Origin of the sequence: Caballeronia sp. INML2 (assembly GCF_023631365.1) — a bacterium.
Taxonomy (GTDB): domain Bacteria; phylum Pseudomonadota; class Gammaproteobacteria; order Burkholderiales; family Burkholderiaceae; genus Caballeronia; species Caballeronia turbans.
Genome location: NZ_JALQDH010000010.1, coordinates 1 through 55924 on the forward strand (window position 1 = coordinate 1; position 55924 = coordinate 55924).

A 55924-nucleotide genomic window follows, 5' to 3' on the forward strand; every position below is an offset into this window, starting at 1 on the left:
GCCCGCGCTTTCTCCTTGAGCAGCGCATCGAGCTTTTTTAGGTACGCCACCTCCGCGCGCAGGTATTCGTTCTCCTTGAGCAGTTCTTCGCGCGTGCGCGCCTCTGGCGTTTTGCCTTCGGCAGGCTTGTCGGGCTGGGTAGCTTTCATCTTTGGGCAACGCCCCCGCGGACGGGGCGCCAAGGCATCTATACCGCCCTCATGATACAGGCGCTCCCACGTCGCGACGCCACGCGGGTTACGCAGATCGAACAGCGCCGTCACCTGGGTGTACGACAACTCGTCCTGCCACATCCGTTCCAGCACCGACAACTTGAACTGCGCATCGTAATGGCTGTATTTCTTGCGCAGCCCCGCAACCCCATGCACACGATAGCTTGCCACCCAGCGGCGAACCATCGAGAAGCCCACTCCGTAACGCGCCCCCAATGCCCTGTAGCCGCTTTCGCCGGCAAGATATTCCTCGACAACCCGTCTTCTGAATCGCTCGCTGTACTTCGCCATGAAAAACACCCCCAAAGGTTGGATCGGTATCCAACTTTTGGGGTGCAGTTCAGTTCGACCGCGCCGTTTTTTTTGAGCTGGGAAAGCTCAATGCTTGCCCGTGCTCCCGAAACCGCCCGCGCCGCGCTCGCTCTCCTCGAAGTCCTCGACGATATTGAACGCCGCCTGCACGACGGGCACGATCACCATCTGCGCAAGACGCTCCATCGGGTTGAGCGTGAACGCGGTGTCGCCGCGATTCCATGTCGAGACCATCAGTTGGCCTTGATAATCGGAATCGATCAGCCCGACGAGATTGCCGAGCACGATGCCATGCTTGTGGCCGAGGCCCGAGCGCGGCAGGATCATCGCGGCGTAGCCGGGATCGGCGAGATGAATGGCGAGGCCGGTCGGCACGAGCACGGTCTGGTGCGGCTCGATGACGAGCGGCGCATCGAGACACGCACGCAGATCGAGCCCCGCGCTGCCGGGCGTGGCGTAGGCGGGCATGAAGTCGCGCATGCGCGCGTCGAGAATCTTGACGTCGAGTTTCATGGATCGAGGCTTCAGCGGCCGAGCTCGAAGGCGTCGGCCAAAAGTTGATAGGACCGCGTGCGTGCGGCGTAGCTGCCGGAGACCGTCAGAACGATCAATTCGTCGGCGTTGAATTGTTCCTGCAGCGCTTGCAGTTTTTCCGTCACACGTTCCGGCGTGCCGATGATGCTGCGCGCTTTCTCATGCGCGATCACCGCGAGCTCGCGCTCTCCGTAGACCTGCGAGATGCCTTGTGCGATCGATGGAATCGGCTGATTGAGCCCGTACGCCATCTGCACGCGGCGCAGGTCGACCGCGCGCTCGAGCGCTTCGGCTTCGCGATCCGTATCGGCGCAAATCACGAACACGGCGGCGGCGAGATAAGGCTTCTCCTCGTGACCCGGCGTGAAGCGCTCGCGATACGCCTGCGCCACGCGATCGCCATATTGCGCGTTGATGAAATGCGCGAACGCGAACCGAACGCCGAGCTGCGCGGCAAGCAAGCCGCCGAAATCGCTCGAGCCGAGCATCCACAGTTCGGGACGCGTGTCGATCTGCGGTTGCAGCAGGACGCCTTTGGCGAGCGAATCGTCGGGAATGTTGCCGCTGAAGAGGGCGATCAGCTCGGCGACTTGCTGCGGAAAGATATCGCCACGATTGTACGAACCTGCCGCGACCGCCTGCGCCGTTCGCATGTCGCCGCCGGGTGCGCGACCGACGCCGAGATCCACGCGATTCGGGAACAGCGCTTCGAGCATCAGGAATTGCTCGGCGATCTTGAACGACGAGTAATACGGCAGCATCACGCCGCCCGAACCAATGCGGATGCGCTTCGTGAGACTACCGATGCGCGCGAGCATCACTTCGGGACACGGATTCGACACGCCGTGCAGGCCGTGATGCTCCGCGCACCAGTAGCGCGTGTAGCCGAGATCGTCGGCGAGCTGCGCGAGATCGAGCGTCGCCGCGATGGCGTCGGCGGCGCTGTGGCCGTGGATGACCGGCGTCTGATCGAGAACGGAGAGCTTTGTCATCGTGTCAGGACAGCAGCTGGCCGCCGGCTTTCGGCGCGCGCTTTGCGATTTCCGCGATCAGCGTGCGCGCGAGTGCCTGCTTGCCGGCGCGCGGCAGCGGCGTCGTGCCGCGCTCTTCGAAAAGAACGACTTCGTTGTCGTCCTGACCGAACGTCAGCTGTCCGATATTTCCAATGAGCAGCGGCACGCCCTTGCGCTCGCGCTTCTGGGCGCCGTGGACCTCGAGATCGCCGCTTTCGGCCGCGAAGCCGACGCAGTAGGGCGGATTCGGCTGCTTTGCCACCGTCGCGAGAATGTCCGGATTCTCGACGAAGTTGAACGTGGGCATCGCGTCCGCAGTTTTCTTGATCTTTTGCTCGCTGACATGATCCACGCGCCAGTCCGCGACTGCCGCCACCGCGATGAAGATGTCCGCGTCAGGCGTCGCGGCCATGACGGCGTCGTGCATCTGTTGCGCGGTCTGCACGTCCTCGCGATACACGCCCCACGGCGTCGGCAACGACACCGGACCGGCGACGAGATGCACGTCCGCGCCTGCCTGCGCTGCCGCGCGCGCGAGCGCGAAGCCCATCTTGCCCGACGAACGATTGGTGATGCCGCGCACCGGATCGAGCGGCTCGAAAGTCGGGCCCGCCGTGATGAGCACGCGCTGGCCGCGCAGAATTTTCGGCTGGAAGAACGCGCAGATCGCTTCGAACGCGGCTTCCGGCTCGATCATGCGGCCGTCGCCGACTTCGCCGCACGCCTGCGAACCCGAATCCGGTCCGAGAACTTCGACGCCGTCAGCGCGAAGCTGCGCGACGTTGCGTTGGGTCGCCGGGTTCTGCCACATTTGCCGGTTCATCGCCGGAACCACGAGCAGTGGACAGTCGCGCGCGATGCATAGCGTCGAGAGCAGGTCGTCGCACATGCCGTGCGCGAGTTTTGCGAGAAAGTCGGTGGAGGCGGGCGCGATGACGATGGCATCCGCCTCGCGCGAGAGATCGATATGCGGCATGTTGTTCGGCATGCGCGCATCCCACTGCGACGTGTAGACGGGACGGCCCGAAAGCGCCTGCATCGTCACGGGTGTGATGAACTGCGTGGCCGCTTCCGTCATCACGATCTGCACGGTCGCGCCGGCCCTGATGAGCAAGCGCGTAAGTTCGGCGATCTTGTAACAGGCGATGCCGCCGGTCAGACCTAGAACGAGATGTTTGCCCGCGAGTTCCAATTTGCCTCCATCGCAAAAGAACACGGCTCCGAGGAAGGAGCCGCACGTGAACATCAACGCGAACCGCGCACGCGCCGCAGTTCGTCGAACACCAGCAACACCGCGCCGATGGTAATGGCGCTATCGGCGAGATTGAACGCCGGCCAGTGCCACGCTTTCACGTGAAAATCCAGAAAGTCGATGACGTGCCCGTACGCGATCCGGTCGATCACGTTGCCGATCGCGCCGCCCATGATGAGCGCGAGCGCCGTGCAGAAGAGCCGCTGCCCCGAATGCCTCTTGAGCAGATAGCAAATCACGATTGCCGCGACGACGCCCAGCGCCGTGAACGCCCAGCGCTGCCAGCCGCCCGCCATCGCGAGGAAGCTGAACGCCGCGCCGCGGTTGTAGACGAGCAGCAGGTTGAAGAAAGGCGTGAGCGCGTGAGGTTCGCCGTAGGCGAACACGCGCTGCACGGCGATCTTCGTCAACTGGTCGAACAGGATCACGATGAGCGCAACGCCGAGCCACGGCGCAAGCGATCCACTGCTGGAAGTTTGTTTCGCCATCGTTCGAGCCATTATGCTGCGCCTCGCGTTTCACCGGCGCCGAAGAGATTGGAGAAGCAGCGGCCGCACAGACCCGGATGGTCCGCGTGCGAGCCGACGTCCGCGCAGTAGTGCCAGCACCGCTCGCACTTCATGTAGCTCGATGCCGTGACATCGACGCCTTCTTCCGCTTCGCCCGCGACCTTTTCCAGTCGAGCCGATGACGTGATGAGCACGAAGCGCAGCGCATCGCCGAGGCTTGCAAGTGCGTCGTAACGCGCGCCGCTCGCGCGGACCGTCACTTCGGCTTGCAGCGACGAGCCGATCTGGTTCGCCGTGCGCGCTTCTTCCAGCGCCTTCGTCACGTCGCCGCGCGCATGGCGGATGAGCGTCCACTTGTCGAGCAGTTCGCCGCCGTTCGCGATGTCCGGATACGTCGCGAAGACTTCATTGAAGATCGTGTCCTGACCGGGCTTGAGCACCTTGTACGCTTCTTCCGCCGTGAACGAAAGATACGGCGCGACCAGGCGCAGCAGGCCATGCGCGACGTAATACAACGCCGTCTGCGCACTGCGGCGCTCGCGCGAATCGGCCTTCGTCGTGTAGAGACGGTCCTTCAACACGTCGAGATAGAAGCCGCCGAGGTCTTCCGAGCAGAACGTAGCGATCTTCGCGACGACTGGATGAAACTCGTACTTCTCGTAATGCGAGAGCGCGTCGTCCTGAAGGTTGTGCGTGAGTGCGACCGCATAGCGATCGATTTCGAGCCAGTTTTCCACCGGCACCGCGTCTTTCGCGAAGTCGAAGTCCGACAGGTTTGCGAGCAGGAAGCGCAACGTGTTGCGGATACGGCGATACGTTTCCGTTACGCGCTTCAGGATCTCTTCGGAGATCGCGAGTTCGCCGGAATAGTCCGTCGACGCGATCCACAAGCGGATGATTTCCGCGCCGAGGCGATTGGACACCTCATGCGGATCGATGCCGTTGCCGAGCGACTTCGACATCTTGCGGCCTTCGCCATCGACGGTGAAGCCGTGCGTGAGCAGCGCGTCGTAGGGCGGACGGCCGTCGAGCATCGAAGCCGTGAGCAGCGACGAATGGAACCAGCCGCGATGCTGATCCGAGCCTTCGAGATAGAGGTCGGCCGGGAATTGCAGCGAATCCTTGTGCGAACCGCGCAGCACGTGCCAGTGCGTCGTGCCGGAGTCGAACCACACGTCGAGCGTGTCGCGGTTCTTCTCGTACATGTTGGCGTCGTCGCCGATCAGTTCTCGGGGATCGAGCGATTGCCACGTCTCGATGCCGCCTTCCTCGACGCGCTTCGCCACTTCCTCGAGTAGCTCCAGCGTGCGCGGATGCAGCTCGCCTGTCTCCTTGTGCACGAAGAACGCCATCGGCACGCCCCATTGGCGCTGGCGCGAGAGCGTCCAGTCCGGACGGTTCGCGATCATGCTGTACAGACGCTGCTTACCCCACGACGGGTAGAACGCGGTGTTCTCGACGCCTTCGAGCGCGGTCTCGCGCAGCGTCTTGCCGCCGTCCTTGGGCGTGACATCCATGCCCGCGAACCATTGCGATGTAGCGCGATAGATGATCGGCGTCTTGTGGCGCCAGCAGTGCATGTAGCTGTGCGTGTACTTCTCGCTCTTGAGCAGCGAGCCCGCGCCTTGGAGCGCTTCGACGATCTGCGGATTCGCTTTCCAGATCGACAGCCCGCCGAAAAGCGGCAGCGATTCGATATAGCGGCCATCGCCCATCACCGGGTTGATGATGTCGGCATCCGCCATGCCGTGCGCCTTGCACGACACGAAGTCTTCGACGCCATACGCCGGCGACGAGTGCACGATGCCCGTACCGCTTTCGGTCGTCACGTAGTCGCCGAGATAGACGGGCGCGGTGCGCTTGTAACCCGGGTGCGCGGCCGCGAGCGGATGATGGAAGCGCAGGTTGGCGAGCTGTTCGCCGGTCGCCGTCGCGATGATTTCGCCCGTCAGGCCGTAGTTCTCCAGGCACGCTTCGACGCGTTCTTGCGCGAGGATCAGCAAGCCGCGCGACGTATCGACGAGCGCGTAGACAATCTCCGGATGCACGTTCAACGCCTGGTTGGCGGGAATGGTCCAGGGCGTCGTCGTCCAGATGACGATGCCGCCTTCCGCTTTCGGCAGCGCGTTCAGGCCGAACGCCTGCGCGGTCTTCTCCGGCTCGGCGAAGGCGAACATGACGTCGATGGTCGGATCGGTCTTGTCCTTGTATTCGACTTCCGCCTCGGCGAGCGCGGAGCCGCAATCGAAGCACCAGTTCACCGGCTTCAGGCCGCGGAACACGAAGCCTTTCTCCATGATCTTGCCGAGCGCGCGGATTTCGCCCGCCTCGTTGGCGAAGTTCATCGTCTTGTACGGATTGTCCCAGTCGCCCAGAACGCCGAGACGCCGGAAGCCGGCCTTCTGCTTCTCGATCTGCTCGCCCGCATAGGCGCGCGCCTTTTGCATCACTTCAGCGGCGGGCAGCGACTTGCCGAACTGCTTTTCGATCTGGATTTCAATCGGCATGCCATGGCAATCCCAGCCCGGCACGTAGACCGCGTCGAAGCCGGCGAGATTGCGCGCCTTGACGATCATGTCCTTCAGGATCTTGTTGACCGCGTGCCCCAGGTGGATGTCGCCGTTCGCGTATGGCGGGCCGTCGTGCAGGATGAACTTCTTGCGGCCCTTGGAGGCGGCGCGGATCTTCTCGTAGATCTTGTTGTCCTGCCATTCCTTGACCCACGCGGGTTCGCGCTTGGGCAGGTCGCCGCGCATCGGGAAGGGCGTGTCGAGCAGGTTGACGGGATACTTCGAAGAGGCTTTCTCTTTCTTGTCGCTCATGAATGACTCGGTGAATTCGGTGAGACGGCGCTTGTCTTGGCGCGCGATGATTCGGAGGCGGGGCAGCGGGCGGCGCATGATGCGCCGCGCGCTCACCTAATTCGGTCGGTCGCCGAAATGGCAAAGCCCGTGGCACGGCTGCCGGCGTTGCTTGCGGGCGGAAGGCCGAAGTACGCGCGCGCGTTGTCGACATCCTTCGCGATCGCGGCGGACAGCTTCTCTAGGTCGACGTATTTCTCTTCGTCGCGCAGCTTCTTCAGGAATTCGACCCGCACGAGCTTGCCGTACGCGTCGCCGTGCCAGTCGAGCACGAAGACTTCGAGCAGCACGCGGCCGGAGTCGTCGACGGTCGGACGCAGGCCGAGGCTCGCGACCGCGGCCAGCGGTTCATCGGCGAGGCCGTGCACGCGCACCACGAAAATGCCCGCGAGCGCCGGCCGTTTGTGCGCGATCGGCAGATTCAGCGTCGGAAAGCCGAGATCGCGGCCGAGCTTCGCGCCGTGCACGACGTGCCCGCTGATGATGTACGGCCGCCCGAGGGCGACCTGCGCGGCGTCGAGATCGCCCGCGACGAGCGACGTGCGCACCGACGACGATGAAATGCGCGCGCCGTTCGGATGCGCGACCGTGGCCATCTGCTCGACTTCGAAGCCGTACTTGTCGCCGGCGGCTTTGAGTGAATCGAAATTGCCCGCGCGTTTGGCGCCGTAGCAGAAGTCGTCGCCGACCATGACCCAGCGCGCATGCAGGCCATCGACGATGACATTCTTCACGAACGTATCAGGCGATTGTCCGGCGAACGTCTTGTTGAAATGCTCGACCACCACGCGGTCGACGCCGTTGGTGCGCAATGCTTCGAGCTTGTCGCGCAGCATCGCGATGCGCGGCGGCGCGCCCGCCGGATTGAAGAACTCGCGCGGATGCGGCTCGAAGGTCATCACGCAGACCGGCAGGCCGCGCGCATCGGCGGCCGCCCGCACGTGCGCGAGCAGCGCCTGGTGACCGCGATGGACACCGTCGAAATTGCCGATGGTCAGTGCGCAGGGCGCCCGGCTTTCGGCATTGGGGAGGCCGCGAAAGACTCTCACGATAGGCGATGGTCGATGGGAGGGGCTGATGCTGCAAAGCGTTAGATTATAAACGCTCGCACGGGACGACGGGCGCGAGCGGCCCGGCTCGACGCCTGACCGACCCAGTTTGGCACGATTCTCGCACCGTCCGAATGATAAAATCCGCGGATGAAAAAAATCGTCATTCTGATCTCCGGACGCGGGAGCAACATGGAGGCCGTCGTGCGTGCGTGCGCGCGCGAAGGCTGGCCGGCCCGCATCTGCGCGGTCATTTCCAACCGGCCCGATGCCGCCGGATTAGGCTTTGCGGCCGCGAACGGCATCGAAACAAAGGTGGTGGATCATCGTCGGTTCGACGCTCGCGAATCGTTCGATGCCGCGCTTGCGCATGAGATCGATCGCTTCGAGCCCGATCTCGTCGTGCTGGCGGGCTTCATGCGCGTGCTGACCGACGCCTTCGTCGCGAAATACGCGGGGCGCATGCTCAACATCCATCCATCGCTCCTGCCGAGTTTTCCGGGCTTGCGCACGCATCAGCAGGCGCTCGACGCCGGCGTGCGCGTGCACGGCGCGAGCGTGCATTTCGTGACGCCGACGCTCGATCACGGGCCGATCGTCGCGCAAGCAGCGGTGCCCGTCGTCGCCGGCGACGATGCCGCGGCGCTCGCCGCGCGCGTGCTGAAGGTCGAGCACGACATCTATCCGCGCGCGGTGCGCTGGTTTATCGAAGGGCGTCTTTCTATCGAAGGGGAGCGCCAGGATGGGCGTGTGGTGCTCACGCCGTCTGAGCCGCAATGGCTCTTTGCCGACATTGCCGGGGAGGGCGTATGAGGCTGCATGGATTTCTGATTGGTCAAACCGAAACGCTGCTCGCGGATGTGCTGCGCTTTTCCGGCCCCGCCGATGCCGCGACGAGCCGCTTCTTTCGCGCCCATCCGAAGCTCGGACATGGCGAGCGCGGCGTGATCGCCGAAGCTGTCTTCGCCGTGCTGCGCCGGAAGATGGAGTTTTCTCACCTGGCGGAAAGCGGCAGCGGCAACCAGGCGCGCCGCCTCGCGCTGCTCGGGCTGATGCAAACCGCCGGCCTGAATGCGCTGAAGCCGTTCGTATCGGCGGACGAGTATCAATGGCTCGCGCAAGTCTCGAAGATCGATCCGGCGAGCCTGCCGGTGCGCGTGCGCACGAACCTGCCGCAGTGGATCTTCGACGCGATGGCCAAGCGCTTCGCGCCCGAGGAACTCGCGCAGCTTGCCGCCGCGCTGAACTATCCCGCCCCGCTCGATCTGCGCGTGAATCCGATCAAGGCGAGCCGCGAAATCGCGCTGAAGGCGCTGACCGAGGCGGGCATCGACGCGGGCGAAATGCCATTCGCGCCGTTCGGCATCCGCGTGGACGGCAAGCCCGCGCTCACGCGTCTCGCGCCGTTCCAGGAAGGCTGGATCGAGGTGCAGGACGAAGGCAGCCAGTTGCTCTGCTCGCTGATGGCCCCGCGCCGTGGCGAGATGATCGTCGACTTTTGCGCGGGCGCGGGCGGCAAGACGCTCGCGCTCGGGGCGATGATGCGTTCGACCGGCCGTCTCTACGCCTTTGACGTGTCCGATCGCCGGCTCGCCAAGCTTAAGCCGCGTCTCGCGCGCAGCGGTCTGTCGAACGTCAATCCGGTGTTGATCGACAGCGAGCATGACGCGAAGATCAAGCGTCTCGCGGGCAAGATCGATCGCGTGCTCGTCGATGCGCCGTGCTCCGGCCTCGGCACCTTGCGTCGCAATCCCGACCTGAAGTGGCGCCAGTCGCCCGCGACCGTCGCCGAGCTCATGCCCAAACAGCTCTCGATCCTGACGAGCGCGGCGCGCCTCGTGAAGACCGGCGGCCGTCTCGTCTACGCGACGTGCTCGATGCTCGAAGCTGAAAACGAAAGCGTCGTGAAGCAGTTCCTCGAAGCGCATCCGAACTTCCGCGTCGTGCCGGCGCGCGACGTGCTGGCGGAACAGCGCATCGATCTGGATACCGGCGAGTATTTGTCGCTCTGGCCGCACAAGCATGGCACGGACGGCTTCTTCGCGGCCGTGCTGGAGCGCGTGCCCGACGCCGCGAAGGCGCCGAAGGCGGCTGAAGAAACTGCCTAAGCAATGCAGAACCACTTCCTGAGCGAACTCTCCGCGCGGCTCTTCCGCGATTTCGGCGAGCCGGAAGTGATCTGGCAGGTGGCGGTTCTGCTCGGTCTGCTCGTAGTCGCCTGGTGGTGCGCGCGTCTGCTTCGCAAGAAGCTGGATGCGCGCCGCCAGGCGCGATTCGAAGCCGTTCGTTTCGGCGCGGAAAGTCTCAACAAGGCGCTGTTCCCGTTGCTTGGCACGGTTTTCGTGTCGATCGCCCAGGTCGTGCTGGCGCCGTTCATCCATACGTCGTTCCTGCGTCTCTCGCTCGTGCCGCTATGCGGCATCACCGTCATCTATACGATGTTCTATGTCGCGCGGCGCGTGTTCAGCCGCGGCCAGACGGAGCACGAGGCGAACGCGCTGCTCTATCTGTTCGAGAAGCTCGTGACGGTGATCGTCTGGATAGCGATGGTGCTCACCGTGATGGGCATCCAGGACGATGTCGTGCACTGGATGGCGAGCGTGCGCTTCAATTTCGCGAACGCGCACATGACGCTGCTCTCGCTCGCCTCCGGCGTGCTGTGGGTGTGCGTGACGCTGATCGTCGCGATGTGGGCGGGCGCGCTGCTCGACGATCGCCTGATGCGCGCGCGCTCGCTCGACGCGAATCTCAAAGTGGTGCTCGCGCGCGTCGGCCGGGCGCTGATGATTCTCGCTGCGATTCTGGTGAGCCTGTCCATCGTCGGAATCGACATCACGGTGCTCGGCGTGTTCGGCGGGGCGCTCGGCGTTGGGCTCGGTTTCGGCTTGCAGAAAATCGCGAGCAATTATGTGTCGGGCTTCATCATTCTGCTGGACCGTTCCTTGCGGCTAGGTGACATGATCAATGTGAGCGGAAATCAGGGCACGGTCACGCAGATTCGCACGCGCTACACGGTCGTGCGTGGGCTGGACGGCATCGAAACATTGATTCCGAACGAAAAGCTCATCACCGACGTGGTTCAGAACCATTCGTCGTTCCTTACACGCGGCAACGCGAAGATTGCGGTGCAGGTGAGCTACCGGTGCGATGTCGAGCGCGCGATGCAACTGCTCGTCGAGGCGACGCAGGGCGTGGAGCGCGTGCTGCAAGACCCGGCGCCCGCTGCGCTGCTGTCGAGTTTTGGCGCGGACGGGATTAATCTCGAACTGAGTTTCTGGATCGAGGAGGCCGCGAAGGGCACGGGCGGCGTCAAGTCGCAGGTCAATCGCGCTGTTTGGCGGTTATTCTGCGAGCATGGCATTGAAATCCCTTACGCGCAGCGCGACATAAGAATTCTCGGCGATGCCGGTACGGTGAGCAGCAAATCGGTACTAAATGCCGAACGAGGCGACCAAGGCGCTGCACCTGTCGCCTGAATGCCGATCGGCAGAGTTGCGATCCCTCGATTTGCCCGATGAATCAACACCAATTCGGGGCGTGAGTTTTCCCTTGTTTCGGTACGATTCAAAAAATTTCACCTTTAGGACAAAGACTTGGAACGCATGCAGTAAAATGCGATCGAACCTGCGCACGTTCCTTTCACGTGCACAACAAGTTGCTCGAAGTCAGTTTTGACTGGCCATTTTTCCCGAATTTCACAGCTATACAGGTAAACCGCCTTGCTGAATTCTTCTCTCGAATTTCTCGCCAACGGATTGCTGGACTTTTCCTGGTGGCAGATTCTGCTGTTCACGCTTGCGATGACGCACGTCACGATCGCCGGCGTCACGATCTATCTGCACCGTTGCCAGGCGCACCGCGCGCTGGATCTGCATCCCGTTGCGAGCCACTTCTTCCGCTTCTGGCTGTGGATGACCACGGGCATGCTGACCGGCCAGTGGGCGGCGATCCACCGCAAGCATCACGCGAAATGCGAGACCGAGGAAGATCCGCACAGCCCGCAGACGCGCGGCATCTGGAAGGTGCTGCTCGAGGGCGCGGAGCTCTATCGCACCGAAGCGAAGAATGAAGAAACCATGCGCAAGTTCAGTCACGGCACGCCGAACGACTGGATCGAACGCAACGTCTACACGCGTTATCCGATTCTCGGCATCAGCATCATGATGGTCATCGACGTCGCGCTGTTCGGCATCGTCGGTCTGTCGGTGTGGGCCGTGCAGATGATCTGGATTCCGTTCTGGGCGGCCGGCGTCGTCAACGGTCTCGCTCACTTCTGGGGCTATCGCAACTTCAACTCGGCGGATGCGTCGACGAACATCTTCCCGCTCGGCATTTTGATTGGCGGCGAAGAGCTGCATAACAATCACCACACGTTCGCGACCTCCGCGAAGCTGTCGAGCAAGTGGTACGAGTTCGACATCGGCTGGATGTATATCCGCCTGATGTCCATGGTCGGCCTCGCGAAGGTGAAGAAGGTCGCGCCCACCCCGAAGCTCGCGGCGAGCAAGGCAGTCGTTGATCAGGACACGTTGCAGGCCGTGCTGTCGAACCGTTACGAAGTGATGGCGCGTTACGGCAAGGCGCTCAAGCGCGCCTACGCGCAAGAACTGACGAAGCTGAAGGAAGCCGGCGCGCGCGAGAAGTATCAGTTGATGCGCGGCGCGCGCAAGTGGTTCCACAAGGAAGAGGACGGCTTGGACGAGCCGCAGCTCAAGCAACTTCCGGAACTGACGTCGGATAACCAGAAACTGCGCACGTTCATCGAACTGCGCAAGGACTTGTCGGCCATGTGGGATCGCTCCAATGCGTCGCGCGAGCAACTGGTGACGCAGTTGCAGGACTGGTGCCATCGCGCGGAAGAGAGCGGCATCAAGGCGCTGCAGGACTTCGCTTTGCGTCTGCGCCGCTACGCCTGAGGCGCGATATCCGTTAAAATTTATGAACGTCACAAGACCCCGCTCTGGCGGGGTCTTTGTTTTTGGGCGGCCGATTTTCGCATTTCGTTTTGCTTGAGTTGCAAGTGGGGACAGGAGACATGGAAGCGATCAGAAGCGTCGAGTACGACCGGCCGCAAGGCCTGACTTGTGGGGTGGGCGAGGCGTGGGCGCGAGTGCCGGACGCACCATCGGCCGAAAAGCGGCGCGAGCTGAAGGAACGCATTCGCGCGCTGCTGCGGCGGGAAGAGGCGGTTCTGGTCGCGCATTATTATGTCGATGCCGAACTGCAGGAACTCGCCGACGAAACCGGCGGCTGCGTCGCCGATTCGCTCGAAATGGCGCGCTTCGGGCGTGACCATGCAGCGAAGACGCTGGTCGTCGCGGGAGTGCGCTTCATGGGCGAGACCGCCAAGATCCTCAGCCCGGGCAAACGCGTGTTGATGCCCGATCTCGACGCGACTTGCTCGCTCGATCTCGGCTGCCCCGCCGACGAGTTTTCCGCCCTCTGCGACGCGCATCCCGATCGAACCGTCGTTGTGTATGCGAACACGAGTGCGGCCGTGAAGGCGCGTGCGGACTGGATGGTGACGTCGTCGATCGGGCTCGAAATCGTCGCCGATCTTCACGCGCGCGGCCAAAAAATCCTGTGGGCGCCAGACCGTCACCTCGGCAGTTACATCCAGAAGAAGACCGGCGCGGACATGCTGTTGTGGCAAGGCTCGTGTCTCGTCCATGACGAGTTCAAGGGTATCGAGCTCGACCTGCTGCGTAATGAATACCCCGACGCGAAGATCCTCGTGCATCCGGAATCGCCGGAAGGCGTCGTGGTGCTTGCGGATGTCGTCGGCTCGACCACGCAATTGATCGACGCCGCCGTGAAGCTCGACGCGAAGCGCTTCATCGTCGCGACGGATCTCGGCATCCTGCACAAGATGCGGCTGGCCGCGCCGGGCAAGACGTTCATCGAAGCGCCGACCGCCGGCAACAGCGCGACCTGCAAGAGCTGCGCGCACTGCCCGTGGATGGCGATGAACGGCCTGGCAAACCTCGCCGATGTCCTGGAACGCGGTCACAACGAGATCCACGTCGATCCGGCTATCGGATTGCGCGCGCGCGTGCCGATCGACCGCATGCTCGACTTCGCCGCGCGTCATAAGCAGCGCGTGCAAGCGAGCGGCGATCTGGCGAAAGATACGTCCCTGTTCACGAATGTGGGAGCGGCGTGATGGCTTTTTCGCCCGTTTTTGACGAAGTCCGCGCCCAATACGGCGAAGCGTTCGACACGGCGCTCGCGCGCAATGTCGTCGATGCGCTCGACGAAGACGTCGGCGCCGGCGATCACACCGGCCGTCTCGTGCCCGCGGACGCGCGACGCACCGCGCGCATCATCGTGCGCGAGGAAGCGGTGTTGTGCGGCGTGCCGTGGTTCGATGAAGTGATGCGTCGCGTCGATCCGTCGATCGAAGTCGAATGGCAGTATCGCGAAGGCGATCGCATGACGGCGAATTCGCCCGTCGTGCTGCTGAACGGTCCCGCGCGCTCGCTGCTGACGGCGGAGCGCAACGGTCTCAATTTTCTGCAATTGCTGTCGGGCGTCGCGACCGCGACGCGCCGGTACGTCGAGGCGATCGAAGGCACGCACGCGCGCATCCTCGATACGCGCAAGACGTTGCCGGGCCTGCGGCTCGCGCAGAAGTATGCGGTGCGCGTGGGAGGCGGCGCGAACCAGCGCCTCGCGCTCTACGACGGCATTTTGATCAAGGAAAACCACATCGCGGCCGCTGGCGGCGTGGGCGCGGCGATGGACGCGGCGCTCGCGCTGAACGCGGGCGTGCCGATTCAAATCGAAGTGGAAACACTCGAGCAACTCGAAACGGCGCTGGCGCACCGGGCCGAATCGATTCTGCTCGACAACTTCACGCTGGACATGATGCGCGATGCCGTGCGCATCACCGCGGGCCGCGCGTTGCTCGAAGTGTCCGGCGGCGTGAACTTCGACACGGTTCGCGCGATCGCGGAAGCCGGCGTCGATCGCATCTCGATCGGCGCGCTCACGAAGGACGTGCGCGCGACCGATTTTTCGATGCGCCTGCTCTAAATACTCGTGCGGCGGGCGACCGGCGGCATCAGCACGGTCGGCAGCGCCTTCGGTAAAGTCTCGGGCCAGTCGCGGCTGTAGTGCAAGCCGCGGCTCTCGCGCCGGGAGCACGCGCTTTCGACGATCAGCGACGCCACATCAACGAGATTGCGTAATTCCAGCAGATCGCGGCTCACCTTGAAGTTCGCGTAATACTCGTGGATCTCGTCGCGCAGCATGGCAAGCCGATGTTGCGCGCGCGCGAGGCGCTTGTCCGTGCGCACGATGCCGACGTAGTTCCACATCAGGCGTCGCAGTTCATCCCAGTTATGCGCGACGACGACTTCCTCGTCCGGATCGGACACGCGGCTTTCGTCCCAGTCGGGTAATTCCGCGTGACAGCCGTTGGAGAATCCGTCAGCTTCGATCGCCTGCGCGGCCGCGCGACCGATCACGAGGCACTCGAGCAGGGAATTACTCGCGAGCCGGTTCGCGCCGTGCAGACCCGTGCACGACGTCTCGCCGACCGCATACAGCCCGAGACGATCCGTGCGCCCCGCGAGATCGGTGACGACGCCGCCGCACGTGTAATGCGCGGCGGGCACGACCGGAATCGGCTCCTTCGCGATATCGATGCCGAATTCGCGGCAGCGCGCGAGGATCGTCGGAAAGTGCTCTTCGAGAAACGCGCGCGGCTGGTGGCTGATATCGAGATACACGCAGTCGATGCCGCGCTTCTTGATTTCGAAATCGATCGCACGCGCGACGATATCCCGCGGCGCGAGTTCGGCGCGCTCGTCGTGCGCGGGCATGAAGCGCGTGCCATCGGGCAGGCGGAGGAGGCCGCCTTCGCCGCGCACCGCCTCGGAGATGAGGAACGACTTCGCGTAGGGGTGAAAAAGGCACGTCGGATGGAACTGGATGAATTCCATGTTCGCGACGCGGCAGCCCGCGCGCCACGCCATTGCGATACCGTCGCCGGTCGCGGTGTCGGGGTTCGTCGTGTAGAGATAGACTTTGCCCGCGCCGCCCGTCGCGAGGACGGTGTGCGGCGCCTGAATGGTGACAGTGCGGCCGGTATTCAGATCGAGCGCGTAAAGTCCGTGGCAGCGATGGCCGGGCAGCCCGAGACGATCCGACGTGATCAGATCGATCGCGTAATGATCTTCGAGAACGGTAATGTTGGGATGGTTGCGCACACGTTCGCCGAGCGTCGTGACGACCGCGTGGCCGGTCGCGTCCGCCGCGTGGATGATCCGGCGGTGACTATGACCGCCTTCCCGCGTCAGATGAAAGCCGAGTTCGGCTGAGACGTCGCGCGTGAAGGGCACGCCTTCCTCGATGAGCCATTCGATCGCCGCGCGCCCGTTTTCGACGATGAAGCGCGTCGCGGCTTCGTCGCACAGGCCGCCGCCGGCTACGAGCGTATCCTCGACGTGGTTGTCGACGCTGTCGGCGGAATCCAGTACGGCCGCGATGCCGCCCTGTGCCCAGTCGCTCGCGCCGACGCTCGCGCCGCGCTTTGCGAGGATCGCGACGCGACGCGTCTCAGCCAGATTCAGCGCGACGCTCAAACCTGCGAGTCCGCTCCCTACGATCGCTACATCGAAATTCATGCTGCCGGTTCTCCGTCCGTGTTCTCGTCGATAGCCGGAAAGCATAACCCGCATGAACATTCAGTGACAGCGAAAACCCCCGCACGGTCGTGTGTAAAGCGCGTGAGAAAGCGCGCGCCATAAAACAGAAAGCCCCGCATTTGCGGGGCTTTTTGCTGTCTTCGTTCAGGAATCTCGAATCAAGGGGTTACTTGATCTTGGTTTCCTTGTACTCAACGTGCTTGCGGACGACGGGATCGAACTTCTTGATCGCCATCTTTTCCGGCATGTTGCGCTTGTTCTTGGTCGTCGTGTAGAAGTGACCCGTGCCTGCGGTCGATTCCAGCTTGATCTTGTCGCGTGCGCCCTTGGCCATTTGCGTGCTCCTTAGATTTCACCGCGTGCGCGCAGGTCTGCGAGCACGGCGTCAATACCGTTCTTGTCGATCAGGCGCAGGCCGGCGTTCGAAACGCGCAGACGGACCCAGCGATTTTCACTTTCAACGAAGAAACGGCGGTTCTGCAGGTTCGGCAGGAAACGACGCTTGGTCTTGTTGTTTGCGTGGGAAACGTTGTTGCCCGACATCGGGCCTTTCCCAGTTACTTGGCATACGCGTGCCATGAGGACACTCCTAAATACACGTTAAGTCTGAGTCGAACGCTCGAAACGAAAGCACTCGCTTCCGTTCGATGCCTCTTATCGCCCAATTTGCCGATCGGGGACTTGGCAGCACGGTTATGCCAATGAGGGCTGCGCCCAGTGCACCTTGCGGTTCACACCGCAGTTTACACTTTACTCAGAACAGGCGGGTTGAGAAAAGCAAACGCGGATTGTAACAGGAAAAACGCTGAAATATCAAACCATTTATGGCCCTTTCGTTCACAGCCAACCGTGCCGCGCGAAGGAGAACACCTCGTTCGCGGCCACGACGATGTGATCGAGCAGCCGCACATCGATGAGCGTCAAGGCGTCCTGCAGCGTCTTGGTCAGCCGCCGGTCGTTCGCGCTCGGCTCGACGCCGCCCGACGGGTGATTATGCGCGACGATGAGCCCCGCCGCGTTCAAAGTGAGCGCGCGCCGAACGATCTCGCGCGGATAGACCGCGACGCGCGTGAGCGAGCCGCGCGCGGACTCCTCGGCGAGCAGCAACTGATGACGCGCGTCGAGATACAGGCAGATGAACACTTCGTAAGGCCGCGTGCCGATCAACAGCCGCAGATAGTCCTCGACCGCGCCCGGCGCGTTCAGGAGTTCGCGGTCGCGTGCTTTTTCCGCGAGCGCGCGCCGGCACAGTTCGGACACGGCGAGTAGCGTCGCCGCGCGAGCCGGCCCGATGCCATGCTGCTCGCGCAATTCCGCGGCCGACGCGTCCAGCACGCCGCGCAGCGATCCGAAGCGCCGCAGAAGCTGGCGCGCCACATCGACCGCCGTCACGCCGGACACCCCGGTGCGCAGGAACAATGCGAACAGTTCCGCGTCCGACAGCGCCGCCGGGCCGCTATCGAGCAGGCGTTCGCGCGGACGGTCGGCGCGCGCCCACTTGCGGATCGACATGAAGGGCGCAATCGTCGCGATGTTTTCGTCGGGTGCCGCGGGCGGCTTCACGAGCCGCAGATCGGCGCTCATCGCGGCCCTCCGGGACGTCTTGTCGCGCGGCCGAGCGCACGCAGGACACCGCCGCGTGACGCGTCACGACACAACTCTGTCTTACAATAGCGGTTTTGGCGTCCGGTTCGCACCGGCGCCGCGCGGTTCGCTGCCTCGCGCGGAAGATCCGCCCCATGCCGGGCCCGCGCCCTGCCTTCAAACGAACGGCCACATCCAATACTCATGAGCATCATCGATATCTCCGAGGTGAAACCCGGTTCGCACGTCACGCTTCACTACCGGCTCGCGCTCGCCGACGGTGCTGACATCGTCAACACGTTCACGGACAAGCCCGCGACGCTCCTGCTCGGCGCAGGTCAGCTCGCGGAGCCGTTGGAAGAGATTTTGCTGGGCCTGAAGGTCGGCCACCACTCGACCTTTCAGCTAACGCCCGATCAGGCGTTCGGGCCGGGCAATCCGGAACTGGTCCAGTGGGTGTCGCTCGCGACGCTGCGCGAAAACAGCATGATCGGCGAGGATTTTTCCCCCGGCGATCTCGTCGAATTCAACGCGCCGGCTGGCGGGCGCTACGCGGGCGTGCTGAAGGAAGTCGGCGAGACCGCGGCGCTGTTCGACTTCAACCACCCGCTCGCGGGCCAGGCGCTCGTCTTCGAAGTGAAAATCATCGGAATTCTGTAACCATGATTGAAAGCCTCAACGAAGTTCAGACCGACGTCGAAATCCTGCTCGCGCAGCCGCGCGGGTTTTGTGCAGGCGTCGATCGCGCGATTGAAATCGTCGAGCGCGCGATCAAGCTCTTCGGCGCGCCCATCTACGTGCGTCATGAGATCGTCCATAACGCCTATGTCGTCGCGGATTTGCGCAAGAAGGGCGCGATCTTCATCGAAGAACTGTCCGATGTACCGGAAGGTGCCACGCTGATCTTCAGCGCGCACGGCGTCTCGAAGGCGGTGCGCGGCGAGGCGGAGGCGCGCGGCCTGCGCGTGTTCGACGCAACTTGCCCGCTCGTGACCAAGGTGCACATGGAAGTCGCGAAGATGCGTCAGGAGGGCTTCGACATCGTGATGATCGGTCACAAGGGTCATCCGGAAGTCGAGGGCACGATGGGGCAGTCGGGCGAGGGCATGCATCTCGTCGAGGATATCGAGGATGTGCAGAAGCTCGATCTGCCCGACCCGCTGCGCATTGCGTATGTCACGCAGACGACGCTTTCGGTCGACGACGCCTCTGCGATCATCGACGCGCTCAAGACGAAATACCCGGACGTCAGGGAACCGAAGAAGCAGGACATCTGCTATGCGACGCAGAACCGCCAGGATGCGGTCAAGTTCCTGGCGCCCCAGTGCGATGTCGTGATCGTCGTCGGCAGCCCGAACAGCTCGAATTCGAGCCGCTTGCGCGAAGTCGCCGAGAAGCGCGGCATTCCCGCCTATATGGTGGATTCGCCGACGCAGATCGATCCGCGCTGGATCGAGGGCAGAAAGCGTATCGGCGTGACGGCGGGCGCATCGGCGCCGGAGGTGCTGGCTCAGGCCGTGATCGCACGCTTGCGCGAACTCGGTGTGCGCAACGTGCGCTCGCTCGAAGGCATTGAGGAGACGATCTCGTTTCCGTTGCCACGCGGACTGTCGCTGCCGCAGTAAATCGGGAAGAGTTATGAAGAAGCGCCTCCGGGCGCTTTTTTTTCGCCCGGAGAAGCAGGCGCGCAGGGCTAAAACTGAGCACCGCAACGGGGCGCGCGCTGTGGCGACATTTTCTCCTGAATAACTCAAGGGTTTTCCCGTAAATCCGATAACGAGACGTAGCCCTCGATATCCGGCCGATTAAGCCTGTTTTCGTTATGGTGCAACTACTGCACAAAAATGGATCGCAACCCGGTTGCGCTTCTGCCGGAAAATCGGCTGAAAATGAGGGTTGCAATGCTGGAAAACCCCGCCACGCAAGAATATTGCTCGTCTCATATTTAGCGTTACAATGCGCGCGTCTTGAGGCCAGAAGGGTTCACGACGACAGTTTTTAGAGGCGCAGGAGACCTATTTGATGCGATTCAAGTTTGCTCACGCCGTGTCCATCGCGGCTGCGGTTGCAATGGCAAGCGCATGCGGCAAGAAGGACGAAGGCGGGGCGAGCACGGCAGCGCCGGCGGCAAGTTCCGCCGCAGTGTCCGCTGCGTCCTCGCCCGCGCCTGCGCCGGCGAGTGAGGCAACCGTCGTCAGGATCGGTCATGTCGCGCCCTTGACGGGCCTGCAGGCCCACCTCGGTAAAGACAATGAAAACGGCGCGCGTCTCGCACTGGAAGAGATCAGCGCCCAAGGTTTGACGATCGACGGACATTCCATCCGTCTCGTGCTCGACGGCCAGGATGATGCGGCCGATCCGCGCGTCGGCACGGAAGCCGCCCAGAAGCTCGTCGACGACCACGTGATCGCGGTGATCGGTCACATGAACTCGGGTGTATCGATCCCGGCGTCGAAAATCTACAGCGATGCGGGCATCGCCCAGATCTCTCCGTCGACGACGAACCCGGAGTACACGAAGCAAGGTTACAAGACGACGTTTCGCGTCGTGGCGACCGACGCGCTGCAGGGCCCCGTGCTGGCCGGCTACGCGATGAAGACGCTGCATGCGAAGAAGGTCGTCGTGGTGGACGATGCGAGCGCCTATGGCCGGGGATTGGCCGACGAGTTCGCGAAATCGGCGCAGGCCGGCGGCGTGAAGATCGCCGCGCGCGAGGCGACGACCGAGAAAGCCCGCGATTTCAAGGCGATTCTGACGAAGATCAGGCGCATTCAGCCGGACGTCGTGATGTACGGCGGCATGGACGTGACGGGCGGCCCGTTCGCCAAGGAAGCGGCGGCGCTCGGCATCAAGGCGAAGATCCTCGCGGGCGACGGCGTCTGCACCGACAAGGTAGCCGAGCTCGCGGGCGACGCCGTGCAAAACATCATCTGCTCGGAGGCGGGACCCGCGCTTTCGAAGATGGACAAGGGAGCGGACTTCGAGAAGAAGTACGAAGCGCGCTTCCACACGCCGGTGCAGATTTACGCGCCGTTCACGTATGACGCGATGTACGTGATCGTCGATGCAATGAAGCGTGCGAACTCCACCGAAGCGCCCAAAGTGCTCGCTGCGATTGCCACGACCGACTACAACGGTCTGACGGGGCATATCGCTTTCGACGACAAGGGCGATCTGAAGGCGGGGACCATCACGCTGTACGACTTCAAGGATAAGAAGAAGGACGTACTCGACGTCGTCAAGCAGTAGGCAGTCTGGCGGTGCCAGCTATCCGGCGGCGCCGTTTTCGTATCCGTCCGTGAAACGTTCGCAGCCTCATCCGGCGGCGGGCGGACGATCGGCGCTCAACCCTTACCGGTTTTTTAAAAGTACGCGCAGTGCCGCTTCAGATTTCGCTTCACACCGGTTTATCGGCCGGTCATAAAGGCGTTATCGAATCGCACGGGGCTAAGGAGCTTTAAATGGATATTTTCATCCAGCAGATCCTCAACGGTCTGGTGCTTGGCAGCGTCTACGCCATCATCGCGTTGGGTTACACGATGGTGTACGGCATTCTCGGCATCATCAACTTCGCGCACGGCGACGTGCTGATGGTGGGCGCGATGGTTGCGCTCTCGGCCATCGGCGTCATGCAGAATCACGCTCCAGGTTTGCCCGGGCCGATCATGCTCACGATCGCGCTCGTGATCGCCGCGGTCGTCTGCGCGCTCGTCGGCTACACGATCGAAAAAGTCGCGTACCGGCCGCTGCGCAAGGCGCCGCGTCTCGCGCCGCTGATCACCGCGATCGGCGTGTCGATCCTCTTGCAGACCATCGCGATGATGATCTGGGGCCGTAATCCGCTGGCGTTCCCGCAGCTCCTGCCGACCGACCCGATCAACGTGATCGCCGCCGACGAAACCCGTCCGGGCGCCGTGATCTCGATGACCGAAATCGTGATCATCGTCGTCGCGTTCCTCGTGATGGGCGGACTGCTCCTTCTCGTACACAAGACCAAGCTCGGCCGCGCAATGCGCGCCATTGCCGAGAACCCGGGCGTCGCGTCCCTCATGGGCGTCAACCCGAACTTCGTGATTTCCGCGACCTTCATGATCGGCTCGGCGTTAGCTGCCTTGGCCGGCGTGATGATCGCGTCGGAATACGGCAACGCGCACTTCTACATGGGCTTCATTCCCGGCCTGAAGGCGTTCACGGCGGCGGTGCTGGGCGGTATCGGCAACCTCGGCGGCGCGATGGTCGGCGGCGTGCTCCTCGGCCTCATCGAACAGCTGGGCGCCGGCTACATCGGCAATCTGACGGGCGGCGTCTTCGGTTCCAACTACCAGGACGTGTTCGCCTTCGTCGTGCTGATCATCGTGCTCGTGTTCCGTCCGTCGGGTCTGCTCGGCGAACGCGTCGCGGACCGCGCTTAAAGACCGTGTGAGGAGCTCATAAAAATGACTTCGATTCAACCTATCGAGCCGTCCACGACGCTCATCCCCGAGAAGAACACGACAAAGACGCTCGTCGTCGGCGTCATCACCGCCATCTTGGTCATCGCCGCGCCTATGGTGATCGGCGCAGCAGGCGGCAACTACTGGGTCCGCGTGCTCGACTTCGCGATGCTCTACGTGATGCTCGCGCTCGGCCTGAACGTGGTGGTCGGCTTCGCCGGCCTGCTCGACCTGGGCTACATCGCGTTCTACGCGGTGGGCGCGTACGTTGCCGCGCTGCTGTCGTCGCCGCAACTGACCACGCAATTCGAATGGATCGCGCATCTCGCGCCCGGCGGATTGCACGTGCCGTTTCTCATCATCGTGCCGGTCGCGATGGCGCTCGCGGCCACCTTCGGCGTGCTGCTCGGCGCACCGACCCTGCGCCTGCGCGGCGACTACCTCGCGATCGTGACCTTGGGCTTCGGGGAAATCGTCCGGATCTTCATGAACAACCTCGATCGTCCGGTGAACATCACGAACGGGCCGAAGGGCATTACGGGCATCGATCCGGTGACGGTGGCGGGCTTCAACCTGTCGCAGACGCACGAGTTGTTCGGCATGAAGTTCCCGTCGGTGTACATGTACTACTACCTGTTCGTGCTGTGCGCGCTCTTCGTGATCTGGGTGTGTACGCGTCTGCAGCATTCGCGCATCGGCCGCGCATGGGCCGCGATCCGCGAAGACGAAATCGCCGCGAAGGCGATGGGCATCAACACCCGTAACGTCAAGCTGCTCGCATTCGCGATGGGCGCGTCGTTCGGCGGTCTGTCCGGCGCGATGTTCGGCGCGTTCCAGGGCTTCGTATCGCCGGAATCGTTCACGTTCTGGGAGTCGATCGTCGTGCTGGCGTGCGTGGTGCTGGGGGGCATGGGCCATATTCCCGGCGTGATTCTCGGCGCGGTGCTGCTCGCCGTGTTCCCCGAATTCCTGCGCTCCACGATGGGCCCGCTGCAAAACGCCATCTTCGGTCATCAGATCGTCGATACCGAAGTCATCCGTCAGCTCCTGTACGGTCTGGCGATGGTGCTGATCATGCTGTATCGCTCGGAAGGCCTGTGGCCCGCCGCGAAACACGAAGACAAGATCGCGAAGATCGCGAAGCGCGGCGGCAAGAAGCCGGCGCGTGCATAAGGCGGAGATTCAGAACATGAGCGAAAAGCAAACACGACTTTCCGTCAAAGGCGTCAACAAGCGCTTCGGCGGCTTGCAGGCTTTGTCGGACGTGGGCCTTCAGATCGAAGAAGGCACGATCTACGGCCTGATCGGCCCGAACGGCGCTGGCAAGACGACGTTCTTCAACGTGATCACCGGCCTCTATACGCCGGACTCGGGCGAATTCAAGCTCGACGGCCAGGCTTATACGCCGACGGCCGTGTATCAGGTGGCGAAGGCGGGCATCGCGCGCACGTTCCAGAACATTCGCCTGTTCGGCGGCATGACCGCGCTGGAAAACGTGATGGTCGGCCGTCACGTGCGCACGAAGCACGGTCTGATCGGCGCGGTGTTCCAGACGCCCGCCGAGCGCCGTGAAGAGCGCGAGATCAAGGAGCGCGCGCTCGAACTGCTCGAATACGTCGGCGTGCTCCAGTACGCGGATTACACGTCGCGCAATCTGTCGTACGGTCACCAGCGGCGTCTCGAGATCGCACGCGCGCTCGCGACCGATCCGAAGCTGCTCGCGCTCGACGAACCCGCCGCCGGCATGAACGCGACGGAAAAGGTCGAACTCACGCGTCTGCTCGACAAGATCCGCTCGGACGGCAAGACGATTCTGTTGATCGAACACGACGTGAAACTCGTGATGGGATTGTGCAACCGCATGACGGTGCTCGATTACGGCAAGGTGATCGCCGAAGGTCTGCCGCAGGACGTGCAGAAGGACCCGAAGGTGATCGAGGCATATCTGGGTGCGGGGGTGCACTAAATGGCGACCACAAGCGCAATGTTGAAGGTCAAGGGTCTGCAGGTGAACTACGGCGGCATCCAGGCGGTGAAGGGTGTCGATCTGGAAGTCGGGCAGGGCGAACTGGTCACGCTGATCGGCGCGAACGGCGCGGGCAAGACCACGACGATGAAGGCGATCACGGGTCTCAAGCCGTACTCGAGCGGCGATATCGAGTACATGGGCCAGTCGATCAAGGGCGTGCCGACGCACGAACTGCTCAAGCGCGGCCTCGCGATGGTGCCGGAAGGCCGCGGCATCTTCGCGCGCATGTCGATTCTCGAAAACATGCAGATGGGCGCGTATCTGCGCAACGATTCGGACGGCATCCAGAAGGACACCGAGCGCATGTTCGGCTTCTTTCCGCGGCTGAAGGAACGCGCGTCGCAGTATGCGGGCACGTTGTCGGGCGGTGAGCAGCAGATGCTCGCCATGGCGCGTGCGCTGCTCTCGCGGCCGAAGCTGCTGCTGCTCGACGAACCGTCGATGGGCCTCTCGCCGATCATGGTCGAGAAGATCTTCGAAGTGGTGCGCGAGATCTCGGCGGAAGGTCTGACGGTGTTGCTCGTGGAGCAGAACGCGCGTCTCGCGTTGCAGGCGGCGAATCGCGGCTACGTGATGGATTCGGGCACGGTGACGATGTCCGGCGACGCCAAGGTCATGCTCGACGATCCGAAGGTTCGCGCGGCTTATCTGGGCGAGTAAGCGTCTTGCTGTCGATGAAAGGCCGGCTCTTGCAGCCGGCCTTTTTCATAGTCGCTTGCCGAGACTCACGACTTCATCGATACGATATCCGAGCTTCTCATAGAACCCGCGCAACTCCGTCTTGACCGACAGAATCTGCAGATTCACCTTCGGACAGCCGAGCTTCGTCAACACGGCTTCCGCGTGCCTCATCAACGCGCTGCCATACCCGCGTCCACGAAGCGACGGCGTGACGGCCAGCGAATACACCCAGCCGCGATGACCGTCATAGCCGGCCATCACCGTGCCGATCACCTCGCCATCGAGCGCGCCGACGAAGAACAGCTCCGGCTGCGTCTTCATCTTGTTGGCGATCGACAAAGCGGGATCGCGCTGCGGCCGCGATGTATCCGCGTACTCCGGAAACACGTCACGCCACAGGGCGATTACGGCTGCGCGATCGCCTGCATCGAACGCACGGATGATCACAGCGAATCGAGCACCGAACGCAGCATCGTCATCATCTGATCGATCTCGTCCTTCGTTACGTTGAGCGCCGGCATGAAGCGCAGCAGGTTCGGACGCGCGGCATTGAGCAGCAAGCCGTCGGGCTGCATCAGACGCGCCTTCTCGACGATCTGCGGACCCTTGTCGCTGTCGAGCAGCAGCGCGCGCAAGAGGCCTTCGCCGCGCTCGCCCTTGAAGCCGCGTTCGTCGGAGAGTTTCAGCAGCTCCTGCCTCAGATATGCGCCTTTCTCGCGCACGCCTTCGAGGAAGCCAGGAGCTACGAGTTGCGAGATCACCGAGTAACCGGCGGCCGTCATCAGCGGATTGCCGTTGTAGGTGCCGCCCTGATCGCCTGCATCGAAGCACGCGACATCGGCCTTCGACAGCAGCGCCGCGAGCGGCACGCCGCCGCCGATGCCCTTGCCGAGCGTCATGATGTCAGGCTCGATGCCCGACAGCTCGTACGCGAACAACGTCCCCGCGCGGCCGCAGCCGCTCTGTACTTCATCGACGATCAGGAGGATGTTGTGCTTCTTCGTCAGCTCGCGCAGCTGCTGCATGAACTCGCGCGTCGCGGGAATCACGCCGCCTTCGCCCTGGATGGGCTCGAGCATCACGCCGACGGTGTTCTCGTTGATGAGCTTCTCGACCGAAGCGATGTCGTTCAGATCGGCCTTCGGGAAGCCCGGCACCTGCGGCGCGTAAATCGTGTCCCAACCGGCCTTGCCGCTCGCGGACATCGTCGCGATCGTGCGGCCGTGGAAGCTGTGATCGAACGTGATGATCTCGAACGCGTCGTTCTTGAACTTCCTGCCCCACTTGCGTGCGAGCTTGATTGCGCCTTCGTTCGCTTCGGCGCCGCTGTTGGCGAAGAACACCTTGTCGAAGCAGCTGTTCGCGGTGAGCAGACCTGCGAGTTGCGCCATCGGCGCGTTGTAGAACGCCGGCGAGGGATTGATCAGCGTGCGGGCCTGCTTTTCCATCGCCTCGATCATGCCTTCGTTGCAGTGACCGAGCGAGTTGACGGCCCAGCCCTGGATGAAGTCGAGATAGCGCTTGCCCGTGTTGTCGTAGAGCCATGAACCTTTGCCGCGCGTGAACACGATCTCGGGGCGGTTCGTGATGTACATCAGCGAATCAACGGGGTACTCATTGAAATTCATGACAGCGGGCTCCACGAAGGCGAGTGCGAGAAAAGGAGGAAAACGATGCCGAAAAAACAAAAGCCACGGAGTTCCGTGGCTTCATTTCGTACGCTTCGAACAAACCGAACCGTGAGCGCAAATGCTTGACGAGCCAGCGGCATCCCTATGGAAGCGGCGAGCGGCGACGTCGAAGTGCGTTCAGGATTTTGATCATTCGCGAAGGATACGTTAAGCGGTTGCTGCCTGTAAACCGTGCACGCGGATTTTTTGTCCGCGTGCGGGCTTCATGCGGCTTCAGACCGGATGCGCGAGATCCGCCGCGCTCGTGAACGAATCCGCGTAGAACTCGTCCTCCGGCAGGCGATGATGCTGCGTGAAATCGCGCTGCGCGGATTCCACCATCACCGGCGCGCCGCATGCATACACCTGATAGCTGCTCAAGTCTGGCAGGTCTTCGATGACAGCGCGATGAACGAAGCCCGTGCGGCCCGTCCAGTTGTCGTTTGCGTCGGGCTCGGAGAGCACGGGCACGAACTTGAAGTTCGGGATCTCCTTCGCCCATTGCGCGGCGAGATCCATCATGTAGAGGTCCTTCTTGCGGCGGCCGCCCCAGTAGAGTGTCATCGGGCGATTCAGGTTCTTGAATACCGCATGCTCGATGATCGCCTTGATCGGCGCGAAACCTGTGCCCGACGCGAGCAGCACGATCGGCTTCTCGGATTCGTCGCGCAAAAAGAACGTGCCGAGCGGGCCTTCGAAGCGCAGGATGTCGCGCTCCTTCATCGCGCCGAATACGTGATCCGTGAACGTGCCGCCCGGCATGTGGCGGATGTGCAGCTCGAGCGGGCCTTCGTGATGCGGCGGGCTCGCCATCGAGTAGCTGCGGCGCTTGCCGTCCTTCAGGATGAATTCGATGTACTGGCCCGCGTAATACTGCAGGCGCTCGTTGGCGGGCAATTGCAGCTTCAGTTCGATGACGTCGTCGGCCTTGCGTTCGAGTGCATTTACACGGCACGGCAGCTTCTTCACCTGAACGTCGCCGACGCCCGCGACTTCGCGCACGTCGATTTCGAGGTCGGTCTGCGCGGTCGCGCAGCAGAAGAGGGCCATGCCGCGCGTCTTTTCGTCGTTCGACAAGGCCGATGACGAATGCGGCGCCTGCTCGACTTCACCGCTCACGACGGCGCCCTTGCAGGAGCCGCACGCGCCGTTCTTGCAGCCGTAAGGCAGGCCGATGCCCTGGCGCAGCGCGGCGGTCAGCACCGGCTCGTCGGGTTCTACTTGAAACTGCCGGCCGCTTTGCCGGAGCGTTACGTTGAAAGCCATATATCGATTTCTGCGATGTGTGGAGTTGTCTCGTTCGTCTTTTCGACGCCGCACGCCGGTTTCGGGCGACGGATAGAATGCCCGGATGATCGCCACTCGAAACCTTCGCCGCGCGCGTGTCCTGATCGTCGGGTGCGGCGATGTCGGCATGCGCGCGTTGCCGCTTCTGCAGGCGCGCGCCGGCGCGCCCCGCGTCATCGCGCTCACGCATCATCCCGAGCGCGCCGGCGAACTGCGCGCGGCCGGCGCGACGCCGATTTCCGGTGATCTCGATGTGCGCCGCAGCCTCGGGAGGCTCGCGGGGCTCGCGCGCAACGTGCTGCATCTCGCGCCGCCGCAGCGTGACGGCGATTCGGACCGCCGCACGCGCGCGCTGATTGCCGCGTTGCGCAGCCCGCGCCGGTCTGTGGCGCGCGGCGCTAAGACTCACTGGCTGCATCCGGATCGCGCCGGAAAAACGTCTTTCATTGTACCCGACGGCCTTCGCGCAGCTACCCGGCGACGGACCGGAGCGCGCACGCGCTTCGCATACGCGAGCACGACCGGCGTCTATGGCGACTGCGCCGGCGCGTGGATCGACGAAACGCGGCCCGCGCGGCCGGGGAACGAGCGCGCGCGGCGGCGCGTGTCGGCGGAGCGGCAGTTGCGCGCGGCGGGCGTGGAAAGCGGGTGGCGTGTGTCGATCGTGCGGATCCCGGGCATTTACGCGGCCAATCGCTTGCCGGTTGCGCGCATCGAAAAGGGCATGCCCGCGCTCGTCGAATCCGATGACGTCTACACGAATCACATCCATGCCGACGATCTCGCGGTGATCCTCTTGCGCGCGCTCGCGCGCGGCCGGCCGCAGCGCGTCATCAACGCCTCGGATGACACCGATCTTCGAATGGCGGATTACTTCGACCGCGTGGCCGACGCGTACGGCCTGTCCCGCGTGCCGCGTATTTCGCGCGAGGAAGCGGAAACGCGCCTGGAACCGATGACGCTCTCGTTCATGCGCGAGTCGCGACGGCTCTCCAACGCGCGACTGAAGCGCGAGCTGGGTTATGTGCTACGCCATCCGACCGTCGATGATTTCCTGAATGCAGCCGTGCGGCGCTAGATCAATGCGGGAATCGTTTCGAGCAGGACAAAGCACATCAGCGCGCCGATCAATGCGCCGATGAGATTCGGCGAATACTTGTGGCGCACATGCATGACGATGCCCAGCACCCCGATGAGGACAGCGCTCAGCGCGACGAACGCAATCAGCGCGGCGGTCGAGTGGGAGACCATGATGCCCTCCTGCTTTTCTGATAGTCGTTTTGGTATCCGTTAGACCAGTATATGAGTGCGGAGAGCGGAAGGCATGCTGCGCTGCAGCGCCCGCCACTGAGGGCTTTTACCGATTTGCATGCTCAATTCGACCATCTGGCCGTGGCCGTGGCCCGCGCAGGTTTTGAGCTCGGCTGAGTCGTCGTGCGCGCGCAACGCGCCGGCGAATCGAACGATGAAGCGAAGCTATGGCGTCATATCCGGCTGGCAACGCAGCGCGCCGAGATCGGCGTCATCGAGCCAGCGCCATTCGCCTTCGGCAAGCGTGTCAGGCAAAACATAACCGCCGACTTGCTCGCGATGCAGCTTCTCCACGCGGTTTCCGGCTGCCGCAACCATGCGCTTCACCTGATGATATTTGCCCTCGAGCACGGTGAGTTCGAGCAGCCTCTCGTCGCGTTGTCGGGCCGCGAGCGCGGCGCTCGGTTTCGGCTCGCCGTGCAGCAGCACGCCTTCGCAGAGCCTCGCGAGCTGTGAATCGTCGAGCGGATGACGCACGGTCGCGAGATAGACCTTCGGCACCTTTCGTTTGGGCGAGGTGAACGCGTGAACGAACGCGCCGTCATCGGAGAGAAGGAGCAGGCCCGTGGTGTCCTGATCTAGCCGGCCGACCGGCTGCACGCCGCGTGCGACGAACTGCGGCGGCAGCAGATGAAACACGCTCAGATGATGCTGCGGATCGCGCGAGCATTCGTAGCCCGCCGGCTTGTTCAGCGCGATGTATGCCTTCTCGCGATATGGCCAGAGATGATCGTCGACTTCGAATTCGAGACCGGCCGTGACGGGAAGATCGGCGTGCGGATCGTCGCGCACGATACCCGCGATGCGCACGCGGCCTTCGGCGACGATGCCGCGGCACTGGCGGCGCGACCCGAAGCCTTGGGAGAAAAGGAGGGTTTCGAGGTCCATCGGATGAGCGGAGTTGAAGCGCGCATTCTAGCAAGCCGCGCGTTCGGTCCCGCGCTTGCCCGGGCGCGTTTCGCATCGGCGACAAAAAAGAGCGCCGCCCGAACCACGGGCGGCGCCGAGCGTGGCGATGCGCACTCGGACGAAGGGGCGTCCGGGGCCGGCATCATCGCCCAGGCAAACGCGGTGCGCGCTTCATTGCATGTCGATGCGCCCGTACACGCCGTCGGCTTCGTCGTTCGGGCCGGCGGCGAAAAAGAGCGTGTTCGAGGGCTGCGCGTTCAGATTGTTGCCGAACGCGATGCCCCACAAGCCGTGCTGCACGAGCGGCGTGCCGTCCGTGTTCATGAACTGGCCGACGAACGCGCCGCTCACCGGATCGAACGCGTTGATCGTGCCGTCGCCGAAATTGCCGACGAGGATGTCGTTGCTGAAGGTGCCGAAGTTGCCCGGGGCCTGCGCGACGCCCCACGGCGCATTCAGCGGCCCGTTCGCCGCGAAGCGTTGCATCAGATTGCCGTCGATGTCGAACACGTCGACGAAGCCCAGGCCCGCGCCCTGCACGTCGTCCTCGGCGTCGCTGTCCTGCTTCGCGTAGGTGACGAAGATCTTCGAGCCGATCGCCTGGATGCCGAAGGGCGCGAAGCCTGCCGGAATCTGCGTGTCCGCGAAGTTGCCGGGCACGACGATCTTCGTGAACGTGCCGTCGAAAACGTCGATCTTGTTGTTATGGAAGTCCGTGGCATAGAGGCGATGCCCGCCCGCCGCCGTGGTGGCGATCGCAAGTCCCTTGTAGATCGCGCCCGACGCGCTCGAATCGACGGCGGTGAAGGCGTGCGTCATGTCGACCGCGGGCGCCCACGCGGTGATCGAGCCGCCTTCGCCCGCGAAAATGAATGCGGCGACGCCCGACTTGCCGTTGCGCGCGAGCGTGAGGTCCGGTCCTTTGTTGAAGACGATTCCGGTCGGATTGGCCGGACCCGCCGCGGTCGCGGGAATGGAGACGACCAGCGATTGCACGACGCCGTTGCCGTCATACAGCGTGGCCGTCTGCGTGCCGTTGTTGGCGACCCACACGAAGCCGTTCGGATTGAACGCGACGCCCCAGCCGTTTTTCAGGTTCGGGTCCGTGTGCGGCGCGGACACGGCGCCATCGGATACGACGATCGACATCTTGAAGCGTGTCGCCGCCGGCATGTTGTCGTTCGAGCCGCCGCCGCACGAGGCGAGGCCCGTCAAGGTCATGACCGCGGCGGCGCAGACGACGAAGCGGCTCCACAATCCGGTTTGCATGATGGTGACTCCTTCGGCAGCGGTCCGCCGTCAGTATGTTCGTCACCTCTAAACGGATGTGCCTCGCGGCTTATTCCGTTCGCAATCCGTGTGGTTGTGTCGATGTGCGTCAGTGCGCGTCATTGCGTCCCTTCGATACCACGGGCACGCCGAGGCCGAAGGGCGTGTAGCGCGAATCGTCGTCATCGGCCGACATCGCGGGATGCCGATTGCCCGCGCTCCAGCGGCCGTCGAAGGTCATCGTCGGGACGATCGGCTTCGGTATGCCGCTGGCTTGCCGGAAGTATTCGGTATTGGTCTCGTTTTGCACGGCGAGCGCACGACGCAGGGTCGCCTGCGTCTGTCCGTTGCGCGGGTCGAGCGCCACCGCGCGGCGCGCATTGCGCAACGCGCACGCCGGGTCCATGTTCGCGGCGCACGTGCGGGCGCTCGCCATTGCGCTGTCGCGTGCGCGTTCCTGACGCGACAATTCGGCCGCGATCTGCTGTATTTCCGGACTGCGCGGCTCACTTGCATAGAGGCCGCGCATGTGACGGCGCGCGGCGGTGAGATCGCGGGCGGCGAGCGCTTGCTGGAGCGCCGCGATGCTTCGCGCGACGGCCGCGGGCAGCGGCTCCGCAGCGGGCTGAGCCGGGCGTGCAGCGGGTTTTTCGGCAGCTGCGATCGCCGGGATACTTCGAGGCGGCTCGGCCGTGCGCGCGACCGGTGTGGCTTGCGCGGGCGCTTGCGCCGACGGTTTTGCCGGGATGGGAATAGCTGCGCTCAGCGTCGTGCTGGCATGCGGTTCCGCTTTCTGTGTCGATGCGACGACCGGCGCCGATGGTTTGATCGGCGGCGCAGCGGCAGCGACCGACGCGCCCGCCGCAGCGGCTGAGCTGGTCGTCGCGTTCGTGGTGGCGGGCTTCGCCGACGCTACGGCAGTCGTTGGAGCGATGCCGGGCGACGGTGGGCTCGCCGTGGCGTGAGCCGTGGGTGCGGCGGGCGCGGCGGGCACCGGCGGCTTCGCAGGCGCGGCGGCGGCAACCGTACTGACCGATGCCGGCATGCTCGCGACGGCCACACGAGGTTCTACGCGAGGTGCGACCGACGTGGTTTGCGTGGTCGCATGCGCGGCCGCGGGAGCGCCTGGCGAGACGGACGCGTGCTCTTCGCGCGCGTGATTTGCCGATGACGCGGGCGTGACGGCCTGCGCGTTCGTCGAGTCCGCTTTGGAGCGCATCAGCGATGCCTGTCGCGCAGTGTTGGCGCCAGGCGCGGCGGATGCGCGGTCGTGAACCGAGCCAGCCACGCTGATGCCGGGGTCGTCGCTCGGCGGTGGTGCGTTGTCGTCCAGACGTGCATAAAAGTACGCGCCGACCGCGATGCTCGCGACCACTCCGCCGACCAGCACGGCGATGGCCGTGTGTGCGGACTTGCGCCGCTGCTCCTGCAAATCGCCGGGTTCGATGAAGTTCGGATACGACGTCAACATCCTGCGGCGCACGAGGCGCTGCAGCCAGTGGCTGTCATCCCAATCGACGATGTCGAGTTGCGCGGGCACCGGCACGCTCGCGCGGGTTTCCGTGCGGCTCGTGAAAATCGCGCCCTGACGATCGGCGCCGCAGGATGGGCAAGTCTCTTCTTCGGCTGGCGAAACGGTGTTGCAGCGCTGGCAGATGACGGAGTCGAGCGACAGCGAGTATTCAGGTCGATTCATGTCGCACCCTTCTTCGAGTTATGGCTCGACGCATCGCGCGAGCGGGTTACGACATCGAGATAGTCCTAAGCAACCCGAAATGCGGGCGCTGCGCGAGCGAGCATCCCGTGATGTTCCCCGCGGCGGGATTCCGAATGCCGATGGAAGGTATTTTTACGGCGCGCGGTGAGGTGCGTCTACGCGATTGCGCACATTCGCGAATCGTGACGTTGGAGAGAAACGGTTTCGACGTCCGAACACGAGATAGCCATCCGGACGACTTCCCGCAAATGTTTGCGCGGGCGAAATTGTGTGTCATCAGCTACGAAAAGGATGATGACAATGCGATCGAACGGCTTCGACGCGACGGCGCGGCAGTTGATCGTCGGACTGCCGCTGTTCATGGGCGAGATCGTTTGCGCTGGCCGTGCTGCGGGGGAGATGCGCGGCGAGTTCTGGATGTCCACGCAACGAATCCGTCAGGCGATATTTATCGCGTATCTGGGAATTTTCGCCTCTCTGATTGGCGTGCTTCCATGGATATACTTGCTCGTGGCTTCGTTTAGTGAAGAGGTCAGAGAGATCTTGCCGTTTCATCCGCTGTGGGATTCTTTGGTCTACTACCTATTTTCAGTTGCGTTGAATGAAAGCAAGGCTAGGGTGGCGAGGTGGTGAACTTCGTTTTGGGATTTTTCCGGGAATATTGGCCGGTCGTGGTTGCGTGCGCGTTCGCGAGATTTGGCGTACCGGTCGTGGTCCACTGGCTGTTTCGCAATTTCGTCAAGGAGGCGGAAGGGCGCTCGGGCGTCGAGTAACAACGAGGCCGACGCGGATACGTCATTGCGGCGTGATCTTGAAGTACGTATAGGAACAGGAACACGTCCGCCCCAAACGCAAAAAAGCCGCTCACTTCGGAGCGGCTTTTGCATGAATTCTGGTGCCCAGGGCCGGAATCGAACCGGCACGCCTTGCGGCGGGGGATTTTGAGTCCCCTGCGTCTACCAATTTCACCACCTGGGCCTTGATCGACTCGTAGCAACACGTCGCAGCAACGAGCCAATCGAGTCGGCGATTATGACCGAAAACGTCGCCGCCGGCAAGCAGCATCGGCGGCGTGTTCCCAAGCTGGGAAATTACTGAGCGAGATACGTGAACGCACCGTTCGTGATCACGCCCATCACGCTCGCGCGCTGATCCAGACCGACGTGATCCGTCGCGCTCGTATTCACGACGCCGTTCGGCACGACGAGCTCATGCGCGTGCTCCAGTTCCGAGCGCAGCGCGACGCGAAACTCCTTCGTGCCCGGCTTGGCCGTGTGAAGCGCGCGCGCCACCGCATCCTGCAGACGCGGATAGACGCCGGCCGCATCGCCCGCGAATTGCGTGACTGTGCCCTTGCCGTATTTTTCCTCGTAGGCGTTCACGAACGCGAGTGCGGCCTTTTTCGACGGATGATCCGCCGGCAGCGTCCGGGCGACGACGACCGGCTGCGTCGGAAACAGCGTGCCTTCGACATCCTTGCCGCCGAGCTTGATGAACTCGGGCGTCGCTATGCCATGCGTCTGATAGATCGCGCCCTTGTAGCCGCGCTCGACGAGCGTGCGCTGAGGCAGCACCGTGGGCGTGCCCGCGCCCGCGATCAGCACCGCGTCCGGCTTCGCGGACATGAGCTTCAGAATCTGGCCGGTGACGCTCGCATCGGTCCGGTTGAAGCGCTCGCTCGCGACAATCTTGATATGCCGGAGATCGGCGAACTTGGTGAACTCGTTGAGCCAGCTATCGCCGTAGCTGTCCGCGAAACCGATGAAACCGACCGTCTTCACGCCGTGATTGGCCATGTATCGCGTCATCACGTCGGCCATCGCGCGGTCGGTCTGCGCCATCTTGAATGCCCACACCTTCTTGCCTTCCTGCGGTTCCACGACCGAAGCCGAGCCGATCAGCGTAATCATCGGCGTTTCCGATTCGGCGACGGGATCGAGCGCGGCAAGGGCGGCAGGCGTGATGTTCGGCCCGACGATCACGTCGACATGATCCTCGCTGATGAGCTTGCGGATGTTGCGCACGGCCGCGCCCGGGTCCGAGCCGTCGTCCAGAATGATGTACTCCGCGTTCTGCCCGGCGATGGTTTTCGGCCACATCAGCATCGCATTCTTGCTCGTGATGCCGATCGCGGCGGCGGGGCCGGTGCTCGACAGGTCGATGCCGACTTTCAGTTGGGCGTGCGCGGCCGCCGCGATTACGGACAAGACGACGCCGGCGGCGAGCCGGCGCGTGAACTTCGACAGCATCATCGGAAAGGTCTCCAAGGGAGGGAATTTTTTGAGGCAGCGTGCGCCGCCATTTTATTCAGAGCTCGTAACTCTCGTGCTCGCCGGAAAGCGCCTGCTCGATCAACTTGCGGTTCAGCGACGGCGACAGCAATTCGACGAGCGTATACACATAGCTGCGCAGATACGCGCCCTGTTTCAGCGCGAGACGCGTGACGTTCGTGCCGAACAGATGGCCGACGGGCATCGCGCGCAGATGTTTGTCGCGCTCCGGATTGAACGCGATATCGGCCAGGATCCCAACGCCGAGCCCCAGCTCGACGTAAGTCTTGATCACGTCGGCGTCGATGGCCTCGAGCACGACATCCGGCGTCAGGTTGCGTCGCGCGAACGCCTGATTGATCTTCGTGCGCCCGGCGAACGACGCTTCGTAGGTGATGATCGGATATTGCGCGAGGTCGTCGAGCGTGAGCGTCTTGCGCTCGAGCAGCGGATGGTCCGGCAGCATGACGGCGAGGTGTTGCCACTGGAAGCATGGCAGCGAAATCAGCTCTTTATAGTTGGCGATTGCCTCGGTCGCGATGGCGATATCCGCCTGATCGTGGATGACCATCTCCGCGACCTGCGTGGGGCTGCCTTGCAGAATCGAAAGGTGGACCTTGGGAAAGCGCTTCTTGAACTCCGCAATTGCCGATGGCAGCGAGTAGCGCGCCTGCGTATGCGTGGCGGCGATGACGAGATTGCCCTGGTCCTGCGCCGCGTAATCCTTGCCGACGCGCTTCAGGCTCTCGACTTCCTGCAATATTTTCTCGACGGACGCGAGGATGATGCGGCCCGGCTCCGTCAGCGAGCGCACGCGCTTGCCGTGGCGCGTGAAGATTTCGACGCCCAGTTCGTCCTCCAGCTCGATGATCGCCTTCGAGACGCCCGGCTGGGATGTATACAGTGCCTTCGCGGCTTCCGTCAGATTGAAATTCTGCCGGACGGCCTCGCGCACGAAGCGGAACTGATGCAGATTCATTTATAACTCAACCGCATATCAAAGTAATTTTTCAGTCGTTTGCAATATATAGCAGGTTCTTTACTATCAGTCCAATTTTTCCAATATCCATATCTCTATCTGTCATAAGCAAATGAGCGTTTCGTCTGAACGACGCTCGCGACAGCGACTCAATGGGTATTCGATGGACGAGACGCGCTGCGTAACCTAGGACGCGGCGCCTTTACAAGAACTTGGGGCCCCCGAATGTACCAATACGATCAGATCGACCAACGCATCGTCGACGAACGTGTCGCGCAGTACGCTGACCAGGTCCGCCGCCGACTGTCGGGCGAATTGACCGAAGAGGAATTCCGTCCGCTGCGCCTGCAAAACGGCCTCTACATGCAGCGTCACGCGTACATGCACCGCATCGCGATTCCGTACGGCAACCTGCGCAGCGACCAGCTCCGCATGCTCGCCACCATCGCGCGCGAGCACGACCGCGGCTACGGCCACTTCTCGACGCGCACGAACATCCAGTTCAACTGGGTCGAGCTCGAAGAGACGCCGGAAATCCTGCGCAAGCTCGCCTCGGTGCAGATGCACGCGATCCAGACCTCGGGCAATTGCATTCGCAACATCACGGCCGACCAGTTCGCCGGCGTCGCGCCCGACGAGCAGGTCGATCCGCGTCCGTGGTCGGAAATCCTGCGTCAGTGGTCCACGTTCCATCCGGAATTCGCGTGGTTGCCGCGCAAGTTCAAGATCGCCGTGAACGGTTCGGCGGAAGATCGCGCGGCCGTGCAGGTCCACGACCTCGGCGTGTATCTGAAGAAGAACGCGCGGGGCGAAGTCGTGATGGACATCCTCGCGGGCGGCGGTCTCGGCCGCACGCCGATCGTCGGCGCGATCATCAAGCGCGATCTGCCGTGGCAACACCTGATCACGTATTGCGAAGCCGTGCTGCGCGTGTACAACCGCTACGGCCGCCGCGACAACATGTACAAGGCGCGCATCAAGATTCTCGTGAAGGCGCTGTCGCCGGAGAAGTTCTCGAAGCAGGTCGAGGAAGAGTGGCAGCATCTGAAGGACGGCCCCTCGACGCTCACGCAGGAAGAAGTCGATCGCGTGTCGACGTTCTTCGCGCCGCCTGCCTACGAAAAGTTGGCGGACACGGACGCTTCGTTCGAAAAGCATCTGATCGACGACAAGCCGTTCGCGCGCTGGGTCGAGCGTAACGTGCGTCCGCACAAGGTACCGGGCTATGCGGCGGTGACGCTGTCGCTGAAGCAGCGTCACATCGCGCCGGGCGACGCCACCGACAAGCAGATGGACGACGTCGCCACGCTCGCCGACGAATTCTCGTTCGGTGAAATCCGCGTGTCGCACGAGCAGAACCTGATTCTCGCGAACGTGAAGAAGCGCGACCTGTACACCGTGTGGGAACGCGCGAAGGCGCTCGGTTTCGCGACCGCGAACATCGGCCTTCTGACCGACATCATCGCGTGCCCGGGCGGCGACTTCTGCTCGCTCGCGAACGCGAAGTCGATCCCGATTGCGCTCGCGATTCAAGACCGTTTCAACGATCTCGACTACGTGCACGATCTCGGCGACCTGTCGCTGAACATTTCGGGCTGCATCAACGCGTGCGGTCATCACCACGTCGGCAACATCGGCATTCTGGGCGTCGATAAGGACGGCTCGGAGTGGTATCAGGTGACGCTCGGCGGCGAGCAAAGCTCGGGCGCGACCGGCGCGCATCTCGGCAAGGTGATCGGCCCGTCGTTCTCGGCCGAAGAGATGCCCGATGTGATCTCGCAAGTGATCGACACGTTCGTCGACAACCGCATCGAAGGCGAGCGCTTCATCGAGACGTTCGGCCGCATCGGCATGGCGCCGTTCAAGGAGCGCGTGTACGCATCGCGCCAGGCTCACGCTTAAGGATTTCAAATGACGTTGATCATCAAGAACCGCGCCGTCGTCGAAGACCATTTCACCGTCGTGCGTGCCGCCGAAGACGGCGCGTTGCCCGCTGTCGATGCGCTGCCCGCCGGCAAGGTCATCGTGCCGTTCGCGCTGTGGAAGGAGCACAAGTCGGCAATCGTCGCATCGCGCCCGAAGGAAGACATCGGCGTCTGGCTCGCGCCGGATGATGAACCCGCCGATCTCGCGCCGGACTTCGGCCAGCTTTCCGTGATCGCGGTCGACTTCCCGGTGTTCCGCGATGGCCGCGGCTTCTCCATCGGCCGTCTGCTGCGCGAGCGTTATCAGTGGACGGGCGAGCTGCGCGCGATCGGCGACGTGCTGCGCGACCAGGTGCTGTTCCATTCGCGTTGCGGCTTCGACGCATTCGCGGTGCGCGCGGACAAGGACATCAACGACGCGCTGAACGCGTTCAACGAGTTCACCGAGCTGTACCAGGGCGCGACCGACAATCTCGAACCGCTGTTCCGCCGTCGCGCGGCACTCGTGGCAGCGCTTGGAGCCTGATGCATGACGCCAGAATTGCAAGCCAAGGTTGAACGCCTCGATGCGCTGCTCGATTCCATCGCAGCACGCCACGAACGCGTCAAGCTAGCCAGCAGCCTCGCCGCCGAAGACATGGTGCTCACGCACGCCATTCTGTCGCGCGGTGTGAAGATTGGCATCTTCTCGCTGAACACGGGCCGCCTGCATGCGGAAACGCTCGGCATGCTCGACACCGTGAAGGCACGCTACGGCTACGACATCGAGCAGTTCCATCCGCAGCAGGACGCGGTCGACACCTACGTGCGCGATCATGGCCTGAACGCGTTTTACGAAAGCATTGATCTGCGCAAGGGCTGCTGCCATATCCGCAAGGTCGAGCCGCTCAATCGCGCGCTGTCGGATGTGTCCGCGTGGGTGACGGGCCAGCGTCGCGAGCAGTCGGTGACGCGCGCCGAGCTGCACGAGGAAGAGCACGACGCGCCGCGCGGCATCGCGAAGTTCAATCCGCTCGCGGACTGGACCGAAACGGATGTGTGGGATTACCTGAAGGCCTTCGATGTCCCGGTGAATCCGCTGCATGCGCGCGGCTATCCGAGCATCGGCTGCGAGCCCTGCACGCGCGCGGTGCGCCCCGGCGAAGACAGCCGGGCGGGCCGCTGGTGGTGGGAATCGCGCGATACGAAGGAATGCGGCCTGCACATCACGAACATCAAGATCGTCGAGGAAGCTCCGAGCTCGACGATTTAAGGCGCGCAAGACGCCGCATCACCCCCTGTCATTGAACGCATCGTCGCCGTGGAAACTGCATGACGCTGCATAAAAAAGGATCGACGAACATGAGCACGACGCTCGACTCAACCGTCACCGCACCGATCGCCAACAAGGCGACCCGCATGGATCACCTGGACTGGCTCGAAGCCGAGTCGATCCACATCATTCGCGAACTTGTCGCGGAATGCAGCAAGCCCGCGCTCCTGTTTTCGGGCGGCAAGGATTCGGTCGTCGTGCTGCATCTCGCGCTCAAGGCGTTCGGTCTCGGCGCGGGCCGCAAGACTCAGTTGCCGTTCCCGCTGGTTCATATCGACACGGGTCACAACTTCCAGGAAGTGATCGACTTCCGCGATCGCCGCGCGGCGGAAATCGGCGCGGAACTGGTTGTCGGCCATGTCGAGGATTCGATCAAAAAGGGCACCGTGCGCCTGCGCCGCGAGACGGATTCGCGCAACGCCGCGCAAGCGGTGACGCTGCTCGAAACCATCGAGGAATACGGCTACACGGCGATGATCGGCGGTGCGCGCCGCGACGAAGAGAAGGCGCGTGCGAAGGAGCGCATCTTCTCGTTCCGCGACGAATTCGGCCAGTGGGACCCGAAGGCCCAGCGCCCGGAACTGTGGAGCATCTATAACGCGCGGCTGCATGCGGGCGAGCATCTGCGCGTGTTCCCGATCTCGAACTGGACCGAACTCGACGTGTGGCAATACATCGCCCGCGAGAAGCTCGAACTGCCGTCGATCTACTACGCGCATGAGCGCGAGATCGTGCGCCGCAACGGCCTGCTCGTGCCGGTGACGCCGTTGACGCCGGTGCGTGAGGGCGAGGCCGCCGAGATCGCGCAGGTGCGCTTCCGTACGGTCGGCGACATCAGTTGCACGTGCCCGGTCGCGAGCGATGCCGACGATGTCGAGAAGATCATCGCCGAAACCGCCGTGACGGAAATCACCGAGCGCGGCGCGACGCGCATGGACGACCAGGCATCCGAAGCCGCGATGGAACAGCGCAAGAAGCAAGGTTATTTCTAAGCCACACGCCCCCGAGGAACGAAAGAATCATGAGCATCTATCAAGCTGAAGACCTGGGCGTGTTGCGCTTCATCACGGCGGGCAGCGTCGACGACGGCAAGAGCACGCTGATCGGCCGTCTGCTGTACGACAGCAAGGCTGTGCTGTCGGACCAGTTGTCCGCGATTTCGCGCGCGAAGAACAAGCGCACGGTGGGCGATGAAATCGATCTGTCTCTGTTGACGGACGGGCTGGAAGCCGAGCGCGAGCAGGGCATCACCATCGACGTCGCGTACCGCTATTTCGCGACCGCCAAGCGCAAATTCATCATTGCCGATACGCCGGGCCACGAGCAGTACACGCGCAACATGGTGACGGGCGCATCGACGGCGCATGCCGCGATCATTCTCGTCGACGCCACGCGCGTCACCTTCGAGAACGGCGTCGCGCAACTGTTGCCGCAGACGAAGCGCCATAGCGCGATCGTCAAGCTGCTCGGCCTGCAGCACGCGATCGTCGCGATCAACAAGATGGATCTGGTCGATTACAGCGAAGCGCGTTTCAACGAGATCCGCGATGCGTATGTCACGCTCGCGCATCAGCTCGGTCTGTCGAATGTGCGCTTCGTGCCCGTGTCGGCGCTCAAGGGCGACAACATCGTGACGGCGAGCGAGCGCATGCCGTGGTATGCGGGCGAACCGCTGCTCGATCTGCTCGAGTCGCTGCCGGTCGCGCAGCCGAACGATCAGGCGCTGCGCTTCCCGGTGCAGTGGGTCGCGCGTCAGGACGGCTCGCAGGCCGACGATTTCCGCGGCTACATGGGCCGTGTCGAGGCGGGCGAAGTGCGCGTCGGCGATGCGATTCTCGTGCTGCCGGCCAATCGTGAAGCGACCGTCGCCGAGATCATCGCGCCGGTGCCGGGCGGCGTGGCGCCCGTCGATCGCGCGTTTGCGGGCCAGACGGTGACCATTCGCCTGACGGAGGACGTCGACGTGTCGCGCGGCGACACCTTCGTTCCCAATGTCGCCAACGCGGCGCACAGGGTCGAACCGGCGAAGAAGCTCGAAGCGGACATCTGCTGGTTCGACGAAGAGCCGCTCTCGCCGCAGCGCAAGTACCTGCTGAAGCAGACGACCAACACGGTGTTCGCGCGCGTCGACGCGGTGAAGCAGGTGCTGGATGTGCATACGCTGTCGCATTCGGTCGATCGCAATACGCTTGCGATGAACGATATCGGCCGCGTGGCGCTCACGCTGCAAAAGCCGATCGTCGCGGACGAGTACGATACGCATCAGGGAACCGGCGCGTTCGTGTTGATCGACGAAGCGACGCATCACACGGTCGCGGCCGGTATGATTCGTGCAATCTCTGCATGAGCCATCTGAGCACACGAGTTGATCGATGAAAGCTATGGGTAAGGTCTATCTGATCGGAGCGGGACCGGGCGCGGCGGATCTCATCACCGTGCGCGGCATGCGTTTGCTGGAGCAGGCGGATGTCGTCTTGCACGACGCGCTCGTGGAACCGGCGATGCTGGATTACGCGCCGAACGCGAAGAAGATTGCCGTCGGCAAGCGCTGTGGACAGCGCTCGACGGCCCAGCACTTCATCAACAAGCAAATCGTCGATGCGGCGCTGGAGCACGGCATCGTCGTGCGTCTGAAGGGCGGCGATCCGATGCTCTTCGGTCGCGCCGACGAGGAAATGCGCGCGCTCGAAGCGGCCGGCATCGAGTTCGAAGTGGTGCCGGGCATTACGGCGGCGCTCGCGAGCGCCGCGACGCTCAAGCGTTCGCTGACCTTGCGCGGCGTAGCGCGCAGCGTCGCGATGGCGACTCATTCGCGCGCCCCCGACAGCGATGAGATCCGCGAGCAGGCAAAGGCGGATTCGCTCGTGTTCTATATGGGCCGCGACAGCGCGCCGGATATCGCGCAGCAGTTGATCGACGCGGGCCGCCCGGGCTCGACGCCGGTGGCGATCGTCGAGGCATGCAGCACGCCGCGTGAGCGCACGCTGACAATGACGCTGGCGCGCATGGCGCTGGGCGAGGCGCAGGAATGGCTGGATCCGTCGCAGCCGAGTTTGCTGATGATCGGCGAGGCGTTTCGCGAGCGTGCATCGGCGAAGCCGAAGGTGCATTTGAAGGGGATGCAGGCGGCGGCTTGATGTCGGTTCGATCGGCCCATAAGCGAAGAGCGCACCGGAGACGGTGCGCTTTTTTTTGAACCGCGATAGCCGAACGGCCAACGATGAACTACCGGGCAACCTGCCGCAAACAATACTGCGCCACCGCATCCAGCACCGCGTCGTCCTCCCCGACGGCCGTCGCGCAGGCAATGACGACATCCGGATGCGCCGCCTGGCACCTGTCGACGATTTCCGGTAAATCCCTTCTCACATGCCCGCCTTGCCCGAAGAACACCGGCACCACGGTAATCGCATTGCAGCCATCGGCGGCTAGCTGATCGACCGCAGCAGGCAGATCCGGCGACATCAACTCGAGAAAAGCCAGCGAAACCGGTTCGTCACGCGCGCCGCGCAACTTCGCGGCAAGCCGTTCGAACGGCTCGGCCCAACGCGGATCGCGCGCGCCGTGACCGAACAGGATGATGCCGTGCGTCTTCATTGCGCGCTCCTCGCAGGAAACGTCAGTGCCGCTCCACCCACTTGAGGCCCACGAGCCCGATCGCGAGATAGGCGAGGGCGGGCGCCGCCGCGGTGATCGGCGCGGGCCACGTGTTCAGATTGCCGATATGCGAAAACAGCGTGTTGAACAGCTGAAAGCTCATGCCGATCATGATGCCGCCGAACACCTTCACGCCGACCACGCCCGCGCGCGTATGCAGATACGCGAACGGCAGCGACAGAATCAGCATCACGAACACCGCGAACGGATAAAGGATCTTGCGCCAGAACGCGATCTGATACCGCTGTGCATCCTGATGATTCTCCGTCAGATGCTGGATATAGCGGAACAGATTGAACATCGACATCCGATCCGGCGACACCAGCAACACGGACAGAATCTGTGGTGTCAGCTCCGAACGCAACGAATACTCGGGCAGCGTTGTTTGCGTCGCGCGATAGACCGGGTTCAGCGTGTCGCCGGGGTTGACCGCCTGCGGCGGCGCATCGTTCAGTTGAGTGTCGGTGACGCCCGTGAGCTTCCAGTGACCCGGCGGCTGGTACACGCCGCTTTTCGCAATGCGCACATTCGTCAGCCGGAACTTCGAATCGAACTCGTAGATGCGCACGTTGGCGATCGTCGTGTCGGGATTCAATGTGCCGACGTTGACGAAGCGCGTGACCTGCTCGCCGTTCTCTTTCGCCGTCAGGGTGTCCTTCACCCACACGCCCGACTGAAAATTCGACGACACGGACGACCCGAGCGCCTCCAGCCGCACGCGCTCGGACAACTGGTCCGTGTAAGGCCCGACCACTTCGCCGATGAGATACGTGACGAGCACGAGCGGGATGCCGATCTTCAGGAGCGAGCGCAGCGCGGCGGCGGTCGAGAGTCCCGAGACGCGAAAGATCGTGAACTCCGAAGCCGCCGCCATCTGCGCGAACACGTAGATGGCAGAAATGAGCGCGGCGACCGGAATGATCTCGTAGAAGCGCGAAGGCGTCTGCAGCGCGACGCGCAGCACCGCGAGCGTGAACTTGTAGTTGCCGTGCCCGACCGTGTTCAGTTCGTTGATCAGGTCGAAGAAGAAGAACAGGCCCGAGAACGCGAACAGAATGAAGATGAACGCGAGATAAATCTGGCGCGCGAAATATCGTTCGTAGATGCGCATCGCGTCAGGCCCCCTTCGACAGCGACGGGAGCTTGAAGAGCGGCCGGTTGCGAATCCGCAGCCAGAAGATGAACGCGACGAGTGCCCCAACGGCGATGTGCAGCCCGACGATACCCACGCCGAACGACAGCTTGCCCTGCTCGATCCACGATTGCACGACGTTCAGCAGGTTCGAATACGTCAGGTAGATCAGCACCGCCATCACGAGATTGATCGTGCGGCTGCGGCGCGGGTTCTGATACGAAAGCGGGATGGCGAGCAGCATCAGGTTGATGGCGATGAGCGGCAGTCCCATGCGCCACGCGAATTCGGCGAGATTTTCCTTGGTCGGATTGGCGAGCAGATCCGGCGTGTAGATGCCCGTTGTGGTCGGCGTATTCACGACCTGGCGACTCATTATCTTCACACCGTAACGCTCGAACTCCATGATGCGGAAGTTTGGCTGGCCGGGTTCGCCGTCGTATCGGCGGCCGTTGTCGAGCACGATGAAGCGGTCGCCGTCGGGGCGCGTTTCCGTGTGACCGTTCTTCGAGACGATCACGTTGACCTTGCCGCCTTCCGTGCTCGTCACGAACACATTCTCGACGTGGCCCTGATCCGGCGACATCTTCTCGATGAAGAACACACGATGGCTCGACGGCGATTCGCGGAACTGCCCCGGCGCGAGCAGCGACACTTCATCGCGCTGCTGAAAGCGCTGCTTGATGAGCTTGCTCTGCTGGTTCGACCACGGCCAGCCGACGAACGCGAAGAACATGATGAGGATGATGATCGGCGTGGAGAACACGGCGATCGGCTTGATGAGCTGTGTCTGACTGACGCCCGATGCGAGCCACACGACCATTTCCGAGTCGCGATACCAGCGCGTGAGCACGAACAGAATGGAGACGAACAGCGTCACGATCAGCATGACCGCGAGATAACCGATGACGGTGAGCCCGATCAGCACGACGACGTCTTTCGGGTCGATCTGACCTTGCGCCGCGAAGCCGACGATGCGGATCATCATCGTCGTGAGCATGATCGTGAGCAGCACCATGAACACGGCGCCGGCCGTGTACGCGAGTTCGCGCTGCAGGGAGCGTTCGAAGATCATTGAATTTTTGCTTGGAGCCGGCGGGGATGCGGAAATCTGGCGCGCATCTCGTGGCTTACGGGAAGGGTATTCGCTTACCCTCACGCCGCCTGCCTGTGACCGCCGCGGAAAAAATAGCGGATAATTGCGGCTTTCATCCTTCAGCCAAGATTTTATCCGAGGATAAGCGCGATGGACTTTAGCATAAAAGCCTGTGATTGGAGCAAAGGCGAGGCAAATGGTTTCCTTACCGGGAAGTCGGATGTCATCGTGCTCGGCATCTTCGAAGCACAGACTCTCACGGGCGCCGCACGCGACATGGACGTCGCGACCAAAGGCCTGATCTCGCGCGTGGTCAAAGCCGGCGACATGAGCGGCCGCGCGGGCACGACCTTGATGGTGCCCGAAGTCACCGGCATCGGCGCATCGCGCGTGCTGCTCGTCGGTCTCGGCAAGCAGGACGCCTTCAATCAGAAAGCCTATGGCGAAGCCGTGCGCGCCGCATGGCGCGTGGTGCTCGGCTCGAAGATCGGTCAGGCGACGTTCACGCTCGCGCAACTGCCGATCCAGGAACGCACCGGCGACTGGGCCGTGCGCGCCGCGATCCTCGCGCTGCGCGAGCTGACCTACAAGTTCACGCAGATGAAGAGCAAGCCCGACAACGGCGCGCGCTCGCTCAAGAAGGTCGTGTTCAGCATCGATTCCGCCGACGAGAAAGCCGCCAAGGTCGCGCTGAAGCAGGGCGTCGCGATTGCGAACGGCATGGATCTCACGCGCGATCTCGGCAATCTGCCGCCGAACGTCTGCACGCCGACCTATCTCGGCCAGACGGCGAAGAAGCTCGGCCGCGACTTCAAGCTGAAGGTCGAAGTGCTCGGCCAGAAGCAGATCGAAGCGCTCAACATGGGCTCGTTCCTGTCGGTCGCGAAAGGCTCGATCGAGCCGCCGCAATTCATCGTCATGCAGTACCAGGGCGCGGGTGCGGCCGCGAAGGGCAAGAACGCGCCGGTCGTGCTGGTCGGCAAGGGCATCACGTTCGATTCGGGCGGCATCTCGATCAAGCCGGGCGAGGCGATGGACGAGATGAAATACGACATGTGCGGCGCGGGCTCGGTGTTCGGCACGATGCGCGCCGTTGCCGAAATGGGTCTGAAGCTCAACGTGATCGGCGTGATCCCGACCTGCGAGAACATGCCCGCGGGCAACGCGGTGAAGCCGGGCGACATCATCACGGCGATGAACGGCACGACGATCGAAGTGCTCAACACCGACGCCGAAGGCCGCCTCATCCTGTGCGACGCGCTGACGTACGCGGAGCGCTTCAAGCCCGCCGCCGTGGTCGATATCGCGACGTTGACGGGCGCGTGCATCATCGCGCTGGGTCACCACAACACGGGCCTCTTCTCGAAGGACGATGCGCTTGCGGGCGAACTGCTCGACGCGTCGCGCGAGGCGGTCGATCCGGCCTGGCGACTGCCGCTCGACGACGAATACCAGGATCAGCTCAAGTCGAATTTCGCGGATGTCGCGAACATCGGCGGGCGGCCGGCGGGCAGCGTGACGGCGGCGTGCTTCCTGTCGCGCTTTGCGACGGCTTATCCGTGGGCGCACCTCGATATCGCCGGAACCGCCTGGAAGAGCGGCGCCGCGAAGGGCGCGACGGGCCGTCCCGTGCCGCTGCTCTCGCAGTTCCTGATCGATCGCGCGGGCGCTTGAAGCAGGCATGACGCGCATCGACTTTCATACGAATGTCGGCGATCCGCTCGCGTACGCCTGCCGCCTCGCGCGCAAGGCGTACCTCAGCGGCAAGCCGCTCGTCGTGCTCGCCGAACCGCAGCGCCTCGCCGCGTTCGACGAGCAGTTGTGGAGCTTCCAGCCGCTCGAGTTCGTGCCGCACTGCATGGCGCAGAGCCCGCTCGCGGACGACACGCCCGTCGTGCTCACGTCGAATCTGGACGAAGCGCCGCATCATCAGGTGCTCGTGAATCTCGGCGCGCCGGTGCCTGCGCAGTTCGCGCGTTTCGAGCGGCTCGTGGAGATCGTCGGCAGCGAGGGCGATGAACTCGCTGCGGGCCGTGAGCGGTATCGCTTCTATCGCGATCGCGGCTATGTCATCGAGACGCACAATCAGGGCGGTTGAGCGCACAGAGGCCGCGCCTCTGCTGCACTAAGCTCTGCTGAGAAATGGCGGTTCGCAATAGATCGGAATCAGCGCCGATGCGCGAACGCTGGTCGACAGGAGACCTTTGAACATGACCGACAAGCCCGAATCCTTCGATTCGTCCATCCCCGTTCTGACCGATGTCGTCGTGCCCGGCAAGCCCGAGTACGCGCGCGCGCGCGCCGCCGATGAAGCCGCGATCGAATACGATGCGCAGCGGATCGCCGAGCGGCTGAACGGCCGCTTCACGACTTTCCTGACGGGCGATGCGCGCGCGCTGATCGAAGACCGCTGCCGCGAAGTGCTGCGTGAGCAATCGACGCAACTCGTTTCGGCGATCACGCGCGAAGTCGCGATGGCGCTGGAAGGCCGCATGAGCGAATGGGTGCGCGACGCGGTCGAGGATGAGTTGCGGCGGCAGCGCGGCGAATGAGCGCGGTGTAACGCGCATACGGCACACGAAACAAAGGGGCGCACGCGCGCCCCTTCTTCAATCCGGTCACGCCCGATTCACCCCGTCACCGCGCCCTTGTTAGCCGGCTGCGCAAGCGCCGCGAACTTCGCCAGCACGCCGCGGGTGTACTTCGGCGCGGGCTGCTTCCACGCGGCGCGGCGGCGCGCGAGTTCCGCATCCTCCACGTTCAGTTGCAATAGCAGCTTGTGCGCGTCGATCGTGATCGAATCGCCTTCCTGCACGAGCGCGATGGTGCCGCCCGCGTAAGCTTCCGGCGCCACATGGCCGACCACCATCCCCCACGTGCCGCCCGAGAAGCGCCCGTCCGTGATGAAGCCGACCGATTCTCCCAGCCCCTTGCCGATGATCGCCGATGTCGGCGCGAGCATCTCCGGCATGCCCGGGCCGCCGACCGGGCCGAGATAGCGCAGCACGAGAATATCGCCAGCCTTGATCTTGTCGGCGAGGATCGCGTCCATCGCGCTTTGCTCGTCGTTGAATACGCGCGCGGGGCCGGTGATGACCGGATTCTTCAGGCCCGTGATCTTCGCCACCGCGCCGTCCTCCGCGAGATTACCGCGCAGGATCGCCAGATGCCCTTCCTTGTAAAGCGCCTGTTCGATCGGGAAGATGACCTTCTGATCCGCACGCGGTTTGCCCGGCACGTCCTTCAGTTCTTCGGCGATCGTGCGCCCCGTGATCGTCATGCAGTCGCCGTGCAGAAGGCCTGCGTCGAGCAGGATCCTCAGCACTTGCGGGATGCCGCCGGCCTTGTGCAGATCGGTGGCGACGTACTGGCCCGACGGCTTCAGATCGCAGATGACCGGCACTTTCTTGCGCATGCGCTCGAAGTCGTCGATGCTCCATTCCACTTCCGCGGCATGTGCGATCGCCAGATAGTGCAGCACGGCGTTGGTCGAGCCGCCCGTCGCCATGATCAGCGCGACTGCGTTTTCGATCGACTTCTTCGTGATGATGTCGCGCGGCTTCAAATCCTTCTTCACCGCCTCGACGAGCACGCGCGCCGATTCCGCGGCTGAGTCGACCTTCTCCTGGTCGGGATTCGCCATCGTCGACGAGTACATCAGCGACATGCCGAGCGCCTCGAACGACGAGCTCATCGTGTTCGCCGTGTACATTCCGCCGCACGAGCCGGTCGTCGGGCACGCGTTTTTTTCGACGCCCTTGAAGTCCTCTTCCGACATGCGGCCCGCCGTGAATTCGCCGACCGCCTCGAACGACGACACGATCGTAAGATCCTTGCCCTTCCAGTTGCCGGGGCGGATCGTGCCACCGTACACGTAGATCGACGGCACGTTCATGCGCGCCATGCCGATCATGCCGCCCGGCATGTTCTTGTCGCAACCGCCGATCACGACGACGCCGTCCATCCACTGGCCCTGCACCGCGGTTTCGACGCAGTCCGCGATCACCTCGCGCGACACGAGCGAGTACTTCATGCCTTCGGTGCCCATCGACATGCCGTCGGAGATCGTCGGCGTGCCGAAAATCTGCGGGTTCGCATCCGACTTTTTGATCGATTCGACGGCGGCATCCGCGAGGCGCTGCAGGCCCGCGTTGCACGGCGTGATGGTCGAGTGCCCGTTCGCGACGCCGATCATCGGCTTGTCGAAGTCTTCTTCCTTGTAGCCGAGCGCGTAATACATCGAACGATTGGGCGAACGCGCGACGCCCTGGGTGATGTGCTTCGAGCGACGATTGAAGGCCATGATGTGCTCCGTGAGGGGACGTTTTTGCTCTAGTGCAGCAAGCATGCAACCCCTGCGATGTGTCTGTCCAATATATTATTCAGGGCTTATTAGGTCGCAAAGAATATCAATGGAGCAGAGAAACCCGCCCATCGAACTGCGTCTGTTGCGCTACTTCGTAACGGTCGCCGAAGAGATGCACTTCGGTCGCGCCGCCGCGCGTCTCGCGATGACGCAGCCGCCGCTCTCGCAGGCGATCCGCGCGCTGGAAGACGCGCTCGGCGTCGCGCTTTTCGTGCGCACGAAACGGACCGTGGAGCTGACGCCCGTCGGCAAGGACCTGCTGCCGGAAGTCCGCCGCCTGCTTGCAAGCGCCGATGCGCTGCGTCCGCTCGCGCAATCGCTCGCGCGCGGCGAGGCGGGCGTGCTGTCACTCGCGTTCGTCTCCACCGCCGATTACGGCCTTTTGCCGGCGCTGCTGCGCGAGTTCGGCGCGCGCTATCCCGGCGTGCGGCTGCAACTCACCGAGGCGACGAGCGACGTGCAGATCGAGGAACTCGTCGCCGGGCGCATCGACGCGGGCCTGGTAATTCCGCCGCTGCCGCCGCGCCATGCCACGTCGCTCTCGTATGTGTCCGTAGCGCGCGAGCCGCTCGTCATTGCGATGTCCGCCGATGCTGCGCAGGACCTGGGGCAGGGCGCCGACGAATGGGCCGATACGCCCGTCGATCTGCACGATCTCGCCGCCGCGCCGCTCGTCGTCTTTCCGAGGCGTCTCGCGCCGGGTTTGTATGACATCATCATGGGCTGCTACGGCGCGGCCGGCCTCACGCCGCGCATCGGCCAGGAGGCGATCCAGATGCAGACCATCGTGAGCCTCGTGTCCGCCGGCATGGGCGTGGCGCTCGTGCCGCATTCGCTGCGTCATCTGCGGCGCACGGGTGTCGTGTATCGTCCTCTGCGCCCGCTGAACGCGTCGGCGATGCTCGTCGAAACCGGCCTCGTCTGGCGCGCGGCTGAAGTGAGCCCGGTGCTCGCGGGGTTCATCGAGATCGTTCGTTCGCGGGCCGAAACTGCGGGTTCGGTATGATTCGCCCTTGTAGTTCGCTCAAGCTCCCACATCAGAATGCTCATACATCCCAATTTCGATCCCGTCGCGATTCATCTCGGACCGCTCGCCGTGCGCTGGTACGGCCTTATGTATCTGGTGGCGTTCATATCGGCCATCGTCATCGGCCGGCTGCGTCTGCGCCTGCCTTACGTGGCGGCGCAGGGCTGGACCGCCAAGGACATCGACGACATGCTGTTTTATGGCGTCCTCGGCACGATCCTCGGCGGGCGCATCGGCTACGTGATCTTCTACAAGGCGAGCTATTACGCGGCGCATCCGCTCGACATCTTCAAGGTGTGGGAAGGCGGGATGTCGTTTCACGGCGGCTTTCTCGGCGTGACGCTCGCGATGGTGCTGTTCGCGTATCACCGCAAGCGCACCTGGCTGCAGGTAACGGATTTCGTCGCGCCGATGGTGCCGCTCGGTCTTGCGGCGGGGCGTCTCGGCAACTTCATCAATGGCGAGTTGTGGGGCCGCGTGACGAGCCCGAACGCGCCGTGGGCGATGCTCTTCCAGAGCTCGACGAACGACGACGCGATCTGGCTTGCGAAGAATCCGCAACTCGACGCGCAATACCATCTCACGGAAATCTTCCAGCGCTATCACATGCTGCCGCGTCATCCGTCGCAACTGTACGAGATCGCGCTCGAAGGACTCGTGCTGTTCATCGTGATCTGGACGTTTTCGCGCAAGCAGCGTCCCGTCGGCGCGATCTCCGCGCTGTTTCTGATCGGTTATGGACTGGCGCGCTTCACTGTGGAATTCGCGCGTGAGCCGGACGACTATCTCGGCCTTCTCGCGCTCGGCCTCTCGATGGGCCAATGGCTCTCGCTGCCGATGATCATCGTGGGCGTGCTGGTGATGGTGTGGGCGTACAAGCGCAATCTGCGCCTGCCGCCCGAATCCGCGAAAGCCTGAGCTTTGCGGGGCAGCACGCCCCGCATCGTTCAACGCCCCATCTGCACCGAACCGGAGACGTCGACGGTCACTGTCGTCGTGCCGGCTTCCATCGCGATGGGGGCGGCCATCTTCGCATCGGCGCTCATCGCGCGCGATTGCATCATCATGACCGGGCGCGGCTGAACGCCGCTATGTCCGACGTTCACTTCCCGAATCGTGTAATTGCTGTAGCCGAACCCTTGCGCGGCGGCTTGCGCCTGCTTGCGGAACGAATCGATGGCTTGCGTGACGAGCTTCTGCTCGGCCGCGCGCTGCGCCTCGGGCGACAGCGAGAACGCGACGCTGCCTACCTGCATCGACGAGCTCATCTTGCCCGCGAGCTTCGACGCCGCCGCGAAGTCATGCGATTCGAGCACGACTTCCGTGCGGCCTCGCCATGCGGAGATCTTGCCGTCACGGTCCGTTGCCGGATACACGGTGAATGAGCCGCTCTTCGCGGTCACGCCGTCGACGCCCCTCGCTTCGCGCAAGGCGGCCTCGGCGCGCTGATTGAGCGTACTGGTGAGAGACGAGGGATCGGCCGCTTCCTGCTCGTAGAAGAGCGTGATGTTGACGACATCCTGCGGCACTTGCGCGCTTGCCTGTGCCGAAAGAGAAAGCACGCCTGAAGGCTGCGGCTGCGTGATGACCGTTTGCGCGGCGGCCGTTTGGGAAAGCGTGAACGCTGCGCCCGACATCGCGAGGAGCGCGAGCGCGGCAGCGGTTTTCTTGTTGATCATCGAAGGACTCCGAACGCGGGATATCGCGTGATTCGCGACGGGATTTAGGCGCGGCCTTCGTGTCGTAAGTTCCTTGTTAGACGAGTTGTTCGGTAATAAATCGCCACTGCGCTTCTGTTACCGGCGTGATCGACAGGCGATTGCCGCGCGCGAGCACCTGCATGTCCGCGAGCGCCTCATGCTCGCGCAACGTGGCGAGAGAAATGAGCGGCGTCTTCTTCACGAACTCGACATCGACGAGCATCCAGCGCGGCGTTTCCTGCGTGGACTTGGGATCGTAGTAATCGCTCTTCGGATCGAACTGAGTGGGATCGGGATACGCCGTCGAGCACACTTTCGCGATGCCCGCGATGCCAGGCTCCGGACAACTCGAATGATAGAAAAGCACACCGTCGCCGAGCTGCATCTGATCGCGCATGAAGTTGCGCGCCTGATAGTTGCGCACGCCCGTCCACGGCAAGGTTTTATTCGGCGCGTGCGCGAGGTGATCGATGCTCGCTTCGTCCGGTTCGGACTTCATCAGCCAGTAGCGCATGATGGTTCGCTATGCGGAAATCGTCGATGCAAATGAAAACGGCATCGGAAAAACCGATGCCGTTTCTTGAATGGGTCCCCGCCACGGCCGCTAGGCCGGCATCCTGAACCTGGGTTCAAGATTGGTCGCGGTAAGCAACACTTCGGGTACATCGGACTAGCGACGCGCGCGCCCGTGCTGCAAGGTTCCGCAACCGTGCCAATGTAGCATTGGTTCAAGGAATATATGACCTTGGCGAACCAGGCAGGGAACCGTCACTCTACACCAATCGTTTGCCTTATGCAGCCTCTCGGGAGCAAATCGGCAGTTTCTTTTTTCGATTGATATTGCGTGCTGATTGACTCAGCGCGCAGACGTCTCACTGCGCTTCATACTGCGCAATGACCGCGCCCAGTTGTTCGTTCATCGAATGCATCGTGCGGCGGATTTCCTCGGCGGGGAAGGCCTCGCCGTGACGCACGCTGTCCTGCAGCTTAAGCAATTCCGACGCCAGCGAAAGCGCTGCCATCACCGCGATGCGATCCGTGCCGCGCACGCTGCTCGCATTACGCACCTTGTTCATCTCGGCATCGACGCGCGCGACGGCTTCGCGCAATGCGCCTTCCGTTTCCGGCGAGCACGCGAGGCGATACGGCTGCCCGAGAATGGATACTTCGATCTGCGTGGTCGTCATGCCTTCTCTCCTTGATGATGCTCGCCGTGCAATTCCGCTTCCTGTGCTTCCCGGGAATCGGCGTCGAGGAGATCGAGTTGATTGTCGGATTCGGCATGTTGCGCGGACTTCGCGCGGGGCAGCTTTTCGAGAATGGCGTTGAGGCGTACTTGCGCGTCGTCGATTTTCGCGGAGAGCGAGTCGCGTTCGGATTGCAGCGTATCGCGCTCTTCACGCACTTGCGCAAGTTCGGCCTGCACGTTCGCATAGTCGGCGCGCAGTTGTTCGAGTTGTTCTTGCAGCGCCTGACGCGCCTGATTGTGGCGCTCGCTGATCTGGATCAGCCGGCCGATATTTCCTGACAGTGATTCGAGTTCGTTGAGCATGTGCTGCGTCCTCTAAAGACCTCGCATTTTAGCGCGGTTCAACGGAGCTTCCGATAATTGTCTCGTTTCGAGACGTAACAGCATGCGATCTCGCGCTTAATCCTTCGAATCAAGCGCATGTCGCCATGCATTCGTGTGCAGAAAAGGCGAGCGCTGGTCATCGCTCGTGGGGACAGGCCGGCCGATTCTCGTTCGATTCGTCATGTGCCGCGCTACTCTGTCCGTGCCGTTTTCTTGACGGCCCCAACCCGCGCTCCTACACTTGCCGCACTTTTTGGTGCTCGCATTCGCGGATCTCGCGGATGCAGTCAAACGGGAAACAGGGAGCGAAGTCTCCGAAGTCCGACCGGGACCCACCCGGGATGAGCCAACCTGTGCTGCCCCCGCAACGGTAAGCGACCGCAACGCAAGTTGCAAGTCGTCTCATGCGCGTTTTTGCAGCGCAAACGTGTGGATTTTCATCACACCGGGTTTGTTATTCGAATCCACTGCAAGAAACGTGTCGACGCCACTGCGCACGATGCGCGGGAAGGCGAGACGATCCGTCGTCAGCCCGGATACCGGCCAGAGTTCGACGCATCGGCGCTCAATGCGCAAGTGCGTTCGTCGCGCATCGTCCTCGCGGGGAGCGGGGTCGCGCTCATGCGAAACGGAACTTCACTCATGGTATTGCCACAGGCCGCGCTCAAGAACGGCCCCACTCGTCATGTCGCGCTCGTTGCAGCGGTCTTCGGCTCGGCGCTCCCCGGCGCGGCGCACGCCGCCGACGGCGCCTCGCAAACGCTTGCCCCAGTCGTCGTCACCGCGACGCGCGCGCCGCAGCCGCTCGCCGAATCGATCCCGCAGACATCGGCGTTCGATGAACAGGACATCGCCGATGCCAACGCCGACGATGCGCTCGGCCTCGTCGCGCTCGCGCCCGGCGTGCAGGTCACGCGCAACGGCGGACCGGGCGCGAATTCGGGCGTCTACATACGCGGCGCGGCGTCGTCGCAATCGCTCGTTCTGATCGATGGCGTGCGCGTCGAATCGGTGTCGCTCGGCGCGGCGCAGCTATCGCAATTGATGCTCGATGAGATCGGGCGCGTCGAGGTCGTGAACGGCAATGTATCGGCGTTGTACGGCTCGAATGCGATTGGCGGGGTCGTGCAGATCTTCACCAGGGAAGGCGAGCCGCATCCGCCGCGCTTCGCTTTCGAGGCCGAGTACGGCAGCTATCACACGCAGCGTCAATCGGCGGGCGTGAACGGCGCGCTCGACAAGGACGGCCGCACGACCTTCAGCCTGAACGTGTCACGCGAAAAGACCGATGGATTCTCGTCGATCGATCCGGCGATCGCGCCCGGCGCGAATCCTAACGCGAACGGCTATCTGAACGAGAGCGTCGCGGCGACGCTGCGCCACCGGTTCAGCGACAAGTGGGATGCGGGCGTGCGCTTCATGCAATCGAACGGCATCGACAGTTTCGACGATGCCTACGGCCAGCCATCCGACATCAACGAAGCGCACGATCGCGTGCGTTCGGCGTCGGTGTTCGCGAATGGCAGGATCACCGACAACTGGACCACGCACTTCACGGTCGCGCAGGGGCAGGATCGCGCGAATATCGAGCAGAACGGCGTCTA

General features: G+C 63.2%; 54 protein-coding genes, 1 tRNA gene, 1 other RNA gene, 1 pseudogene and 1 riboswitch (1 of these 58 cut by a window edge). Of the genes and pseudogenes, 27 read left to right on the top strand and 30 right to left on the bottom strand.

What is annotated here, in order from left to right; all coding sequences use genetic code 11:
* From NCT32_RS02825 to NCT32_RS02855, 7 genes and pseudogenes are all read right to left on the bottom strand, one after another.
* A pseudogene (locus tag NCT32_RS02825) lies at positions 1–503 on the bottom strand (transposase); the annotation flags it as partial.
* Between the two features lie 87 nt (positions 504–590).
* On the bottom strand, positions 591–1037 hold the full coding sequence (gene dut / locus NCT32_RS02830) for a dUTP diphosphatase (RefSeq protein ID WP_061118753.1): 447 nt from the start codon (positions 1035–1037) through the stop codon (positions 591–593).
* An 11-nt stretch (positions 1038–1048) separates the two neighbouring features.
* Positions 1049–2050, bottom strand: a complete 1002-nt coding sequence (locus tag NCT32_RS02835; protein ID WP_061118754.1) for an LLM class flavin-dependent oxidoreductase — start codon at positions 2048–2050, stop codon at positions 1049–1051.
* 4 nt (positions 2051–2054) lie between these two features.
* On the bottom strand, positions 2055–3317 hold the full coding sequence (gene coaBC, locus NCT32_RS02840) for a bifunctional phosphopantothenoylcysteine decarboxylase/phosphopantothenate--cysteine ligase CoaBC (protein ID WP_061118755.1): 1263 nt from the start codon (positions 3315–3317) through the stop codon (positions 2055–2057).
* The gene (gene lspA / locus NCT32_RS02845) at positions 3317–3823 is read right to left on the bottom strand and encodes a signal peptidase II (RefSeq protein ID WP_061118756.1); all 507 of its coding nucleotides are present in this window, start codon (positions 3821–3823) and stop codon (positions 3317–3319) included. Before lspA ends, coaBC begins: the two co-directional genes overlap by 1 nt.
* Complete coding sequence (ileS, locus tag NCT32_RS02850) at positions 3823–6654, bottom strand: isoleucine--tRNA ligase (RefSeq protein ID WP_061118900.1); 2832 nt, start codon at positions 6652–6654, stop codon at positions 3823–3825. The genes lspA and ileS overlap by 1 nt, the downstream gene beginning before the upstream one ends.
* Before the next feature lie 92 nt (positions 6655–6746).
* Positions 6747–7742: a bifunctional riboflavin kinase/FAD synthetase gene (locus tag NCT32_RS02855; protein ID WP_061118757.1), complete on the bottom strand. Its 996-nt coding sequence runs from the start codon at positions 7740–7742 to the stop codon at positions 6747–6749.
* A gap of 150 nt (positions 7743–7892) precedes the next feature.
* On the opposite strand from NCT32_RS02855, the gene purN reads away from it, so the two are divergent.
* The 6 genes from purN (at position 7893) to nadC (ending at position 14777) form a co-directional block, all read left to right on the top strand.
* Complete coding sequence (gene purN, locus NCT32_RS02860) at positions 7893–8555, top strand: phosphoribosylglycinamide formyltransferase (protein WP_061118758.1); 663 nt, start codon at positions 7893–7895, stop codon at positions 8553–8555.
* Positions 8552–9850: an RsmB/NOP family class I SAM-dependent RNA methyltransferase gene (locus NCT32_RS02865; protein WP_250489880.1), complete on the top strand. Its 1299-nt coding sequence runs from the start codon at positions 8552–8554 to the stop codon at positions 9848–9850. The genes purN and NCT32_RS02865 overlap by 4 nt, the downstream gene beginning before the upstream one ends.
* 3 nt (positions 9851–9853) lie before the next feature.
* Entirely contained in the window at positions 9854–11218 is a 1365-nt protein-coding gene (locus NCT32_RS02870; RefSeq protein ID WP_061118760.1) for a mechanosensitive ion channel family protein, read from the top strand.
* Positions 11219–11461: 243 nt separating this feature from the next.
* Positions 11462–12658 carry an acyl-CoA desaturase gene (locus NCT32_RS02875; RefSeq protein ID WP_061118761.1) on the top strand — a complete coding sequence of 399 codons (1197 nt, stop codon included), beginning with the start codon at positions 11462–11464 and terminating at the stop codon, positions 12656–12658.
* A gap of 119 nt (positions 12659–12777) precedes the next feature.
* Positions 12778–13905 carry a quinolinate synthase NadA gene (gene nadA, locus NCT32_RS02880; RefSeq protein WP_250489881.1) on the top strand — a complete coding sequence of 376 codons (1128 nt, stop codon included), beginning with the start codon at positions 12778–12780 and terminating at the stop codon, positions 13903–13905.
* A complete protein-coding gene (nadC, locus tag NCT32_RS02885) occupies positions 13905–14777 on the top strand; it encodes a carboxylating nicotinate-nucleotide diphosphorylase (RefSeq protein WP_061118763.1) in 873 nt (290 codons plus the stop codon). Before nadA ends, nadC begins: the two co-directional genes overlap by 1 nt.
* Here nadC and nadB read toward each other — a convergent pair.
* From nadB to radC, 4 genes are all read right to left on the bottom strand, one after another.
* Complete coding sequence (nadB, locus tag NCT32_RS02890; protein WP_061118764.1) at positions 14774–16372, bottom strand: L-aspartate oxidase; 1599 nt, start codon at positions 16370–16372, stop codon at positions 14774–14776. The two genes, nadC and nadB, sit on opposite strands and share 4 nt — an antisense overlap.
* Before the next feature lie 187 nt (positions 16373–16559).
* On the bottom strand, positions 16560–16727 hold the full coding sequence (rpmG, locus tag NCT32_RS02895; protein WP_006478046.1) for a 50S ribosomal protein L33: 168 nt from the start codon (positions 16725–16727) through the stop codon (positions 16560–16562).
* A gap of 11 nt (positions 16728–16738) precedes the next feature.
* Positions 16739–16972 carry a 50S ribosomal protein L28 gene (gene rpmB / locus NCT32_RS02900; RefSeq protein WP_008351171.1) on the bottom strand — a complete coding sequence of 78 codons (234 nt, stop codon included), beginning with the start codon at positions 16970–16972 and terminating at the stop codon, positions 16739–16741.
* A 258-nt stretch (positions 16973–17230) separates the two neighbouring features.
* On the bottom strand, positions 17231–17977 hold the full coding sequence (radC, locus tag NCT32_RS02905; protein ID WP_061118765.1) for a RadC family protein: 747 nt from the start codon (positions 17975–17977) through the stop codon (positions 17231–17233).
* A gap of 204 nt (positions 17978–18181) precedes the next feature.
* On the opposite strand from radC, the gene NCT32_RS02910 reads away from it, so the two are divergent.
* From NCT32_RS02910 to NCT32_RS02940, 7 genes are all read left to right on the top strand, one after another.
* Positions 18182–18637: a peptidylprolyl isomerase gene (locus NCT32_RS02910; RefSeq protein WP_061118766.1), complete on the top strand. Its 456-nt coding sequence runs from the start codon at positions 18182–18184 to the stop codon at positions 18635–18637.
* Between the two features lie 2 nt (positions 18638–18639).
* Entirely contained in the window at positions 18640–19602 is a 963-nt protein-coding gene (ispH, locus tag NCT32_RS02915) for a 4-hydroxy-3-methylbut-2-enyl diphosphate reductase (RefSeq protein ID WP_061118767.1), read from the top strand.
* A 397-nt stretch (positions 19603–19999) separates the two neighbouring features.
* Positions 20000–21226, top strand: a complete 1227-nt coding sequence (locus tag NCT32_RS02920) for a branched-chain amino acid ABC transporter substrate-binding protein (protein ID WP_061118768.1) — start codon at positions 20000–20002, stop codon at positions 21224–21226.
* A gap of 212 nt (positions 21227–21438) precedes the next feature.
* The gene (locus tag NCT32_RS02925) at positions 21439–22389 is read left to right on the top strand and encodes a branched-chain amino acid ABC transporter permease (RefSeq protein ID WP_061118769.1); all 951 of its coding nucleotides are present in this window, start codon (positions 21439–21441) and stop codon (positions 22387–22389) included.
* Between the two features lie 24 nt (positions 22390–22413).
* Positions 22414–23583, top strand: coding sequence for an ABC transporter permease subunit (locus NCT32_RS02930; protein WP_061118770.1), 1170 nt, complete (start codon positions 22414–22416; stop codon positions 23581–23583).
* A 16-nt stretch (positions 23584–23599) separates the two neighbouring features.
* On the top strand, positions 23600–24376 hold the full coding sequence (locus NCT32_RS02935; protein WP_035497906.1) for an ABC transporter ATP-binding protein: 777 nt from the start codon (positions 23600–23602) through the stop codon (positions 24374–24376).
* 18 nt (positions 24377–24394) lie between these two features.
* Positions 24395–25099 (top strand): ABC transporter ATP-binding protein, encoded by a 705-nt coding sequence (locus NCT32_RS02940; RefSeq protein ID WP_086961166.1) that lies wholly within the window; start codon positions 24395–24397, stop codon positions 25097–25099.
* A gap of 45 nt (positions 25100–25144) precedes the next feature.
* Here the strand turns inward: NCT32_RS02940 and NCT32_RS02945 are convergent, their stop codons facing one another.
* The 3 genes from NCT32_RS02945 to NCT32_RS02955 all read right to left on the bottom strand — a co-directional run bounded on the left by NCT32_RS02945 (position 25145) and on the right by NCT32_RS02955 (position 28056).
* Positions 25145–25567, bottom strand: a complete 423-nt coding sequence (locus NCT32_RS02945; RefSeq protein ID WP_061118772.1) for a GNAT family acetyltransferase — start codon at positions 25565–25567, stop codon at positions 25145–25147.
* Positions 25564–26748: an acetylornithine transaminase gene (locus NCT32_RS02950; RefSeq protein WP_061118773.1), complete on the bottom strand. Its 1185-nt coding sequence runs from the start codon at positions 26746–26748 to the stop codon at positions 25564–25566. Before NCT32_RS02950 ends, NCT32_RS02945 begins: the two co-directional genes overlap by 4 nt.
* 276 nt (positions 26749–27024) lie before the next feature.
* Positions 27025–28056 (bottom strand): CDP-6-deoxy-delta-3,4-glucoseen reductase, encoded by a 1032-nt coding sequence (locus NCT32_RS02955; RefSeq protein ID WP_061118774.1) that lies wholly within the window; start codon positions 28054–28056, stop codon positions 27025–27027.
* Positions 28057–28141: 85 nt separating this feature from the next.
* On the opposite strand from NCT32_RS02955, the gene NCT32_RS02960 reads away from it, so the two are divergent.
* Positions 28142–29155, top strand: a complete 1014-nt coding sequence (locus tag NCT32_RS02960; protein ID WP_061118775.1) for an NAD-dependent epimerase/dehydratase family protein — start codon at positions 28142–28144, stop codon at positions 29153–29155.
* Here NCT32_RS02960 and NCT32_RS02965 read toward each other — a convergent pair.
* The 4 genes from NCT32_RS02965 to NCT32_RS02980 form a co-directional block, all read right to left on the bottom strand.
* On the bottom strand, positions 29152–29328 hold the full coding sequence (locus NCT32_RS02965; RefSeq protein ID WP_250476392.1) for a hypothetical protein: 177 nt from the start codon (positions 29326–29328) through the stop codon (positions 29152–29154). The genes NCT32_RS02960 and NCT32_RS02965 overlap by 4 nt on opposite strands.
* 225 nt (positions 29329–29553) lie before the next feature.
* Positions 29554–30276 (bottom strand): pseudouridine synthase, encoded by a 723-nt coding sequence (locus tag NCT32_RS02970; RefSeq protein WP_061118776.1) that lies wholly within the window; start codon positions 30274–30276, stop codon positions 29554–29556.
* A gap of 192 nt (positions 30277–30468) precedes the next feature.
* Positions 30469–31566, bottom strand: coding sequence for a TIGR03118 family protein (locus NCT32_RS02975; protein WP_061118777.1), 1098 nt, complete (start codon positions 31564–31566; stop codon positions 30469–30471).
* A gap of 109 nt (positions 31567–31675) precedes the next feature.
* The gene (locus NCT32_RS02980; protein WP_061118778.1) at positions 31676–33262 is read right to left on the bottom strand and encodes a hypothetical protein; all 1587 of its coding nucleotides are present in this window, start codon (positions 33260–33262) and stop codon (positions 31676–31678) included.
* Between the two features lie 321 nt (positions 33263–33583).
* Here NCT32_RS02980 and NCT32_RS02985 point away from each other — a divergent pair, with 321 nt between their 5' ends.
* Complete coding sequence (locus NCT32_RS02985) at positions 33584–33916, top strand: hypothetical protein (RefSeq protein WP_061118901.1); 333 nt, start codon at positions 33584–33586, stop codon at positions 33914–33916.
* A gap of 260 nt (positions 33917–34176) precedes the next feature.
* On the opposite strand, the gene NCT32_RS02990 is transcribed toward NCT32_RS02985, so the two are convergent.
* The 3 genes from NCT32_RS02990 to NCT32_RS03000 all read right to left on the bottom strand — a co-directional run bounded on the left by NCT32_RS02990 (position 34177) and on the right by NCT32_RS03000 (position 36532).
* Positions 34177–34261 (bottom strand) — tRNA-Leu (locus tag NCT32_RS02990).
* Positions 34262–34374: 113 nt separating this feature from the next.
* Positions 34375–35535 carry an ABC transporter substrate-binding protein gene (locus NCT32_RS02995; protein WP_061118779.1) on the bottom strand — a complete coding sequence of 387 codons (1161 nt, stop codon included), beginning with the start codon at positions 35533–35535 and terminating at the stop codon, positions 34375–34377.
* 55 nt (positions 35536–35590) lie between these two features.
* Positions 35591–36532 carry a CysB family HTH-type transcriptional regulator gene (locus tag NCT32_RS03000; protein ID WP_061118780.1) on the bottom strand — a complete coding sequence of 314 codons (942 nt, stop codon included), beginning with the start codon at positions 36530–36532 and terminating at the stop codon, positions 35591–35593.
* Between the two features lie 225 nt (positions 36533–36757).
* Here NCT32_RS03000 and NCT32_RS03005 point away from each other — a divergent pair, with 225 nt between their 5' ends.
* The 6 genes from NCT32_RS03005 (at position 36758) to cobA (ending at position 42906) form a co-directional block, all read left to right on the top strand.
* On the top strand, positions 36758–38434 hold the full coding sequence (locus tag NCT32_RS03005) for a nitrite/sulfite reductase (protein WP_061118781.1): 1677 nt from the start codon (positions 36758–36760) through the stop codon (positions 38432–38434).
* A 9-nt stretch (positions 38435–38443) separates the two neighbouring features.
* On the top strand, positions 38444–38983 hold the full coding sequence (locus NCT32_RS03010) for a DUF934 domain-containing protein (RefSeq protein ID WP_061118782.1): 540 nt from the start codon (positions 38444–38446) through the stop codon (positions 38981–38983).
* Between the two features lie 3 nt (positions 38984–38986).
* Positions 38987–39709, top strand: coding sequence for a phosphoadenylyl-sulfate reductase (locus NCT32_RS03015; RefSeq protein WP_061118783.1), 723 nt, complete (start codon positions 38987–38989; stop codon positions 39707–39709).
* Between the two features lie 89 nt (positions 39710–39798).
* Complete coding sequence (gene cysD, locus NCT32_RS03020; RefSeq protein WP_061118902.1) at positions 39799–40761, top strand: sulfate adenylyltransferase subunit CysD; 963 nt, start codon at positions 39799–39801, stop codon at positions 40759–40761.
* Between the two features lie 29 nt (positions 40762–40790).
* Complete coding sequence (locus tag NCT32_RS03025) at positions 40791–42116, top strand: GTP-binding protein (RefSeq protein ID WP_284508479.1); 1326 nt, start codon at positions 40791–40793, stop codon at positions 42114–42116.
* A gap of 34 nt (positions 42117–42150) precedes the next feature.
* A complete protein-coding gene (gene cobA, locus NCT32_RS03030; RefSeq protein ID WP_250489916.1) occupies positions 42151–42906 on the top strand; it encodes a uroporphyrinogen-III C-methyltransferase in 756 nt (251 codons plus the stop codon).
* A gap of 88 nt (positions 42907–42994) precedes the next feature.
* On the opposite strand, the gene NCT32_RS03035 is transcribed toward cobA, so the two are convergent.
* Genes NCT32_RS03035 through lptF form a run of 3 tightly spaced genes read right to left on the bottom strand, consistent with a single transcriptional unit; the run spans position 42995 to position 45633 of the window.
* Entirely contained in the window at positions 42995–43366 is a 372-nt protein-coding gene (locus NCT32_RS03035) for a sirohydrochlorin chelatase (RefSeq protein ID WP_061118786.1), read from the bottom strand.
* A gap of 22 nt (positions 43367–43388) precedes the next feature.
* Positions 43389–44537, bottom strand: coding sequence for an LPS export ABC transporter permease LptG (lptG, locus tag NCT32_RS03040; RefSeq protein WP_061118787.1), 1149 nt, complete (start codon positions 44535–44537; stop codon positions 43389–43391).
* Positions 44538–44541: 4 nt separating this feature from the next.
* Complete coding sequence (lptF, locus tag NCT32_RS03045) at positions 44542–45633, bottom strand: LPS export ABC transporter permease LptF (RefSeq protein WP_061118788.1); 1092 nt, start codon at positions 45631–45633, stop codon at positions 44542–44544.
* Between the two features lie 171 nt (positions 45634–45804).
* Between lptF and NCT32_RS03050 the strand changes: the two genes are divergently transcribed.
* The 3 genes from NCT32_RS03050 to NCT32_RS03060 all read left to right on the top strand — a co-directional run bounded on the left by NCT32_RS03050 (position 45805) and on the right by NCT32_RS03060 (position 48206).
* Positions 45805–47328, top strand: a complete 1524-nt coding sequence (locus tag NCT32_RS03050) for a leucyl aminopeptidase (protein WP_061118789.1) — start codon at positions 45805–45807, stop codon at positions 47326–47328.
* Between the two features lie 7 nt (positions 47329–47335).
* Positions 47336–47752, top strand: coding sequence for a DNA polymerase III subunit chi (locus NCT32_RS03055; protein ID WP_061118790.1), 417 nt, complete (start codon positions 47336–47338; stop codon positions 47750–47752).
* A 112-nt stretch (positions 47753–47864) separates the two neighbouring features.
* Complete coding sequence (locus NCT32_RS03060) at positions 47865–48206, top strand: DUF2486 family protein (RefSeq protein WP_061118791.1); 342 nt, start codon at positions 47865–47867, stop codon at positions 48204–48206.
* Between the two features lie 77 nt (positions 48207–48283).
* On the opposite strand, the gene ilvD is transcribed toward NCT32_RS03060, so the two are convergent.
* Positions 48284–49957, bottom strand: coding sequence for a dihydroxy-acid dehydratase (ilvD, locus tag NCT32_RS03065; protein WP_061118792.1), 1674 nt, complete (start codon positions 49955–49957; stop codon positions 48284–48286).
* A 109-nt stretch (positions 49958–50066) separates the two neighbouring features.
* Between ilvD and NCT32_RS03070 the strand changes: the two genes are divergently transcribed.
* A complete protein-coding gene (locus tag NCT32_RS03070; RefSeq protein ID WP_061118793.1) occupies positions 50067–51026 on the top strand; it encodes a LysR family transcriptional regulator in 960 nt (319 codons plus the stop codon).
* Positions 51027–51062: 36 nt separating this feature from the next.
* Positions 51063–51965: a prolipoprotein diacylglyceryl transferase gene (lgt, locus tag NCT32_RS03075; protein WP_061118794.1), complete on the top strand. Its 903-nt coding sequence runs from the start codon at positions 51063–51065 to the stop codon at positions 51963–51965.
* Between the two features lie 29 nt (positions 51966–51994).
* Here lgt and NCT32_RS03080 read toward each other — a convergent pair whose 3' ends face one another.
* From NCT32_RS03080 to NCT32_RS03100, 5 genes are all read right to left on the bottom strand, one after another.
* On the bottom strand, positions 51995–52726 hold the full coding sequence (locus NCT32_RS03080; protein ID WP_284503654.1) for an SIMPL domain-containing protein: 732 nt from the start codon (positions 52724–52726) through the stop codon (positions 51995–51997).
* 76 nt (positions 52727–52802) lie between these two features.
* Entirely contained in the window at positions 52803–53261 is a 459-nt protein-coding gene (locus NCT32_RS03085; protein ID WP_061118795.1) for an EVE domain-containing protein, read from the bottom strand.
* Between the two features lie 71 nt (positions 53262–53332).
* A non-coding RNA gene (gene ssrS / locus NCT32_RS03090) (6S RNA) lies at positions 53333–53514 on the bottom strand.
* A gap of 105 nt (positions 53515–53619) precedes the next feature.
* Entirely contained in the window at positions 53620–53934 is a 315-nt protein-coding gene (locus NCT32_RS03095; RefSeq protein ID WP_061118796.1) for a cell division protein ZapA, read from the bottom strand.
* The gene (locus NCT32_RS03100) at positions 53931–54299 is read right to left on the bottom strand and encodes a hypothetical protein (protein ID WP_061118797.1); all 369 of its coding nucleotides are present in this window, start codon (positions 54297–54299) and stop codon (positions 53931–53933) included. The genes NCT32_RS03095 and NCT32_RS03100 overlap by 4 nt, the downstream gene beginning before the upstream one ends.
* A gap of 258 nt (positions 54300–54557) precedes the next feature.
* Positions 54558–54883, top strand: a riboswitch (cobalamin riboswitch).
* Positions 54884–54962: 79 nt separating this feature from the next.
* On the opposite strand from NCT32_RS03100, the gene NCT32_RS03105 reads away from it, so the two are divergent.
* A protein-coding gene (locus tag NCT32_RS03105) for a TonB-dependent receptor domain-containing protein (protein ID WP_061118904.1) crosses the window boundary here: on the top strand, positions 54963–55924 show its 5' portion. Its footprint extends 913 nt past the window's final position; the window shows 962 of its 1875 coding nt (coding positions 1–962); the start codon lies at positions 54963–54965; the stop codon falls past the right edge of the window.

What these genes read in the sequence shown, in the direction of transcription:
- dut (WP_061118753.1), bottom strand. Translation starts at nt 1,037, where the DNA reads ATGAAACTCGACGTCAAGATTCTCGACGCGCGCATGCGCGACTTCATG.
- NCT32_RS02835 (WP_061118754.1), bottom strand. Translation starts at nt 2,050, where the DNA reads ATGACAAAGCTCTCCGTTCTCGATCAGACGCCGGTCATCCACGGCCAC.
- coaBC (WP_061118755.1), bottom strand. Translation starts at nt 3,317, where the DNA reads ATGTTCACGTGCGGCTCCTTCCTCGGAGCCGTGTTCTTTTGCGATGGA.
- lspA (WP_061118756.1), bottom strand. Translation starts at nt 3,823, where the DNA reads ATGGCTCGAACGATGGCGAAACAAACTTCCAGCAGTGGATCGCTTGCG.
- ileS (WP_061118900.1), bottom strand. Translation starts at nt 6,654, where the DNA reads ATGAGCGACAAGAAAGAGAAAGCCTCTTCGAAGTATCCCGTCAACCTG.
- purN (WP_061118758.1), top strand. Translation starts at nt 7,893, where the DNA reads ATGAAAAAAATCGTCATTCTGATCTCCGGACGCGGGAGCAACATGGAG.
- NCT32_RS02865 (WP_250489880.1), top strand. Translation starts at nt 8,552, where the DNA reads ATGAGGCTGCATGGATTTCTGATTGGTCAAACCGAAACGCTGCTCGCG.
- NCT32_RS02870 (WP_061118760.1), top strand. Translation starts at nt 9,854, where the DNA reads ATGCAGAACCACTTCCTGAGCGAACTCTCCGCGCGGCTCTTCCGCGAT.
- nadA (WP_250489881.1), top strand. Translation starts at nt 12,778, where the DNA reads ATGGAAGCGATCAGAAGCGTCGAGTACGACCGGCCGCAAGGCCTGACT.
- nadC (WP_061118763.1), top strand. Translation starts at nt 13,905, where the DNA reads ATGGCTTTTTCGCCCGTTTTTGACGAAGTCCGCGCCCAATACGGCGAA.
- nadB (WP_061118764.1), bottom strand. Translation starts at nt 16,372, where the DNA reads ATGAATTTCGATGTAGCGATCGTAGGGAGCGGACTCGCAGGTTTGAGC.
- rpmG (WP_006478046.1), bottom strand. Translation starts at nt 16,727, where the DNA reads ATGGCCAAGGGCGCACGCGACAAGATCAAGCTGGAATCGACCGCAGGC.
- rpmB (WP_008351171.1), bottom strand. Translation starts at nt 16,972, where the DNA reads ATGGCACGCGTATGCCAAGTAACTGGGAAAGGCCCGATGTCGGGCAAC.
- radC (WP_061118765.1), bottom strand. Translation starts at nt 17,977, where the DNA reads ATGAGCGCCGATCTGCGGCTCGTGAAGCCGCCCGCGGCACCCGACGAA.
- NCT32_RS02910 (WP_061118766.1), top strand. Translation starts at nt 18,182, where the DNA reads ATGAGCATCATCGATATCTCCGAGGTGAAACCCGGTTCGCACGTCACG.
- ispH (WP_061118767.1), top strand. Translation starts at nt 18,640, where the DNA reads ATGATTGAAAGCCTCAACGAAGTTCAGACCGACGTCGAAATCCTGCTC.
- NCT32_RS02920 (WP_061118768.1), top strand. Translation starts at nt 20,000, where the DNA reads ATGCGATTCAAGTTTGCTCACGCCGTGTCCATCGCGGCTGCGGTTGCA.
- NCT32_RS02925 (WP_061118769.1), top strand. Translation starts at nt 21,439, where the DNA reads ATGGATATTTTCATCCAGCAGATCCTCAACGGTCTGGTGCTTGGCAGC.
- NCT32_RS02930 (WP_061118770.1), top strand. Translation starts at nt 22,414, where the DNA reads ATGACTTCGATTCAACCTATCGAGCCGTCCACGACGCTCATCCCCGAG.
- NCT32_RS02935 (WP_035497906.1), top strand. Translation starts at nt 23,600, where the DNA reads ATGAGCGAAAAGCAAACACGACTTTCCGTCAAAGGCGTCAACAAGCGC.
- NCT32_RS02940 (WP_086961166.1), top strand. Translation starts at nt 24,395, where the DNA reads ATGTTGAAGGTCAAGGGTCTGCAGGTGAACTACGGCGGCATCCAGGCG.
- NCT32_RS02950 (WP_061118773.1), bottom strand. Translation starts at nt 26,748, where the DNA reads ATGAATTTCAATGAGTACCCCGTTGATTCGCTGATGTACATCACGAAC.
- NCT32_RS02955 (WP_061118774.1), bottom strand. Translation starts at nt 28,056, where the DNA reads ATGGCTTTCAACGTAACGCTCCGGCAAAGCGGCCGGCAGTTTCAAGTA.
- NCT32_RS02960 (WP_061118775.1), top strand. Translation starts at nt 28,142, where the DNA reads ATGATCGCCACTCGAAACCTTCGCCGCGCGCGTGTCCTGATCGTCGGG.
- NCT32_RS02965 (WP_250476392.1), bottom strand. Translation starts at nt 29,328, where the DNA reads ATGGTCTCCCACTCGACCGCCGCGCTGATTGCGTTCGTCGCGCTGAGC.
- NCT32_RS02970 (WP_061118776.1), bottom strand. Translation starts at nt 30,276, where the DNA reads ATGGACCTCGAAACCCTCCTTTTCTCCCAAGGCTTCGGGTCGCGCCGC.
- NCT32_RS02975 (WP_061118777.1), bottom strand. Translation starts at nt 31,566, where the DNA reads ATGCAAACCGGATTGTGGAGCCGCTTCGTCGTCTGCGCCGCCGCGGTC.
- NCT32_RS02980 (WP_061118778.1), bottom strand. Translation starts at nt 33,262, where the DNA reads ATGAATCGACCTGAATACTCGCTGTCGCTCGACTCCGTCATCTGCCAG.
- NCT32_RS02985 (WP_061118901.1), top strand. Translation starts at nt 33,584, where the DNA reads ATGCGATCGAACGGCTTCGACGCGACGGCGCGGCAGTTGATCGTCGGA.
- NCT32_RS02995 (WP_061118779.1), bottom strand. Translation starts at nt 35,535, where the DNA reads ATGATGCTGTCGAAGTTCACGCGCCGGCTCGCCGCCGGCGTCGTCTTG.
- NCT32_RS03000 (WP_061118780.1), bottom strand. Translation starts at nt 36,532, where the DNA reads ATGAATCTGCATCAGTTCCGCTTCGTGCGCGAGGCCGTCCGGCAGAAT.
- NCT32_RS03005 (WP_061118781.1), top strand. Translation starts at nt 36,758, where the DNA reads ATGTACCAATACGATCAGATCGACCAACGCATCGTCGACGAACGTGTC.
- NCT32_RS03010 (WP_061118782.1), top strand. Translation starts at nt 38,444, where the DNA reads ATGACGTTGATCATCAAGAACCGCGCCGTCGTCGAAGACCATTTCACC.
- NCT32_RS03015 (WP_061118783.1), top strand. Translation starts at nt 38,987, where the DNA reads ATGACGCCAGAATTGCAAGCCAAGGTTGAACGCCTCGATGCGCTGCTC.
- cysD (WP_061118902.1), top strand. Translation starts at nt 39,799, where the DNA reads ATGAGCACGACGCTCGACTCAACCGTCACCGCACCGATCGCCAACAAG.
- NCT32_RS03025 (WP_284508479.1), top strand. Translation starts at nt 40,791, where the DNA reads ATGAGCATCTATCAAGCTGAAGACCTGGGCGTGTTGCGCTTCATCACG.
- cobA (WP_250489916.1), top strand. Translation starts at nt 42,151, where the DNA reads ATGGGTAAGGTCTATCTGATCGGAGCGGGACCGGGCGCGGCGGATCTC.
- NCT32_RS03035 (WP_061118786.1), bottom strand. Translation starts at nt 43,366, where the DNA reads ATGAAGACGCACGGCATCATCCTGTTCGGTCACGGCGCGCGCGATCCG.
- lptG (WP_061118787.1), bottom strand. Translation starts at nt 44,537, where the DNA reads ATGCGCATCTACGAACGATATTTCGCGCGCCAGATTTATCTCGCGTTC.
- lptF (WP_061118788.1), bottom strand. Translation starts at nt 45,633, where the DNA reads ATGATCTTCGAACGCTCCCTGCAGCGCGAACTCGCGTACACGGCCGGC.
- NCT32_RS03050 (WP_061118789.1), top strand. Translation starts at nt 45,805, where the DNA reads ATGGACTTTAGCATAAAAGCCTGTGATTGGAGCAAAGGCGAGGCAAAT.
- NCT32_RS03055 (WP_061118790.1), top strand. Translation starts at nt 47,336, where the DNA reads ATGACGCGCATCGACTTTCATACGAATGTCGGCGATCCGCTCGCGTAC.
- NCT32_RS03060 (WP_061118791.1), top strand. Translation starts at nt 47,865, where the DNA reads ATGACCGACAAGCCCGAATCCTTCGATTCGTCCATCCCCGTTCTGACC.
- ilvD (WP_061118792.1), bottom strand. Translation starts at nt 49,957, where the DNA reads ATGGCCTTCAATCGTCGCTCGAAGCACATCACCCAGGGCGTCGCGCGT.
- NCT32_RS03070 (WP_061118793.1), top strand. Translation starts at nt 50,067, where the DNA reads ATGGAGCAGAGAAACCCGCCCATCGAACTGCGTCTGTTGCGCTACTTC.
- lgt (WP_061118794.1), top strand. Translation starts at nt 51,063, where the DNA reads ATGCTCATACATCCCAATTTCGATCCCGTCGCGATTCATCTCGGACCG.
- NCT32_RS03080 (WP_284503654.1), bottom strand. Translation starts at nt 52,726, where the DNA reads ATGATCAACAAGAAAACCGCTGCCGCGCTCGCGCTCCTCGCGATGTCG.
- NCT32_RS03085 (WP_061118795.1), bottom strand. Translation starts at nt 53,261, where the DNA reads ATGCGCTACTGGCTGATGAAGTCCGAACCGGACGAAGCGAGCATCGAT.
- NCT32_RS03095 (WP_061118796.1), bottom strand. Translation starts at nt 53,934, where the DNA reads ATGACGACCACGCAGATCGAAGTATCCATTCTCGGGCAGCCGTATCGC.
- NCT32_RS03100 (WP_061118797.1), bottom strand. Translation starts at nt 54,299, where the DNA reads ATGCTCAACGAACTCGAATCACTGTCAGGAAATATCGGCCGGCTGATC.